Source organism: Microbulbifer echini (assembly GCF_041447225.1).
Taxonomy (GTDB): Bacteria; Pseudomonadota; Gammaproteobacteria; order Pseudomonadales; family Cellvibrionaceae; genus Microbulbifer; species Microbulbifer echini.
Map to the genome: position 1 here is coordinate 288,356 of NZ_JBGMEL010000001.1, position 57,671 is coordinate 346,026.

Here is a 57,671-nt window from a genome sequence, read left to right on the forward strand (position 1 = left end):
ACAGCAACTCCAGCGGTGGTATGCGTATGCATCACACAGTGGGCATCCTCGCGGGCCTCATGGATAGCGCTGTGGATGGTAAATCCCGCCGGGTTCACCATCCCTGAATCCTCATCCACTTTTTCCCCATCCCGATTGATTTTCACCAGGCTTGAAGCGGTGATTTCCTCAAAAAATAGACCAAACGGATTGATCAGAAAGTGTGCCTCGGGCCCGGGGATACGTACGGAGAGATGTGTGAAAATGGTATCGTCCCAGCCGTAATGGGCTATCAAGCGGTAAGCCGCTGCTAAATCGACACGCAACTGCCACTCCTCCTCGCTCACGCGGCCCTTCAGCGAAGGCATAGTATCCAGCTCCATAGTGTTCTCCTTAGTATGTATGGAGATCAGATTCTGGATCAGCCCCACCGTAAACACTGTCAAATTGTTTACACTTGGCAAATGAATATTACCGCCAGTGTTCTCGATACTTGTCCACTACTCACCGGTCTCCCTCAGAAAGCTCGGGGCCACCTCGCTAAAAAGGCGCTATACCAGCGTTTTGCCAGCGGTGACATTCTCTACCCTCCCGGATCACATTTGGAGCGCCTTTCTATTATCGCCGAGGGGCAGGTGCGAATTTGTTCCAGCAATGGTGCCGGGCGCGAAGCGACCCTGGCCATTTTAGATGCTGGCGCCTGGTTTGGTGATACCGTGTTTTGCCCAGGTAACCCACGGGTATTTGGGGCCAGCGCGCATAGCGCTTGTGTCGTTGTCGACATACCAGGCGATCTGCTGAGGGAGCAAATGGCACAACATCCTGAAGCCTATCCAGTGGCACTGGAACAGATCAGTCGCAGACTCTGGACGGTGATGTCGATTATTCAGGACGATGTACTGCGGGGCACAGAAGCGCGGATTGCTCGGCGCCTCTTCTTTATGGCACAGATGCACAACAGCGGGAAACAGAGCAGCCCGGCGAGTTTTCGCCTCACCAGGGAGCTACTCGCCAATACTATGGGCATGACCCGACAAGGAGTTCATCGGGTGCTGAAAAATATTGAGGCAAAAGGGCTCATCGAATCCTCCTACGGGCGTATCTGCGTTCCAGATGTCGAGCGCCTTAAGGCCTATATCGAGCTATTGGATTGAGTGCCTCTCAACCGGTCTCACCAATGTTTGCAGCCTCACCCTCGTCCGCTTCACGCACTTTTTTGCGGCCGTAATAAGCCAGCAACATCCCCGAAGGAAACATGAGAACTCCATATACCGCGGAGGGCACGGACATTTCACTGGAATGTAGAAGCGTGAGTGTCACCATAAGACCGATAGTGCCATTTTTGATCCCCAGCTCTGTGGCAACGGCCAGGCTATCGCGCCGAGAGAGACCACATATATGGCTAATAGTTAGCCCGGCCAACACCCCCAACAGATTCAGTAAGATCGACGAGGGGCCGGCCAGGAACATAAGCTCCCCTATCCGATCTCTCATTCCCCATACCAGACCCACCACCAAAATGAGCAATACCAAGGCACCAAAAATACTCACAATGCCCTCAGCACGACTAGCCAGGCGAGGACTCCAGGCGCGTACCAACATGCCAATCACCACCGGCAATAGAACGATGACCGATAACATAGCCACTGTTCGGGCAAAGGGCAGGACAATTTCCTGCTCAGCACCAAAGTATTGCCGCAGAGCGAAGTTAGTAAAGAAAGGCAGGGTCAGAATTGTAATCAAACTGGCCGAAACCGTAAGCACTATGGATAGCGCTACATTGCCGCGAGCGAGTAATGTAAACAGATTAGAGGTGGTCCCGCCTGGACAGGCCGCAATAATAATTAACCCCACCGCAATCGGTGCGGGTAAACTAAGAGCCCAACACAGAACAAAGGCCACAAGGGGCATAAATACTATTTGGGTGAAAGTGCCCACCAGTAAGCCAGCGGGTTTTACCGTGACTTGGTGAAAATCCCTGGCATTCAGGGTCATTCCAATTCCCACCATAATAATAAACAGCGCGATCGGTAAACCGATCGAGATCATAGGTCCTGATTCCACACTCGTTTCCTCTCTTTTTATTATTGTCTGGTATGAACCCACCCACATTTCAACGCCGGCTGAGCTTTAACAAAAGCCTATACTCCGTGCTGAAAGAGGTACTGGGGTTACCTGTTTTTGAATTGTTATTATTCTTACGAAAGTCAACACTAGCACAGTCAACCGCCAGTTGCCGGGCCTGATAGAATCATCGAGCCTCCATAAAGAAAACCAGCGAGGGTTTCGATGGCAGATAAACTTTCCAGCCCAACTGTGGATAACTGGGCTAACCTGCTCTGGTCCTTGAACAGCACCGATATCCCCGCCACCGCACTAACGACAGGTAATCTTATCCACCTGCCCTGGTTACCTGAGGCGCGGCATAGGGCGTTACACGCTTATTTTTCTGGTGCAGAAGTAAAGCAACGGCTGGCGGGTGAGCTTGACGGGTATCTGCTGGAAATAGACCAACACAAACCCACTGGACGCCTCGGTGTCTACTTCGAGCGTCTCTGGTCTTTTGCCTTCCAACACCACCCCGACTACCAGCTGCTATATCAAAACTTACCCCTGCGCAGTGCCGGCAGAACCCTCGGTGAACTGGATTTTGTTGTACACCACCGGCCCAGTAACCGCTGCGAGCACTGGGAAATAGCGGTAAAGTTCTATCTCGGCTTACCCGGCCCCTTTTGGGTCGGGCCAGGCGTCAGGGACCGTTTGGATATTAAACTGAAGCGCATGGCGGAACACCAGTTACCCCTTGTCCAGCGCCAGTCGGTGCAACCTCTCTTAACCGCGTTGGGAATCCGCATTGAGCAACAATGGGCACTGATGCCAGGCCGGCTCTTTGAGCCCCTGAAAACCCTTAACATGGATAGCCAGCCCCTTCTGCACAGTCACTGGTGGGCCGACCTAGCAACGCTCCGAAACGTTTTAGAACAGGAAAGTGACACGCCGCTCCTGCGTTGGCAACAACTTCCCAAGCGCACATGGCTCGCTCCGGTACCACCAAGCGGGAGCAGAGGGATCGCTTTTGAGTCACTCTATAAAACTCTGGAAAAAGCTGACGTGGACCAACCGCTGTGTTTTGCCGTACAGGGCCTGGACGGCGAAACCAGTCGCGGCTTTATCGTTCCCACCCACTGGGCTCAGCGCGCATTGGCGAGCCTTCCCTCCTGACAAGAGTCCACCTGCTACCCGTATCACTCGGCGCACTGCTCTGCCCTTGCCCTCTGGTCACGCCCTATGCGTAGCCGCCACAAACGGAAAGAGCCGTACAATTTTTTTCCAAATATTTATTGACTTAGATCAATTAACATTTACAATTTTCAGAAATTTCTGAAAGTTAAGAATCTAATGAAACTTTCCAGTCAAGCTCAGGCCTTTGTGTTGCATTTTGGGGAGATGGGCAGCCGGTGGGGGTTTAATCGCACCGTCGGCCAGATGTTTGCCCTGCTGACCATCCACCCGGTCCCGCTAAATGCCGAGCAGCTCGCGCAGGCCCTAAAAATTAGCCGCGGTAATGTCAGTATGGGCCTCAAGGAGCTACAAGCCTGGCGCCTTGTTGAGCTGCAGCATCAACCGGGAGACCGCAAAGACTACTTCACCGCTGCAGGCTCTATTTGGGAGCTTGCCCGCACCGTATTCGAGGAGCGACGTAAACGCGAGTTGGACCCAACCCTGAGTCTCTTGCGCCAGCTATTGCTCAATGAGCCCCAGGATGAGCAGGATGCCCAGGCTCAGGAAAAAATTCAGGAGGTCTACAGCCTGCTGGAATTACTGGAGGAATTCGCCAACACCCTGAGCAAGCTGGAGCACGATGATCTCCTCAAGTTAATGAAGCTCGGATCCGGCATCATCAAGCTGCTGGAGCTGAAAAATAAAATGAGTGGAGGCAAGACCGCTCCCGATTAAAAGCGTGCCTGAAACACGCCTCGAGTGAAAAAGATTAACGGTATAGGGATATACCGCCGCCGGCCTCGCGTCGGTACACGCTCAAAAAATACCGGCGGGTCCATACTCCTGCAATGGTGTTTTACGGGCACCCCCAGACGGCTCGGGAAGAGTCGCTTGGTTATCTGGTTATAAAATTACTCCGGCCAGCAGAGGCTCCCATGCTAGACACTCTGATCCTCTCCAGAATACAGTTTGCCGCTAATATTAGTTTTCATATTCTCTTTCCCACTATCACCATCGCCCTCGCCTGGATCATCGTTTTTTTTAAACTGCGCTATGACCAGACCAATAATCCTGTTTGGATGCGCGCCTACCGGTTTTGGGTAAAAGTTTTTGCACTCACTTTCGCCCTAGGGGTTGTCAGTGGCATCACCATGTCCTTCCAGTTTGGAACTAACTGGCCGGGCTATATGGCTCGGGTTGGAAATATTGCCGGGCCGTTACTGGGTTACGAAGTACTCACCGCCTTTTTTCTCGAAGCCACTTTCCTAGGCATTATGCTGTTTGGCATTAAACGCGTGCCCAGTAAGGTCCACACTTTCTCGGCCTTTGTCGTTGCCGTTGGTACCACCCTTTCAGCCTTCTGGATCATCGCCCTCAATTCCTGGATGCAAACTCCCTCCGGGTTTGAGATGCGCGATGGAGTCGCCTTTCCAGAGAGCTGGCTGGCCATTATTTTTAATGCGTCCTTTCCCTATCGCCTGATCCATATGCTGCTGGCCTCAGGTCTCACCGCTGCGTTCTTTGTCGCGGGGATTTCCGCCTACCGAATACTCAAGGGTGACACCAAGCGTGCACCGCGACTAGCACTTAAAACCGGATTGGTCCTGGCGGCAGTATTTATCCCTATCCAGATATTTGTCGGCGACCTGCACGGTCTCAACACCTTCAAATATCAGCCGCAAAAAGTAGCCGCAATGGAAGGGCTGTGGGAAACCGAAAAAGGGGCTCCACTCCTACTGTTCGCGATCCCCGATGGCGAGAAAAAAACCAATCACTTTGAAATCGCTATTCCCAAAATGGCCAGCTTGATCCTCACCCATGATCTAAATGGCGAGGTGAAGGGTATCGAGGCATTCCCCAATGATCATCCCCCGGTGGCGCCGGTATTTTTCGCCTTTCGTATTATGATCGGGATGGGCCTATTAATGCTGACGGTGGCTTGGGGCGGATGCTACCTCCTGTGGCGACGCAAGGAGTTGCCACGCTGGGCGTTAAAAACTCTGGTCGCAATGACCTTTGCCGGATGGGTAGCCACCTTGGCCGGCTGGTATGTGACGGAAATTGGCCGCCAGCCCTGGTTGGTTACCGGAGTGCTAAAAACCGCAGACGCTGTGACGAAGATTCCCCCTTCGCATGTGGGCTTCTCTCTCACCCTCTACCTGACCGTCTATGTCATCCTGCTATTCGCCTATATCCACACCCTAAAGGTCATGGCATTGAAGTCAGTCAAAGTAGAGGAGTTTGAAACCGAGGAACCTCGCGCCGGGGGCAATTTGACCAACCTGCCAAAATCCACCCAAGAGTCATCCAAGGGGGACTCCCATGAATGAGGCCGCATCTTCCGCAGCCTACTGGCTACCCATTGTTTTTATTGGCCTCATGGGCCTCGCGGTTCTGGTGTATGCCATCCTGGATGGCTACGACTTAGGGGTCGGTATTCTCCTTCCCCTGAGCGAGGAGGATGAAGCTGAGCGGGATACCATGATCGCCTCAATCGGTCCGTTTTGGGATGCCAATGAAACCTGGCTGGTACTCGCCATTGGCCTACTGCTTATCGCCTTCCCTATTGCCCACAACCTGGTGCTGATGCACCTCTATATTCCGGCAGCCATCATGCTGGTGGGATTGATTCTGAGAGGTGTGGCTTTTGACTTTCGCGCCAAGGCAGCCGTGGGACACAAGCTCGCCTGGGACCGGACCTTTAAGGGCGGCTCACTAACCACCAGCTTGGCCCAGGGTTATATGCTCGGGCAATATGTGATGGGGTTTACGCCGGGCTGGCAGGCTCAGCTCTTCTCTGCAGTAAGTGCCCTGGGTGTCACCGCGGCCTATAGTTATATGGGCTCGGCCTGGCTGGTTTTGAAAACCGAATCGCAACTGCAGGAGCGCGCGGTGCGCTGGGCCCGCCGAGCGGGTCGTGCAACGCTGCTCGGGGTGCTCGCTGTCTCGGCAATTAATCCGCTGGTGAACCCAACAGTCTTTGACCGCTGGTTTAGCTACCCACTGGTAATGTTCGTACTACTCATACCCACCCTGTGTTTCCTGGCATTTATCTTTAACGACATACTACTGGCCAGGCTGCCCAAGACCGGTGATCGACATTGCGCGGTGCCCTTCGCGATGGTGGTGACGATCTTCTTGATGTGCTTTACCGGCCTGGCATTCAGCTTCTTTCCCGACATAGTGCCGGGACAACTGAATATCTGGCAGGCCGCCAGTGCGACCGCTTCACTGAAATTCATCCTGGTGGGCGCCCTGATCGTAGTGCCGATTATTCTTATCTATACGGCTTTTTCCTACCGGGTGTTTCGCGGCAAAGCTACCGAACTTCACTACCATTAGGAAAATAAAATCCAACTGTGTGGGATAGTAACACTTAGCCAAAATCAATCCCCTAATGCGGAACTATCCCACAATTCGAACAAAATCCCCTTGCTCCCCGAAATTGGTACGATAATAATCATCAATTCCAGAAGACAATTTTTTACAAGGAAGTAAAGCGCACTTCTGGCGCTTGCCAACTGCGCTTGTCTAAGGGGAGGTGAATTTGAACCAAATCGATCGACGGGCTATTAGCCGGCGCGACACTGCTAGTCCGCGCAAACCACAACGTAAAAACGGCCGCGAGAAGTATGAAAAGCTTCTTGATGCGCTGGAAACACTCATTTCGGAGCAGGATTCTACCGATATCAGCCTCGCCAACCTGAGTCAGGTGGCCGGGGTGCCTGCTGCATCCGTTTACCACTTTTTCCCAAGTGTAGATGCCAGTCTGACCGCTTTGGCGGAGCGCCACTACAAGTCGTTTGGCGATGTCGTACTGGGGCACTCAGACTTCTCACCGGCAGAGAGCTGGCAGGATATGCTGTATCACCTGTGTGATTTAGTGCGCAGCTATTACGAAGATAATATATCTGCCTTAAAGGTGCATTATGGCCCACAATCCAGCTGGGCACTGCGCCAACTACAGATGGAAAATAACTGGCGCCTGGCAGATACCCTGATCAAGAACCTGTCTCGCGAGTTTGAGCTGCCTCCATCACAGGACTGGCGCGATCGCTTTATGTGCGCCATCAATATCAATGATTCATTCTGCTCCCAGGCGTATTCTCGCTTCGGCAGAATCACCGAAGAAGCTGCCGCTGAGGGCAAGCGGGCAGCCGCCGCTTACCTGAAACTGTACCTTGGAGAGCTTTTACAGCGACGTCAGTTGCGCTTTGCACCGCTGGAGGCCTCTGCCTAAAAGCCCAATAATTACTGGTTAAATTTTGGGTATAACCCACCTATAAGAGGCCCGGCAGAAAGAAATGCCGGGCTTTTTTGGTTACGCTTCTAACCTGGGGGGCAATTAACAAAATAAAATCTTCTTTTAATAGAAAGATAATGGCTTTGCTGATACCAAAAGTCGTCGATTTTTAACCAGGGATCTATTTCAGCTCGGCAAGCAGAAGAAATCTTTGCACCGCTCAACCACTCCTAGAAACATTCTTAAGAAGAACCCGGACATACCGGTATTTTCTGATGTGAAATGCCCCCTCGCAACCTAAAAGCTTTTGCTGTTAACCTCCTCCCTACGCAAGTGGCTTCACTTCGCTACAATTCCTTATCGCAGTAGCAATAGCCTCTATGTCAGCCTCCATGTCCCGATCTGAGCAGATTGTTTAGCGAGTAATGGAATTATTTAATTATTTTCTAGATTATTTTCTTATAAAGAAGCTGCACCCCCCGCCCCCAATTCAGAACATACGCTTTGAAGGCCTAATAATTTTCCCACCCAATAAACCATTTAAAACCGCAACAGAGTGTGGACCAGCCGCAAATAAACAGATAAGTCGCCTGACTTACTGAAAATTTCTTAACTGCACCTATGGGCTATCGCCAGGGAAAACAAATTACTCTCGAAAGCACAATGTGTGACCAGGCAGCCACCAACTAAACTTAAAGCATTGTTGTGAATGAATTGAGGGGAGATTTTCTATGTCCATCGCCGCGCATGAACTGGAGCTGGATTTTCCCGAGCACACCGACACCATCAAACGCTTAATCAAAGACGATATGGAATTCAAACTAGAAAATGATCAGTACCGCAAGCTGGACAAGCAGATTCGCGGACTTCAGGACAGTGGCATTGGCACTGATGACGAACATTATTCAAGCCTGAAAAAACAACGTGCCTACCTCAAGCAACACCTCTATAACCGCATTACCGACGGTACTACTCATCACTGATATTTGCGCAAAGAGTTGGCTGGATTTTGCCGGCGCCACCTCAATCCTCTAACCGTGTAAGACACTGAGTTAACCAAGTGGCCGTATGCAACTCTACCTGACCTACTCCTCTCCTTTTGCCCGCACGGCAAGAATCGTGGTGGAGGAACATAAATTACACTCCTGTATTAAGGAGTACTTTTCTCACCCGTTCCACGATCTGGAGGAATTGCTTTCCAGTAACCCCCTGGGTAAGGTTCCTTGCCTAACTCTCGATAATGGCAATGCCATTATGGATAGCGAAGTGATTTGTGCCTACCTGGACAAGCAACTGGGAGACGGCCACCTCAGCGCCGCCATCCAGAGCGACTGGGAGCTGAGAACCCTCTACAGTATTTCTTCGGGTCTGATGGAAGCCCTGGTACAAAGGCAAATGGAGAAGATTCGCGGGCGAGAAGACCTCCAATCGGACTTTTGGTGGCAGCGCTACAACCGGGCGATTAGCCGTACCCTGAACTATCTAGAAACCAGGGTATCCCTACTACCCGATCAATTCAGCCTGTTACATATCACCTTGGGTTCTGCGCTGTCCTACCTAGATTTTCGCCACGAAGATTTCGATTGGCGAGACGCGAGGCCGCAGCTAAACGCACTGGCGAGGACCCTCGAAGCCCGCGAGAGCTTCATTGCAACCCCCCTGCACGAATAGATACTTGATGTATTTTTAATCTTACAAGGCCTTCTAACCCGCCAGCCTATTTCTTTGGCATTCAATAAGTTCCAGCCACTTCTCATCGACATAAATACTTCTCTAAACTGTCATTTCTTCCCGCTAGCCTGAGCGCTTTTTTGGGGCCGAACCATGCCTGACCATTCAAAAAGCTCACTGTGGATACTTCTACACAGCACACTGGTAATAGGCGTGATTTGCAGTCTTTTCAGCGGGCTGCGTATCGCCACACTGAACAGGCCCACTGTTGCCTCTATTGAGGAGCTACTACCTCAGGGAGAAGTGCACAGTGTGCACTTCATCGGCGCAATCCTACTTTCCCTGATCGCCGTTGCGTATTTATGCTCGAGAGTCCTGCGTCACCATCAATCTAAGCAACACAATAGTTACCACAGCAAGAGAGTGACTTATCACAAAGTGGTTACCTGGGCAGGAATCGGTCTGATCGGGAGCGCACTGGTGAGTGGCTGGCTACTCTTCAGCGGAACTGGTGCGCTGCCGTTAGTTCGCACAGTTCACTTTTACACCGCCCTTGGGCTTGCTATTTATCTATTTCTGCATGCTGGCGTTTATCTGGCTCAGTCAGGGGTGAAAGCGCTGCAATACATCCTACGGCCCGTTGCCGCAAGACAAACTTGGTCCATTGTATTTTGCAGTCTTTTAATGACTTCTTTACTCGGTGGTTGGCTTTTCTTGAGAAAAGTCTCACTTCATCCGCTGCCCGTAGTCGCAATGTCCCCAGACACGGTGATCGATATTGATGGGTACGCCAATGAAGCCCAATGGGGAAAAGCAGAAATACTGCAAATTAGCACTGATGGCGGCGCCAATTTTTACCAGGGCAGTACCGATGTGCGTATCAAAGCCCTGCAAAATGGTCAGGAAATTTACTTCCATATTACCTGGCAAGATCCTTCGGAAAGCCTGGCCCACCTACCCCTGAAAAAAACCAATAGCGGTTGGAAAATTCAACAACAGGGCTTTGACTCTTTTGATGAGCGCCAATACTACGAGGATAAATTTGCCATTTTACTCTCGAACCATTGCGACTTTGCCGGCGCCGGCACCGCTCATCTGGGACGCTCGCCGCTGCCGGACAAGCCGGCCAACTGGCACGGCAAGGGCTATCACTACAGTCCTACAGGGCAACTGCATGACCTGTGGCACTGGAAGGCGGTGCGCACCAATAAAATGGTTCTGGCGGATGATAACTATATCGGTGCGGCGGATAAAGTTCGCGCGGGCCAGCGCCGCTATACCGCCGGTTATCAGCAGGATGGTAAGGAGTCTGGCGCCTACCGGATGAATTGGAAATGGTATTCCTCCGAAGCCATCACCCCCAAACGCCTCCCCCGTGATGTGAACCGATTGGCGCCCTATCAGCAAACCAGCCAAAATCAAACGCTGGACTGGACCATTTCCTGGTTTGATTACCAACCCTATTCGAAAGAGAGCGATCAGGTCCCTACGGGCACTCTAATGCCCTCGGTACTTTATACCTCCAACCGCTTCGAGGGCGATCGCGCAGATGTTCGCGCAAAAGGCATTTGGAAAGATGGCCATTGGTCCCTCGAATTAGTGCGTAAGCTGAATACCCAATCCCCTCAGGATATCGCCATCAAAGATGGCATCTGCATGTGGGTCTCCGCCTTTGATCGCGCGCAAGTTGCCCACACCCGGCATACCAGACCTATCCAATTGCACCTGGGTAAAACGCTATGATGACGCGCTTTTTTTTGCTTTTTTTTCTACCCGCAATCCTACTCGGCGCCGCCATTATCCACACGCCCCAAGCGCCTCAACCGCCGCAATATCACCTGTTTAAAGTGAATAGCAAGGGGAAAGCGATCAATGCCTGGGATGGCCCTTGGGCTTGTGTGTGTGACAGCCGCAGCGGTTTGTTGTGGGAAGTGAAAACAGACAATGAGGATACACACGATGGGCGCTGGACCTATTCGCGCTTTCTGCAAAACCAGGGCGTTCCCAATAACGGGGATTGTTACTTTGAAGCCGATCGCTGTGATACCGAGGATTTAATACACCACACCAATCGGGAAAAGCTCTGCGGCACAAATCACTGGCGCCTACCCACGTCTACCGAATTGCGTTCGCTGGTGACCACAGAAGTAAAACCCGGAAGCCCGAGTATCGAAACCGGGTACTTCCCTAAAACCCAGCGCGGTGATTATTGGAGCAGCGATGGGAATCTTCCATTAAAAGGTGTGTACCGCTACTTGAAGGTTGGCGGTGCCGCAATAAATTTTATAAATGGGCAGACCATCACAATTCCCTATCGCAATGCCGCCTTTACACGCTTGGTAACCAATCGTTCAAGCGTCTGTCACATCACGCATCAATAATTCCCGCGCGCCGCCGACCTGCAACCGTCCCCTCCAGGCTGTGGCGCTCTCACAAGCACAGGTCCCCATGTTCAAAGGAAGCCCTCCCATGAGACGATATTTCGGCCGCGCACTCACCGCCTCGGCGCTATTGCTGGCAATAGACGCCAGCGCCGACACTAAACACTACCGCCTCGCCTGGGATGGCGATGCCTCCAACAGTGCAGTAATCGGTTTCTCTCCCGATGGCAGCAGCACCAATCCCTATATCAGTTACGGTTACTCCACCAACGAAAACAGCTGGAACAGCGCATTTGTCAGCAATAGCGAAACCTTCGACGGCGGAATCACCAGCCACTTTGTGCGCTTACAAAATCTGAATGCGGATTCCCCAGTCTATTTCCGTGTATGCGACCAGAGTGGTTGCGGAGAGCGCTTTTGGTTCAAAACCGCTCCAGTAGAAAAATCGCCCTTCGTCGTGGTGGCCGGTGGCGATACCCGTACAGGCCATACCACGCGCCGCCAAGGCAATGCGCTGCTGGCCAAGATTCGCCCCCTTGCGGTGATGCACGGCGGCGACTTTACCAATGCCAATAGCGCCTCGGAAATGCGCGAGTTCCTCGATGACTGGGCGCTGACCTACTCCAGCGATACGATCGATGGCTACAGCTATAAGCGTATCTATCCATTGATCCCCACCCATGGCAATCACGAAGACGACAACTACTCAAGCATCTGCGAAGTCTTTGGCGTTGATTTCAATGGTGATGGCGACTGCTCACCCAGTGATACTTACGGCGCGGTACAAATATCACCACTGTTACGGGTGTACACTTTGAATAGCCAGTTCCAGAGTAGCGGCTGGTCTTCTTACGCGAGTGCCATGAACAACTGGCTGGCGGCCGATTTATCCAGTTACGGCAGCGCCACCCAATGGCGTTTCGCCCAGTATCACAAGCCCATGTTCCCCCACTATAGCGGCAAGTCCGACAACCCAACCCTGTTTAATTGGTGGGCGCAGTCATTTTACGATTACGCCATGAACCTGGTAGTGGAATCCGACACCCACCTCACCAAGATGACCGAGGCCGTGATACCCAGTGGCAATAACTTTTCTACCACCATCAACGGCGGCACTGTTTATGTCGGGGAAGGCAGCTGGGGAGCGCCGGCCCGCTCGGCCAACGATGCCAAATCCTGGACCATTGATATGGCCAGTATTCAGCAGTTCAAAGTCATCCAGGTGAGCGAAGCGGGGCTGGTAGTTCGCACCGCACAATTCGATGACAGCGCAGAAACCCTATCTTGGGAGGAGCGCGCAGCCGATCCAATGATCCTGCCAGATAATGTGAATTGGTGGACCGCCAACCGCTTAGGGGAAGCCATGACACTGGTGGCCAACAGTGCAGGCCGCAGTGTGATCGAAGAGGACTCAGATAACGGCGGCAGCTTTTCCCTGCCGGTGACTGATGATGTCTATATCTCTTCCCGCTACGCCTCAAGTAATTTTGACGGGGGTTCTGATGGACTCCTTGTCGATGGCAGTGATTCCACCTACGGCACCCTCTACACACTGATTAAGTTTGACCTTTCCAACCTCTCCGGCTGCTCTTCCATCCGCTCTGCCACCCTGGAGCTGAATATCACCGATCGCTCAGGCAGTACCTTCGGTATTTATCAGGCAGCCAGTGACTGGAATGAAGAGAGCACCACCTGGAATTCTGTGAGCGGCTCCTCGGTGCGCGGCAACCTAGCCGAGAGTTTTGTGCCTTTTTATAAGGGGATAGAAAGTATTGATCTACTCTCTTCTGGGCTGATTGACAGTTGGCTGAGCGGTACAAATACCGGTCTTGTGATTGCCCCACGCATTGGCAGCAACGGAATGGATTCCACCTCCAAGGAAACCGGTATGTCACCAGCGCTAAAAATAGAGGCCAGCTGCAACAACTTGGCCACGGGAGCTCTGCCGGCAGCCCAGCCCCTAAAACAAGCAGGCCTCACATTTCGGCGACCATCGACTGATATAAAACCCACGTTATTGCTGCCAGCTTTTCCTAGCACCACCCGCTTAGGGGGTCACAAGATTGAAATTCCGGTCAAACTTGTCGAAGAGTCGGCCAAACTGGATCAGGGCCAGGGGGTTGCCGCGCACCTTTAATCGGCCCTCTTTAATCATGGTGGGCGCACCGACCAAGCCACTGAACATCATGCGTAGGTCGGTGCTGCTCAATGCCAGACTGGCGGAAGGGTCTTCACTGTGACGATTTGGATAACCGTGCAAGACCCCATTTTTGACCACCACCAAATATTTTTCATCGATGTCCGTCATCTCTATATTTAGGCGGATATCTGCATTCGCCGCTTTTTCGCCATTGAGTCGTACGGCCATGGCATCGAATAAAAGTTGCAGGGGCACACGCGCAACAATTTCTTCCGGGGGACGCATTTCTTCACGAAACTCGACACCATGGCGCAACTCCCTGGCACCACTTAAATAAAAATTACGCCAAATACCGGACTCCGCCTGATAACCCAGTTGCTCAAAAGTATCCGCTAATAGATAGCGAGCCGCGTGATGCTCCGGCTCGGCAAAAACCAGATGCTTTAACACCATCGCGACCCAGCGATAATCACCTCGGACAAAGTCCTTTTGCGCCCGCGCCATAATCGCATCCCGCCCCCCCATATACTCCACATAACGAAGCGCCGCCTCTTCCTGCGGCAGCGGATAGAGGTTGGCTGGGTTACCATCGAAATAACCCAGGTAGCGGTTATAAACTGCTTTAGCGCCAACATTGACCGTACCGTAATATCCCCGGTTGGCCCAAGTGTGAGACAGTGCCTCCGGCAGTTGCAACTGCTCGGCAATTTCCACCATATCGTGACCATGGTTAGCCAAACGCAGTGTCTGATCGTGGATATATTTATACAGATCACGCTGCTTGGCCAAATAATTCATGGCCTCCGAATTTCCCCAGGTGGGCCAGTGGTGACTGCTAAAAACCACCTCCGTACGTTCACCAAATTTTTCCATGGCGTGCTCGATATACCGACTCCAAGCCTGGGCGTCACGAGTTTTAGCACCGCGCAGGGTGTAGAGATTATGCAGCGTATGATTCGCAATCTCACTCATGCATAGGGCATTAAACTGGGGAAAGAAAAATACCATCTCGGTCGGGGCCTCAGCCCCTGGGGTGTTGATAAATACGATATCCACACCGTCAATTTTCATCTTCGCTCCCGACTCGGGAATAACCCGGGTCGGGGTGGCAATACCATGCTCACCATCGGATACGCGATTGCCAAGTCCAGAAGACACAAAGCCTTCCGGGCTGGAAGGCAGTAAATCCCCAAACTGGTACAGCGCGCGGCGTTGCATCACATTACCCGAGCGCACATTTTCACTGATGGCCTCCGCAGAAAACCCTTTTGGTGCAATAATATCCACAGACCCATTTGCCAGCTGCTGCATGGAAAGGACCCCCGCCACACCGGCAAAATGGTCGGCGTGACTATGGGTAAAAATCACCGCACTTACGGGCCGCTCCCCCAGTTCCCTATTCGCCAGGGCCAATCCAGCCGCCGCGGTTTCCATTGATGTCAGGGGATCAATAATGATCCATCCGCTCTCCCCCTGAACCAGGGTCATATTAGCCAGATCCAGCGAGCGTATCTGATAAATGCCCTCCACGACTTCGAATAAGCCATTATTCAAGGCATTTAGCTGAGCCTGCCGCCACAGGCTGGGATTCACCGTATCCTCTGCCGCCCCCTCAAGAAATTGCATCTGCGCCAGGCCATAGACTTCCCGCCCCATAGCATTTTTTATCTGCGCACCGGGAATCGTGGCGATGAACCCGCGCTTGGCCAGATGAAAGTCCAGGTCATCCGAGAAGGGCAGCTGCTCGGTCAAAGCCCGGTTATGAGCGACAGTGGCGCGACTTGCAGGTTTAACCTGATCATTTAACTCGCCCGTATTTTTTTGTAGGTCTTCACTACAGGCCAGCAAAAGTACAGAAAGCAATCCTAGAAGTAGAAAAAAGCGCATAAAGAATCTCCTTATATAACCCAGCCCGAGGCTCTACCTGGACAATAAAATGGCGAACGGGCGAGTCTACCTATAGCGCCACAGCTCAATTTTACGCATTAAGGTAATTTATTTTTGAATCACACATCGAAAGCGTTCGCTCTCTACCCCTGAATACCACTATTTCCAACACATTCAGAGAGCTCATTAGAAAACCTGCGCCAAATTCAACCTCCTTGGGGTTTATTCGATGATTTGTGCCCCACAAAAATAAAGCACGCCAAAAAACACAGCAGTGAAGGCTGGATTCAAAAGTGATAAAGACTATTGACTGAAAAATAAAAAGAACGAAAAGTGCAAGGGTATAAAAACGTAACGCGAGCACCATAAATAAACAGAAAAACAAGAAAGAATACAATAAAGTATTTTTTGATCGATATTTTTTATTTATTTTTTTACAGTGAAATCACGGCATACTCTACAAAACCGTTTACTGGAACTCGCAATAACAGCGTCGCCAATATAGTCTATACATTCCCTTTGACTTCGGCGGTGAAGGCTCGGAAATAGCCGTGGTCTGCATTTCTTATCGAATGGAGATGATTGTAATGCAATTAAAGACATCTACGGTCAGAGTCGCCCTAACCATCACGATGGCTCTATTGGCGCCTGGAGTATTCGCCACCGAAGAGGAGGTTGTGACAGATCAGGTAATCCACAAAGACCCCACAGAATACCAACCAAAACCCAACCAGTTCTGGTGGCCCAATCAGCTGGACCTTCGCCCATTACGTCAGCACTCTCCAAAATCCAACCCGCTGGGAGAAGACTTTAATTACTCCGAGGCGTTTAAAACGCTCGATCTCAAAGCGGTCAAAAGTGACATTGAATCCCTGTTGAAAACATCCCAGGCCTGGTGGCCGGCCGACTATGGCCACTATGGTCCCTTTATGATTCGCATGGCCTGGCATAGCGCCGGCACCTATCGTATTAACGATGGCCGCGGCGGAGCCGGGGGTGCCCAGCAACGCTTTGACCCATTGAACAGTTGGCCCGATAACGCCAATCTGGATAAAGCTCGGCGTCTACTCTGGCCCATTAAACAGAAATATGGCGCCAAACTATCTTGGGCCGACCTCATGGTACTCACCGGAAATGTGGCCTTGGAATCTATGGGTTTCGAAACCTACGGTTTTGCCGGCGGCCGCGTGGACGACTGGGAGCCCGACCTAGTCTACTGGGGGCCGGAAACCAAAATGCTGGCCGATGAGCGCTATACCGGCAATCGCCAACTCGAGAGGCCCTTGGCCGCCGTACAAATGGGGCTGATCTATGTAAACCCAGAGGGCCCCAACGGTAATCCCGATCCCAAGGCGGCAGCCATCGATATCCGTGAAACCTTTGCCCGCATGGCCATGAATGATGAGGAGACCGTTGCACTCATCGCGGGTGGGCATACCTTTGGCAAGGCTCACGGTGCAGTTAAAGTAGACTGCTTAGGCCCAGAGCCAGCAGCAGCCCCCATCGAGCAACAGGGCCTCGGCTGGAAAAACAAATGTGGCAAAGGTAACGCCGATGACACCATGACCTCTGGGCTTGAGGGAGCCTGGTCGGCCGCCCCCATCAATTGGAGCCAGCAATACCTGGACAATCTGTTCAAATTTAACTGGGTAAAAACCAAGAGTCCCGCAGGTGCAGTACAGTGGATACCCGATGATTCCGCTGCAGCCAACCTAGTCCCCGATGCCTTCGATCAAAACAAGCGCCATGCGCCGATCATGTTTACCACCGATTTATCGTTAAAGTTTGATCCCAGTTACCGGGAGATCGCCAAGCGGTTCCAGGAAAACCCGGAGGCGTTCAAACGTGCCTTCGCCAAGGCTTGGTACAAACTGACCCACCGCGATATGGGCCCCCGTGCCCGCTATCTGGGTATGGAAGTTCCCAAAGAGGATCTGATCTGGCAGGACCCAGTGCCCAAAGTTGATTACCCCCTGATAAATGACAAGGATATTACCCAGCTGAAAGCCAAAATCCTCTCTTCAGGATTGTCCGTCCCCGAGCTGGTAAGAACTGCCTGGGGCTCTGCATCGACCTTCCGCGGTTCAGACAAGCGCGGGGGAGCAAACGGAGCACGCATCCGCTTAGAACCCCAAAAAGAATGGCCGGTGAATGACCCAGAGGAACTCGCCAAAGTGCTGGCACAATTGGAAAAAGTGCAACAGGAATTTAACAGTACTCAGTCTGATGGCAAGAAGGTTTCCCTTGCTGATTTAATTGTTCTTGGCGGCTCTGCGGCTGTAGAGAAGGCTGCCGCAGATGGCGGACAAAAAATCACCGTCCCCTTCAAACCGGGCCGGACGGATGCGACCCAGCAACAGACCGATGTCAACTCTATCGCCATGCTGGAGCCCACCGCTGATGGTTTCCGCAATTACTTCAGCAAAGATAACAGCCGCACACCCACCGAGATGCTAGTGGACCGCGCCAGCCTGTTAACACTTAGTGTACCGGAAATGACCGTACTGATTGGTGGTATGCGATCGCTCAATGCCAATACTGATGGATCACCAAATGGAGTTTTAACCAGCCGTCCAGGCACCTTAACCAACGACTTTTTCGTCAACCTGTTGGATATGTCTACGGTATGGAAAAAATCGAATAAAGCAGAGGGTGTGTATGAGGGCAGTGATCGTAAAACCGGTAAAGTTAAATGGACGGCAACGCCGGTGGACCTGATATTTGGCTCCAACTCTGAACTTAGGGCAATTGCCGAAGTTTATGCTTTCAATGATTCCCAGGGAAAATTTACTCAGGATTTTGCCAAGGCCTGGACAAAGGTAATGAATCTTGACCGTTTTGATATAACCAACCAATAAACAGAAAACTACATTCCAATCATTTTTATCTGGCAAACCGGCATAAGGATCGGTTTGCCTTTGCTCCCCCAGTTCATAAAAAATTCCACATCAGCCCAGACTTGTAAAATATTTCCCCAACAAAAAAACCTAAGCGAGAGGCTCGTATACCCCTTAGATTTCGATACCCAGCCGGAGAAAAATATCACCTCAAAATTCAGCACAAACCACCCTATTGAAAGACTAGCTATACAGCCCTCAGAGGATTTTTTTCACCCATCAGTCACAGCTTCTCAAAAGAGAGAACCCCTGTAAAAAACAATCGACAGGCGCACAAAATTAAACTCAAAATGAGATAGTAAAAATTAACACTGAAACAATACTAAAGATGACTGGAAGGATTAAAATAAAAAGCCGACACTAGCAGAGCAAACTGCTAACTATTTATCCAGCAGTCGGGAGTATCCACTCAACGGCTGCCGGATAAATAACAGAAGGTAAAACTAACAATTAGCTATCGTTGCGCAAGTGCCTATCGAAGAAATCTTTGATCATGGTGTACTGGTGAATACGGGTCTGCTTACCTCGCAGACTATGTTTTTTGCCAGGATAGGTCATTAACTCAAACTGTTGACCATTATCCTGTAACTGCTTAATTAGCCGAGTGGTATTAGTGAACAAAACATTGTCATCCGCCATACCGTGATAGATCAACAAAGAGCCCTTGAGTCCGTCAGTATAGGGGAAAACCGAGGAGGCCTGATAAGCATCCGAATCAGTATTAGGGTTACCCATATAACGCTCAGTATAGTGGGTATCATAAAGGGCCCAGTCTGTAACCGGTGCGCCCGAAACTCCGGCCTTAAAGTAATCGCCCGCTTTAAACATACTCATAAGAGCCATATAGCCCCCATAACTATGCCCATAAATACCGATATTTTTACTATCCACGTAAGGTAGAGAGCGTAAATATTTCACCCCGGCAACCTGATCTTCAACCTCTGGACCACCCATGTTTTTGAATATAGGATTTTCAAAGGCCGTTCCTCTATTTGCAGAACCGCGATTATCCAAAGAAAAGACAATATAGCCCTGCTGCGCCATAAATTGATTGAAGGCTTTATCCCAACTATTGGTGACAACCTGTGCGTGGGGACCACCATAGACATACACCATTACAGGATAACGCTTACCCGCATCAAAATGTCTCGGCTTGTACAGGCGATAATTGAGCCGATGCCCCTGAGACCCTTTGATAGAACCGAACTCCGGGGCAACCCAATCGGACTTATAAGGATATAGGGGATGCCCCTTAACAACCGCATTTTCTTCAAGCCAAGTCACCCGCTCACCATCCGTACGATGTAGGCTGACCTGCGGTGGTGTATTCACATTGGAGAACTTATCGATATAACCCGAAGCATCTTTGGCGAATTCAATATTATGCATACCCTTTGCCTTGGAGATCCGCTGTATCCCCCCCCTTTCGTTTAAAGCCATTCGATATAAATGTCGCTCTATAGACGTATCTTTGCGTCCCGTGAAATATATCAGGCCCTTTTTATCATCGACTGCCTCAAGCTCATCCACCACCCAATGACCTTGGGTTAGCTGAGTTAACAGCTTGCCGTTAAGATTGTACAAATAGAGGTGTTTGTAACCATCTCTCTCCGAAGACCAAATAAACTGATCTTTACCCTCAAGAAAGTAGAGATCGTCACTCAAGTTTACCCAGGTATCACTGGACTCACCTAGCAGAGTCTTACTTGTATTGTTTTGCAAATCAAAAGCTCGAAGTTCCAGCTTCCGCTGATTTCGAGATTGCCACTGAAAAGTCAGCAGGTTTTTGTGTGCCCATTGCACCCGTGGAATATAAATATCCTGGTTATCACCCAGGTTGATCCAGCGCGTTTTTCCAGACTCAACGTCCAATATGCCTAACCGAATTTTTACATTGGCCTTACCCGCAGCTGGATAGCGCTGCTGAATCATTTCAATACGATCCGCATAGATTTCACTGCGGGTCAGTTCATCCACAGGAGATTCATCCACTTGCAGAAAAGCAATATGGCGGTCATCCGGTGACCACCAATAACCGGTCATTCGGCCCATTTCCTCCTGGGCGACAAATTCAGCCATACCATTTTTAATCGGCCCCTTGCCATCCAGGGTCAATTGTCGTTCTTGTGCATTTTTTAAATCGACCAGGTGAATATTTTGTTCACGAATAAAAGATACATACCGACCACTGGGTGAAACTCGCACATCGGTTTCAAAGGCGTCTGTATCCGTCAGCCTCTGTGCCGTCTTTTTATTAAGATCGTAGTAATAAATATCCCCAGCCAGCGGGAACAATAGAGCTTGCCCGTCCTCAGACCAGTTGTACTCCATAATTCCACTGCCATAGATACGCTGGCGTTCGCGCCGAGCCTTCTCCTCATCCGACAGGATTTCATTACCGCGGTGCAGACTGTCGGAATTTACCAGTATTCGGGATTCCCCATCGGCAATATTGTATTCCCACAAATCATACCGGTTGTAATCTTCCTCACGACCTTTCAGATAAGTCACTCGACTCCCATCGGGGGAGTACTCCAGGGCCCGCGGGGCAGAACCACTCAAAGCAGGATCTGAGAATATTCTTTCAATGGTCAGTGGTTCAGCGGTACAAATCCCCACGAAAGCACCACCAAGCAGGGCCAGAAGTGTTCTTTTCATAGTTGCTCTTAATTTTATATTTTCACTACGGTATTCGGCTTTCAACCGAATCGCCGCTGGTGAATTGAGTAAAGTTCTAACATCAACTTATTTAATACTTGGCGATTTTACAATGTAATATGCACCTCAAGTAATCTGTCGAACCTCCTTTTAAAGAACTTCTAAATGATTATTCTGCAATTAGTGGACTTTACAAATTTTTACTCTGCTTTACCGACCTTAGTTAAGTCCTAGGGTCATACTGGGGCACCCACTTTCGCAGGATAATTACAATGAATTTTTACTTAATCCCCCCTATTGCCGCAGCCCTGATGATTAGCGGCTGTAATTCAACCCCAGTGGTTCCCACAACAGAATCCTTTGTAACCCAGATCGGCGAACTGGGCCATAAACGCTTTACCTATAAAGCTACTCTGGGCCCTGATCGCCCTTCCGGCCAGAAGCCCCGGAGAGCCCCCCCTGGTGGTACCCCAAAGGGAAGTCGTAAAGGTGGGAAGCCTAATGGAGGGAAACCCGGCGCAGAAAAACCCAGCGGTAATAAACCCAATACCGGAGAAATTAGAAAAATCGCAATGGAGAGAATGGAATTTCTACTCCATGAAAGCAGTTTCTGTCCCAATGGGTGGTTCCTAATAGAGCAGACTATCGATCAAAACCGGGCAGAAATCCTCGGTGAATGCCGAGCAGAATCGCCCTAATAACAGTGCAGATCCCTAACTGCGGTTAGCATTGGCTTCATGACGAAGAATCCTCCTCTCCCTGGATAGCCGGTGATTACATTCTTCTGTATAGCTATTCTATATAGCTATTCGACATCCATGTCTTATCGCATCCCGAGAGGAGGGATATCCTCTCCCCCTCTTCTTTGGGCCTCCCGAGAAACACCAACCGTTTCGCTTATCCGTATGGATATTCGATGAGCGATCTAGCTGTCTGAATGGTCATTTTTCAGCAAGAAATCGGCATGGAAGCGCAAGTGCTCTTCGATAAAAGAGGCAATAAAGTAATAACTGTGGTCATAGCCCCCGTGGTGCTCAAACCGGATCGGATAGCCACAAACTTCCGCTGCCATCTGCAAGGCTTCCGGTCGCAACTGCTGTTCCAAAAACTCATCCTTATCACCCTGCGATACCAGTATGGGACGGTGATTTATGGCTCGCCCCACCAATACCGAAGCATCGTACTCTTCCCAGTGAGTGGTTTCCGCACCCAAATATGCACCCAAAGCCTTCTCTCCCCAGGGACAAGCAATCGGATTACAGATTGGACTAAAGGCAGAAATAGACGTATAGCGCTCAGGGTTTCTCAAGCCAATAACCAGTGCGCCGTGCCCACCCATGGAGTGACCGCTGATCGCACGACGCTGGTTCACAGGAAAATTTCCCTCAATCAATGCCGGCAACTCCTCCACAATGTAGTCATACATTCGATAGTGCTGCTTCCAGGGGTCCTGGGTCGCATTGACATAAAATCCCGCACCCTGCCCCAGGTCGTAGGAAGGATCATCTGCAACATCCTCGCCACGGGGACTGGTATCCGGCACCACCAATACAATACCCAACTCTGCGGCCATGCGCTGGGCGCCGGCTTTCTGGCTAAAGTTGGCATCGGTACAAGTCAGGCCCGACAACCAATAGAGCACCGGGAAATGGTGTCCCTGTTCGCTATCCGCCCCCTGAGGTAAATAAACCGAGAAATGCATGGAGCAATTCAACGTGGAGGAGTGGTGCCGGTATTGCTGCTGCTGCCCGCTAAAAGACCGCACACTGCTAATAAGCTCAATAGACATAAGTTAATCCGCTCAGACTTTCTCGTAGTGAATTACGCTGCGAATACTCTTGCCTTTATGCATCAAGTCAAAAGCCTCATTAATTTTTTCCAGCGGCATAGTGTGGGTAATAAAATCATCCAATTTAAATTCCCCAGCCAAATAGCGCTCCACATAGTCCGGTAACTCAGAACGGCCTTTCACTCCGCCAAAAGCGGTGCCACGCCATACCCTGCCAGTTACCAATTGGAAAGGGCGCGTACTAATTTCCTGACCCGCACCGGCAACGCCAATAATCACAGATTCACCCCACCCCTTATGACAGCACTCCAGGGCGGAACGCATCACATCAACATTGCCGATACACTCAAAAGAATAATCCACCCCACCATCGGTAAGATCGACGATCACTTCCTGTATAGGCTGCTCATAATTCTTGGGGTTGATACATTCAGTTGCGCCGAGCTTTTTTGCCAGCTCAAATTTATTCTCATTGATATCGATACCAATAATACGCTCTGCCCCGGCCATTTTGGCCCCAATAATAGCTGACAGCCCGATACCACCTAAGCCAAAAATAGCCACAGTAGAGCCCGCTTCTACCTTTGCAGTATTAATCACGGCTCCCATACCGGTGGTGACGCCACAACCCAGCAGGCAAACTTCCTCAAGTGGTGCTTCGAGATTAATCTTCGCCAAAGAAATTTCCGGTAACACCGTATACTCAGAAAAGGTGGAGGTGCCCATGTAGTGATAAATGGGTTTTCCATTAATAGAGAAACGGGTGCTGCCATCCGGCATCAGCCCCTTCCCCTGGGTCGCGCGAATTTTTTGGCAGAGGTTGGTTTTGCCCGACAGACAAAATTTGCATTCGCCACATTCGGGGGTATAGAGCGGTATTACATGGTCCCCGACGACTAAACCGGTTACCCCCTCACCTACCGATTCCACAACGCCCGCCCCTTCATGCCCAAGGATTGCGGGAAATACCCCTTCCGGGTCCTCTCCTGACAGGGTAAAAGCATCCGTGTGGCACACCCCAGTGGCCATCAGCCGGATACGCACCTCGCCTTTTTGCGGGGGCATCACTTCTACTTCCTCGATAGAAAGCGGCTCACCCGCTTCCCAGGCCACAGCGGCTTTACAGCGAATCGTCTCTGCACCCATGGTGTTATTCCTTATCAACGCTTGTTAAATTCAACAGAAGCCCAGCATAGCCCGCCAGTATTGGCGAGGCAAAATACAGGCCTCTTGAGAGACAAACCGGCGCCAATTTTTCGCCGGAAAAAATCCGGTAGAGAAAGGAAAAGGGACCTTGAACAGTACCAAACAGATACCCGCTCACTAAAGGCACAGAGAACTGACGTAGAGCTAAACTCAGCGGTACTAGCGCTGCTGTTTTCGCCACTGTAGCGGAGAGCGGCCGTGCACGGTGCGGAAGGCTTTGGAAAAAGCACTCGTGTCAGTGTATCCAAGACTTGCCGAAAGCAAACCAATTCCGATATTGGAAGCACGCAGATGCCAGCGGGCAGTCTCCATACGCGCTTCCAGCAAGAGCTGCTTAAAAGAGGTTCCGGCTGCACGCAAATGCCGCTGTAAAGTTCGCACTGGGGTGTCCACCAGCTGCGCAACCTGGGCCAGGCTATGCTGCTGAGCGCCCAGGGTCTGCAGTATTAGCGTGTGCACCTGCCCTGCGACATCCCCCCGATGCTCCAGGAGTAGAGCCCGGGTAAACTCTTCGAAGTATTGCACAAGGCTCTCACTTGGTGCTTTGAGAGGCCGCTGTAACAGCTCTACTTCAAACACAAGGCAATCATATTCCTGAGCAAACAATACCTCAGCTTCAAAATACTCGTGGTAACGTTGCGGTGGGGAGAGAGGGGAATGACGAAGGTGCACCTGGCGCGGACGAATATCTTCCCCTGCTAATTCCCGAAATAACCGGCAGGCAGCGCCCAGGGCCAGCTCACTATATTGTTCGCTACCTTTGGCCCCATCACTGTGACTGACTCGGCGAGCAATCAGGCAACCGTTCCCCTCCGCTAAGCGCCAGTGATCCGCTTGATTATGCAGCACCATATAACGATGGCTCGCCCCCAGTGCAGCATCCAGGTTTTCTTCTCCAAGCAATAATTTACCCAGCACACCGAGCATCCGCAGTCCCTGCATTTCAGCGAGCCGCAGTCCGAAGTCACTGCAATTTAATTCGCACACACACAAGTTCAGTAAATCGACGAGGGTGGCAAGAGGAATCAGGATATCGGGGCGACGCACACAATCTACAGGTAGGCCCACCGCGGCGAGCAAGCGAGCCGGAGACCCTCCCAGTTGGGGCACCAGAGTATTGAAACCCGCAAGAGTACCGCTGCGAATTTCATAAGTGGGGTTCATTGATCCTGCTCCGGATTCAGCCGCTACTTCAGCAGTCGCTATATTGGGATACCGGGCCGCGCCAAACTGGGCATTTGCAGCCAATACGCGATGATAAAAGAAATTAGATAAGTTAGACGGGGCTATAGTAACAGGCCGAACCTATTCGAGTAACACATGCGACGGCGGAGACTTGCATCTCCGCCGAAGAGAAAATGCCATCTACAGTACGGTATTTACATCCGATAGGTTCTGAAATTTCAGCCGATTTTTTTGACAAACTTCGTCAAAATGACGATCCGCTGCCCTTCCACACGTCCCTCAATGTGCTCTGGATTATCCGTCAGGCTAATTCCCCGCACCGCGGTACCACGCTTGGCAACCAGACTTGAACCCTTCACATCCAGGTCCTTGATAATGGTCACATTATCCCCAGCCTGCAGCTGCACACCATTGCTGTCGCGATGCACTAGAACATCGCCCGCTTCCGGTAAGGCACCAGCCTGTGCCCAGCTGAGTTGATCATCATCCAGATATAACATGTCAAACAGGTCTTGGGCCCAGGTTTCCGAGGACAATCGCTTGAGCAGGCGCCATGCCAGCACCTGCACCGCTGGCTCTTGGCTCCACATACTGTCAGAGAGACACTGCCAGTGGGCACTGTCGAGCTGAGAAGGATCGCTCAACTGGTCTCGACAGGTCTGACATAACAACACCTGAGCTTGCGCCTGTACTGAGGATTCCGGTACTTCGTAAACCTGCAGGTTATCCTGAGATTGACAAAGCTCACATTGACCACCACTGCGCTGAAGCAGCTGTTCCTGACTGACCGCCATGAATTACCTCAAAAAGTGCGGAGTATACGCGCTCACTCATGAGTTCGCGTCCCCCAGACCACTTACCCGGCTTTCAGAAAGGATCTATAGGGTATCAGCCTGCTGTGAAGCAGGCCTGGAAGAGGCCGTTAAAATTTGGGGCGCATTGGCAAATCCCCATCATGGCAAACCTCTTTTAGGGCCCATAAAATTTGGTATAAGCCCCATCAGATGGGGCTTTAGAGATTCAATGATGCGCCGAGACTGCCGAGGCGAAGTGACCGCCCTGCTTGCTGGCGATCGCCGAGGTGATATCTCCAAGGCTCAGGATGCCCACCATGCGCTTCTCACTATTCAGAACGGGCATACGCCGAAGCAATTGCTGTTCCATTTTGTGTACGGCAGACAGCAGATCATCCTCCTCCCAGCACCACTCAATACCCTCGGTCATGACATCGCGGGCAGTCAAAGAAGAAAGGTTTCCTCCCTGCACCACGCCACGACACACAATATCCCGGTCGGTGACCATACCTACCAAACGATCATTCTCACCGATGGGTACCGCACCGATATCCTCATCGCGCAGAATCTTCGCCAATTCCTGCAATGAGGTATCTGGTGTACACCAGGTTGCTCCCTGATGCATCGCCTGTTTCACTTTCATCGTTGACCTCTACCATTTGCGGAAAGTTGAACAGCCGATGGCGGAAAAATCCGCCATCGGCAAAATAGATCAATGCACTTCGATACGCTTTCTCTGCGGGGGGTGCCCCTCGTGTCTGGGCACCGTCAAAGTCAAGATGCCATCTTTAAAATTCGCATCGATTTCATCTTCACGAACGTCCTCGCCTAAATTGAAACTGCGCAAGAACTTACCGTAGCGACGCTCCTGGCGTAACACGTGGCCATCCTTCTCTTTCTTGATTTCCCGGTGCACCTCCGCTTCAAGGGTCAATACGCCATTCTCCAGGGTGATATTGATGTCATTTTTTCCGACACCTGGCAATTCAGCACTGATTTCATACCTATTCTTGCGCTCGCTCACATCAATGCGCGGAGAGAAAAAACCCTCTCTCTCAGTGCCAATAGCACGACCGGGCGACAACATTTGTTCAAACATGTTATCCAGATCCAGTAGGGAACCTCTGGGTATCAGACTCATACTTACAACCTCCGTCTACCGCTATGTCGCAAGAGGCGCAAGCAAGACCCTAGGGCCCGGCTCACGCCTCTCACATCTTGCCTTCATTCTAGGTAATTTCGCGTCACTCGGTAGGAATATGTGCCTAGAAAAACCATCACAAACCACATAAAAGAGCCTTCCAATATTTAAATTTTATATATGGAGGCCGGCAGAAATTAACCTAAAACGTTTTCACCTCTCCCGAATTAGCCACCTATAAAAACCAGAAAATACAATAATTCCATTCAGTATTTATCCGCTTGATCGTAGGTGGCGCCAAATTTAACTAGGATAGGAGGGAGTAATAAATGAGGATACGCTCATGGCTTTAGCTTGGGTCCTTGTCGCCAATCAATCACAAGCCCGGATTTTCGAAGCACAAAAACGCGCGGGAAACCTCCATGAAATTCAAGCCCTTCTCCACCCGGAATCCCGCTTATCTGGGCGGGACATTGACAGTGATGCTCCCGGGCGCAGCTTTGACAGTCATGGTCAGGGCCGCCATGCGATGGGAAATTTCGCCAACATGCACCGCCGTAGTGGTGAAAACTTTGCTCGGGAAATCGCTCACACTCTGGAACGGGGACGTCAGGAGGGCCGCTTTGAGAAACTGTATATAGTGGCCGAGCCCTACATGGTAGGCAGTTTGCGCGATGCTCTTAAAACACCAACGCGGGCCACTGTAGCCGGAGAAACGGGAAAAAACCTAGTCGACAGCCAGCCAGATGAAATCCGCGCACAGCTACCAATTTGGCTCTAATAAAAAAATACGGCTATAAAGCTGGAGAAAACAGGGGCTGAGTGGTCAGCCCCTGCACCTTCAAGAGAAACTCACAGGGAAAACTTTCTTGGAATAGCCGTCAATTACAATGATCAGAAATACTGAAAATTTGAGCACTTAGACCTTGTTAGCGTCGCTCAGTAACTTTCCAATAAGCTGGTCCTTGTCCCGCCAAAGATTGTAAACCCAGCTATTAAATTCGGCGCGAAATACCTGGTCATTCATATAATCAGCACTGAAATATTTCTCTGGGATACGAACCTGCTCAATGCGGACAATTACCCGCTTGACTTTGCCGGCCAGGAAATCTGAAAAAGTTGGAATACCGTCTGGGTAAACAATAGTAACATTCAATAAGCGGTTAAGCTGCTCCCCCATGCTCTGCATGGCAAAGGCAATACCACCAGATTTGGGCTTGAGCAAATAATTGAATGGAGAGCCTTGCTTGTCATGCTTTTCCTGAGTAAATCGTGTCCCTTCAAGAAAGTTCATAATACTTGTGGGTATTAGTTTGAAGCGTTCACAAGCCTTTTTGGTAGCCTCCAGATCTTTGCCACGCATTTCCGGATGTTTTTTTAGGAATGCCTTGGTGTAACGCTTCATAAATGGAAAGTCTAGCGCCCACCAACAAATTCCCATAACCGGAACCCTTATCAGCTCCTGCTTGATAAAAAATTTCAGAAAGGGAATTTTCCGATTAAAAATAGATTGTAAGACAAAGATATCAACCCAACTCTGGTGATTGGACGTCACTAAGTACCAACCCTGCTTTTCAAGATCCTCGCCCCCCTGAATATCCCACTGAGTTTTCTGGGTGAGTTTCATCCAGCCTTTATTTAGGGTTATCCAGCCTTCGGCAATTGCCATGAAAATGGAGGTATATATTTTTCGCAATACGGCAAATGGGAAAATCACTCGCAGCACCACAAAAAATAAAATTGGGATAAAACAAAGGATTGTACTGATAAACAACAGTACCCAAGCCAACATCAACAACACAACGGAGGGAAGAAAATTTAACATCTTGTGCTTCTAAATTTTGTAGTAAAAAGAGGCCTTTTACTGTGCACTTGAGCTATCAACAAGAGAACACAGTATCTTATTCTTGTTCGAAGTCTCTATTGATAGCCAACCTAAAGATTGGCTATCTCAATCATCATGGCTGTATACATTTTTAAATTCAGCCGAAACTGTTCAACCGTAATAAATTCATGCTCGGAATGCCCTGTATAAGCAGCGCCAGGCATAGAGGGTCCAAAACTGACCGCATTAGGTAGCAACTTGGCATTGGTCGAGCCACCAATGGCTACGGGCTCAGCTTTTTCCATACCGGTAAAGTGGCGAAAAACCTGCAATAGTGGCTGTACATGGGGTGCATCATCCACACGGTAGGGTGTTCCCAGGGAAATAGCCGTATCAGCCAGAGCAATATCCGTGCGCTCCTGCCAGCTGGCTAGAGCCGTACGAATCTCTTTTTCCAGCTGTGGGGCCGTCTTGCCCGTAGGGCGGCGCAAGTTGAGATAACTGGTCAGACCGGAGTCTGTCTCTTTCACCATGGTAACAGCCGCCGTCATGGGGCCCATAAATTCATCGCTGTAGGCGATATCTCCAAACTGCTCGGCAAAGATACCCGTACCCACCAGGTCATTCAGGTAACGCACCGTCGCGCCCGCCGCATTGTTCGGCCACTGATGCACACTGAGCACATCCGCCAGATAAGCGACCGCATTGACCCCATGTTCTGGTTCTGAGCTATGGGTGGCTACACCGCGGGCAGAGATCACCAGTTTGTCATCCGGTTCAGTAAATTCAAACACGGCGGTTTTGTGTGTGGCCGCTCGTGCACGAATGGCTGCGAGTAACTCTGAAGTGGCGTTGGCCAACACCGCAGAGGCCTCATCCGGTACCTGGCTGCGAAAGTAACCACCGGAGAAATTTTCAAGGTAGGGCTTATCAAAACCTTTCGGCAAGACACCCTTAGTACTGACCTGTACCTCGCTCCAGCCCTTTTCCGCAGTCACCACCGGGTAGTTGGCGTCAATAGTGATGTTATAAGTGGGAGTGGGGTAGGTTTTCAGGAAGTCCTTGAGAGGCTCCCAATCAGACTCTTCTGCTAAATAGACCAGAAGCTCAACCCTGCGCTTCATCGGCACTCCGCGGTCTTTGATCGCTTTCATTGCGTAGAGGGCTGTGGCTATTGGGCCCTTATCATCCTCACTGCCACGAGCAATCAATTTGCCCGGTTCGCTCTCTGCATCCAGGACAAAGGGGCTTTTCTGCCACTTGGCAGGGTTGGCCGGCTGGACATCACCATGGGTAACAATCCCCACTTTTTCTGAGCCCTCACCCAGGGCGATCACCACGACATGACCAAAATCTTGATACTCCAATCCCAGGGCCTGGGCCTTGCTTCGCAAGGCATTCTTAAAACCTGTAAATTCGGGATTGCTAGCCAAGGGTAGATCTTCGCGGGCCACTGTCTCGAAACGCACCAGGCTAGCCAGGGTTTCAGTCATGGCCGTTTCATATTTACTGACCGCATAGTCAGCAGCCTCCTGAGCCCGAGGAGAAACCCCCGCGGCAACAGTCGCAGACAGGGATGCAAAAAAGAGTAGCGATAAAAGAGCCTGTCGTAACGTCATAAGATCCCCGGGCAAATAAAAGTGCCATTGTACATCCGCGGCCAGTAGCATGACTCACCTTTTCATCCCAGTCCCCGTAGTGATTTTCGCCAGCCCTGGCGTCCTAAGCCACACGTACGCGAATATACGGCTGCTAAACTCATAATCTGGTCTTGGCTAGCGGCAGCACATACTTGCGCCGTATTACCCGTCAATACGGATATTTTCAGGCGGATAACAAACGGCAATCACAGCTTACAGATTCACGAGTGAAAAGAGCCCAGCCATATCAGCGAGCAACTCCCAGTTGGGCGGCATCATTTCTGGATTGCTCAATATTGTGCATATCGCGAGACGGGAGTAACGCATGGGGACCACCAACGGCAAACATTTCCATCGCAAGCAGTGGCTGAGTGTGCAACAGGCAGTAAGCCACCTCAGCGCCCTGGCGGAAGAACCCCTAACCAGCACCCACCTCGCTGACTTGGCCGAAGAAAAGCTTCTCGACCTCTATTGGTATCGCCCGGGGCAAAAGCTGACCTTTCTTAACCGCCAGGGGCAGAGGGAACTGGTTGAACCCTTGCGCTTGTGCACAGATAACCGCAGTGACTGGCGCGCAGTGGTCGGGATACTCCGCCACAGCCCCGCCCTACCCGCCTATGAGCAGGATACTCCTTTACTTGAAGATACCGAGGGAAACCGCCTGCGTATTAGTTTTGACTATCATCAGCGCCCAGAACCATTCAGCGGCCGCTGGTATCCCAGCTTGGCAGAGTTGGTATTGAAACGCAGCGACCTGGAGCGACTGGAACCTCGACTGTTTTCCAGCCCAGAAAACGATGACAAACTCGAGCGCCAGTTATTACTCAATGTTATCTGGCAGCTCGAACAGCTAGCCCTGGATGGAGAACATCATTCCACCAGCTGGCTGGCCGAGCAGTTGGCACAGCGTTCTTCAGCACTGGATCGGGGTGCCTGCGAGCGAATACTCCAGGCCGCAGAGCGCGAGGGGAGCCAAAACCGCGCGCACTAATAAAAAAGGACTTCCTCTATGAGCGGCGCTCACTTCAGCCTTTTTTGAACCCCCTTCCAAAGATTCCCTCCAGCCATTGGTCATAGGCTGTAAAAACGATACCCTAGCGCCAATAAATACTGTACTAACCGGCCGGATATAGAAAGGGGCCCTTTCGGGCTTCCCTGTTCTCTTCAGGATTCCAGGTCCATTGTGGACACTGAGGCTTTTTGATGGCCTCTGGGGAAGATTTCTCTCACCGGGCCGGTGTGTAAAGAGCTTCTGGAGGTGAGGTACAGCGTGAAGGCCCGCAATAATCAAACCCATTACGGCTGGGTCGCCATTATCCTGCACTGGCTGATGGCACCGGCAATTATCGGTCTTTTTGTACTCGGATGGTGGATGCGCCAGCTGTCCTATTATGACCCCTGGTATCAGCAGGCTCCCAATATCCACAAAGGCATCGGTATCTTGTTGCTAGTCGCCTTGGTGCTGCGCCTGCTGTGGCGGACGATAAATACAATTCCAAAAGACGAACCGAATATCCCACGCTGGCAGGCACTGGCTGCCAGCGCCACTCACGCCCTGATCTACCTACTACTTTTCGCCATAATGCTGTCGGGATACCTGATCTCTACTGCCGATGGGCGCGCCATTGATGTTTTTGGTTGGTTTAGCGTGGCGGCCACCATCCAGGGGATTCCCAACCAGGAAGACCTTGCCGGCAGCCTACATGAAATCCTGGCCTGGTCACTTATCGTCCTTGTGAGCCTCCATGCCCTGGCAGCCCTCAAGCACCACTTTATTGACCGGGATGCCACCCTGCGCAAAATGCTAGGTCTACCCATTAGCCCCTTTCGCTCCGAAGAGCAAAACATTAACACAACCACAAAAAAGGAAACCTCCACATGAAGAAGCTCACCGCTTTTCTGTTCGCCATCCTGATGGGCACAACTGCCCATGCTGCAGAATACAAAATTGACACCAAAGGCGCTCATGCGTTTGTGCAGTTTCGCATTAAGCACCTGGGCTACAGCTGGCTGTATGGCCGCTTTGATGATTTCAACGGTTCATTTTTCTATGATGACAAAACGCCAGAAAAATCTACCGTCAACGTTAATATCGATGTAACCAGCCTCAACAGTAACCACGCCGAGCGTGACAAACACCTGCGCGGCACCGACTTTCTTTATACAGAAAAATTTCCTACCGCAACGTTCAAGAGCACCAGCTTTGAACCCCAGGAAGGTGGTAAAGCCCTACTAAAAGGTGAGCTGACCCTGCGCGGAGTCACCAAGCCTGTAACCATCGATGTCACCAACATTGGCGGTGGTAAGGACCCTTGGGGCGGTTATCGCCAAGGCTTTAGTGGTACCACGGAATTTGACCTAAAGGATTTCGGTATTGATTACAATCTGGGCCCGGCCTCCCAAAAAGTTGAAATGATTCTGGATATTGAAGGTGTGCGTATTTGAGCCGCCTAAAATAAGATAATTTCATTGGGGCCCGACTTCCATAAAGATCGGGCCCCTACTTACGCTGACCGTAAAGGTATGTGCATAGCACCGCAAATACCCAAGTTACAGGCTACCGCAACTCCGTCAGCGAAGCTGACAAACAAACGCTCATTGACCAGCAGGGTAAAAACTGTACAACAAGAACTCCACCTGGCAGAAAATGTCGCTAATTTGGCATTTTTCAGCGCCTACAAATCCATTAAATTAGTACCAAGTAAACGATCTTGCCGATTTCCACTCGGAGCCACTAAATACCGCCCCATTCAGCTGCAAAAAATGACTCCATTAAGAAATCACAGCTGCCAATCTCACAGATGAGGAAGAGATCACTCTTGACTATCGTTTCAGGGCCCAAAAAGACCGATTAGCAGACACAAAGTTATAACTAGCTCACACTAAGTAAGCACGAACTATTACAGTACTTTTGACGACAGTTGAGTTTTTCAGTGAAAATAGCAACTATGGGCAATAGTGATTGCATTCGCTCCAAGGTTAAGTATCAAACAGCCTCCAATTTGCGATACCTGCAGGTAAGCACTTGCTTTCCCAATAAGGCTAACGACACGGCTTGACTGTCAGCGACATAGAAATATAGCCGGGACGAGTTTTGGCTAAGAGTATGTTGGGATTAGTGTATTGTCGCCCAGGTCAATAAGCCCATCGGTGAACAGTGAATCAGCGCCGAAATGGCGAGAAGCTCCAGCACAGCGCCCGGAGTCATCCGGAGTAAAAGGACAAAATAATGGCTTGCTTACAGCATCCAGATAGGGACCAACCCGTATACCTGATGGCACACCACACCATAGGCCGTCGCCAGGGTGCCGTGGATACCCGTATTACCAGCGCGGAGATTTCCGGCATCCACTCAGCTATCCAGTGGACCGGCACCCATTGGAATATTCGCGATCTCAGCCGCAATGGGACCTGGCTGAACGGACAGCAACTCGTCCCCGCCAAAAGCTACCCATTACAAACGGGTGACACAATCTGCTTCGGCCGAGTCAATAACCCAGCTTGGATTGTTGAGAATCTCGATGCCCCAGAGAACCTGCTGATCGACCTGCAGACCGGCGAAGCCCAACCCCTCGAACAATACCACCTGCTGCCGGATGAAAGTGAACCCCTCGCCAGCTTGCATTTCAGCCCCGTCACCGCCCAGTGGCAGTACGAGTTCACCAGTAATTCCGCCGAGGGCGAAAAGATGCTGGTCAACCACGGAGACCGCATCGACTGCGGCCTGCACAGCTGGCAACTGTTCCTCGCTGACAACCAGGGCGCCACCAAAGAGCTCTCCTTGCAGCAGCTTTCAATTACGGATTTCGGCCTGCGCTTTTCAGTTAGCTCCCATGAAGAGCATGTGCAGCTGCAACTACAACGAGAAGGCATGAAACAGACCCTACCGGCTCGCATCCACAACTACTTGCTGCTTTATCTCGCGCGGGCTCGCTTCCGCGATATGCAAAGCGGCATGGATACTGATTCGCAAGGCTGGGTTTCCATCCAGGTTGCCACCCATGAACTGGGCATCACCGTCAACCACCTGAATACACAGATCTTCCGGGCGCGCAAGCAGATCTCAGAGTCACTGCCCGATGCCGTCGATACGTCAAATTTGGTGGAAAGACGCTCCTGGGAGATTCGCCTGGGGTGCCCCCAGTTTGAAATCTATAAAGGCACTCAGCTGGAGGCAAAAACTGAGAGTCTCGAGGTAGAGCCTTAGGGCGTTCTTACAAAAGCCCTAAGGCTCTATTGGCTACTAACCCGAAGGGGTGTTGACTTGTGCCTACTGCTTAGAAAGAGGTAGGTACAGTCTACTTCTAGGGTCATAGCTATCTTCTGGGAAATAGTAACAAACCCTGAACCTACTGCCTTAGGTGACTTAACCGTAGCTCAAACTTCTATTTATCAAATACTCCGCCACGGTTAATAAGCCTCTCTCAAGTAAATACTACTGCAAATAGTAATTCACAGAGGCTACTCCCGCTGAGACAGCGACTAAGCGATGGGTAGCGGGCTCACTGAATTGCGGGTTTATGCAACCGATAGCAATCCAAAAGATATGGAATAACGTGAACCATTTCCTCTGAGGGGGGGACAGATGGGTTCATGAAAATGTACTATCAGGTAGAATCCCCCATCCATCCGAAAAGAACGAAATACAATGGACGTAGTTGCGCTGGAGAAAACTGAGGTATATCAAGGTCGCTATCGGGTAGAGCGCACCCTGGGCGCCGGGGGTATGGGTGTTGTTTACCTGGCTGAAGACGTAAAGCTGGGTCGAAAGGTCGCTATCAAACAGTTGCGCTCCGATATGACTGGCAACTCCGCCGAAGCCCGCTTTCGCAGTGAAGCGCAATTATTAGCCCGATTAAATCACCCTAACATTGTACGTTTGTACGATGTCCTGGAAGAAGGGCACAATATCGCCCTCGTTATGGAGCTGGTTGAGGGGGTTACCCTCAAAGAGTGGATGCGTGAGCATACCGCTACACTGGCCGAGAAACTCGACCTGTTGATGCAGATCTGCCAGGGGCTAGGCAAGGCTCACGGCTTGGGAATTATACACAGGGATTTAAAACCTGAGAATATCCTAGTTACCAATGATGGTGTGGCCAAAATTACCGACTTTGGTATTGCCAAAGCCCTCGACTGCGACCAGCAGCTAACAAGAGAAGATCATATCGCCGGTAGTGTGCAGGCTATGTCTCCTGAGCAATTGCAGGGAAATACTCTGGATCCGCGCAGCGACCTATTCAGCCTAGGCAGTATTGCCTATGAGCTGCTATGTGGAAACAAACCATTTGAACGCGGCGATAAGAGTGCTCTTGCATTTGCCCAGCAAATCACCAACAAGCCCCATATTCCACCGCAACAAGCTTGGGCCGGGATCCCTAAGCCACTTGCTGCACTCCTAGATCGGTTGTTAAGTAAACAGCCAGAGCTTCGCCCTAACTCTACTCAGCAGGTCTATGAAGCCTTAGAACTGATAAGTAGACATGGGATTAATAGTAATACTCTGCAATATTCTGAAACAGTTACTCAGTTACTTATTAAGCCACGAAAAAAACATAGACTGATAACCCCCATTTTAACAGGCTTAACTATAGTCGGTGCTTCTATTTTCTGGGGCTGGAAAACTCTTACATATCTTCCACCACAATATATCGCGATACTTCCGATTCAAATAAATGGAGTTGTGCAGGGGGAGGAGAATAGCGAAATGTTAGTAAGAACTATGGTTAGGCAAGCGCTTTCAAGTGCCTCACCTCAATTAAAGTCAAGCGCCTTGGTTAGCTACACCCCAGAAAAAAATATAAGCCATGAGGAGCAATTAAATATATTGCAAAATAAAGGTATTACGGATGCTTTATTAGCCCGACTTGATTGCATGAAATTACGTTGTAATATTGAGCTGCAGCGAATCAACCCTTCTGACAGTCAAATTCGTCAACAGACTAGCTTTGTATTCCTGAGCGATAAAATACAAGAAGCCCAATATACAATTGGCAACAGCGCCATCCAGCTTTTTCCTAAAAACTATCGAAAAAAGCCCAATATGGCCGCCAAAATGGAATCTAACGACTATGATCGATATTTAGCAGTTTTATCTAAAATTGACAGCGATCAAACTGTAGGTATCAACGACCTTAAAACCCTTGAGGAATTAATTGGCAAGTATCCAGCCAACACCAACCTCTACTCTTCTTACACCAAAGCATCCCTAGCAATATGGGGGGCAACCAATAATGGACAAATTCTCACTAAGGCTCTCGGCATCCTAACCAGTGCAGAGGGAATGGGAGTTGATAAAACAGTTTTGCTTGAAGCAAAATTTGCCATCAAATCCGTAAGTGAAGAGAGGCAAGGTTTTGAATCAATACTCGCAAAACTTGAAGCTCAAGATCACCCTTCCGCGCACTTACTGAGCCAGTTCGCCCGCCACCAATACATCCACGGTGATTACAAGCAAAGCTTAAGCTGGTCCAAAGAAGCAGCAGCCCTTAACCCCTCTTTCAATAATTACTACTACATCGTTATTAATGAGCTTGCATTAGCCAATTACGATTCAGCAAGAATAACCTTAAAAAAAATGATCAAAATGTACCCAGAAAGATGGAAAGCTCATAATCTCCTAGGTGTTATAGAGCTAGAGAAGGGAAATATAGATAGTGCAGAAAACGTAATCACCTCTATCCCTGAAGAGTTACGCGACTGGCCCACAAAATCAAACCTGGGGACAGTTTACTTTTTTCAAGGAAGATTCGAACATGCTCTCCAGGAATACCTGGGAATCTTAAATTCATCTCCAAATAATCTCCAGATGCTAACCCAAATAGCTGAAACCTATCTTATGCTCTCCGACTTTGAGAATGCTCAAAGCTACTTCCAAAGAGTCATTAGCCTAACTACAGAGTCTACAATCGTCAAAGATAGACAATTTAGAGCGGAAGCTCTCGCCTACTCTGGAATGACAGCTGCATCAATCGCCCTTATCAAAGATTTGTTAAGAGAATCCCCAGAAAGCACCTATGTTAAACATGTTGCCGCACAGGTTTACTCCCTTGCTGAGGAGTGGCAGTCAGCAAACTACCACCTTGAAGATCTCATCAACCAAGGAATGAGTAAAGAGTGGTTTACCTTACCCGCTTTCCAACAACTATGTCTCCAGCCTCAAACCTCACAAATTGTGAAAGATACTATTTGCCTTTAAGGTATTGGATTAATTGCAGCATAAGGGTCCCCAGAGACGAAATGCATACCCGTCTCAGGGTCTACACACATCCACAGGAAATTAAAGCGATCCGGAATTTGCTCTTTATCCTTAACCCTGATAATTAACTTGGTGTAATCCCCATCTTCTTCTTTGGCACGAGCACGGAATTGGTGACGAAAATCCGGGCTTAACGCAATAATACCATCTAGCTTTTGGCTTTGCTTGTAACGGACAAACTCTAACTCACGCCCAGGAACTTCTGATAGATCCAGGGTTATTTTCAGCGTTACCACCCCACCCTTGCGAATATTGAAACGCATATTGCCAAAATGTTCTTCCGGGTTATCAGCATTAAACAGTGGCCAATACTGAGGCTCACCATCTTTTTGCTCTCTCGGCCTTAAAACCAGATCCAGCTTCAAACCTTCTTTCGGTACCTCGCACTCCAGTACGGGTAAGTCGGCACAATTGCTCATCGTTCATCCCCTTGTAAGCATTTGTTATTTGGCGTCACCAAAAAACGTTTTATCTTGTGTAGAATACGTCCGTGACTCTGTCATCATAACCAGTTCGGCTTTGAAAAAAAGCCGGCAGTATACATACTACCGGCCCGAAATGATGGTCCCAACCATCGACGGTTACAACAACACTATCAAGAGCAAAATTTGGCATCCGTGCCCCGGGCAAGCTCATCCAAAAGTTCCGACTAAGACTCTGCACCGGTCGGTTCCAGCTTGTCCGCTCAGCTTACGCTGATTCTTTCTATCCCCCGCACCTCCGGCAGCGCGAGAAAACTAAATCCATCCGAAAATATGTTGTGGGGGCTGCCCATCCATGGCAGGGAAACTGCTTTCACAAACTCCCGTACCCCCTCAACTGGATGCTACTTTACGGATTTGAGAATTACAGATCTATCACGACCAATTACAAGGAATTACACGCCAACTGTTTTATCCCTCAATTCAGGCTGTTAGAGTCACCAAATAACAAAAAACATGATATAGCGAGGATACGATGGAAGCGAAACTCGAAGATGTAAAAATTCTCTCACCCCGCCGCAACAGTACTGAAGCCACTAACATTGAGGAGCTTGCACGGGAGCAACTGCAGCATTTTTGTATTGATTCCGAGTCAGAGCACGGACGCTTGCTAGAGCAAACGGCCGCACTTCTGTATCGGGCCCAGGGCAATTTGAGCCAATTGTGGGGACAGGTCACTGAAACCCTAAGGCACTTAGATAAATCCGATAAAATCGCCTACTTTAATGCCAAACGATTTATGAGCTTCCAGCTAGCGAAGTTGTTAGATACATTACAAAACCCATTGCGGGCCAGCTTTCAAAGCCTGCAGGGAGACGATTTCAATATCACCACCCGCGGTGGCTATCCACTGTTCGATAATATCCCGGCAATTTTTTCTGCAACGCCAGTAATCGCGCGTACCGCCACCTATATCTATGCCTGCACCGAGTGGGTCGACGACGCCTTCCGCGGCCGCGAGCCCAGCCACGATATCTACTCACGCCTGCTCAACCCCACGTCCATCTCCCTGGCCAATGCCATTGTAGACCTGGAGTGCGGACCGGCAGCCAATGAATATATGGCCTGGAACTTTAATTCAGGCATGGCCGCGATTGACGCACTACTTTCCAATCAGCTGCGCCGCGACGATATTTTGATCGTTTCACGAAATATCTACGGCGGTGTACACCAGCTATTACAAGACTTTTATGCACGCACCGATAAACTGGCCATCCAACTGGTGTGGTTTGATGGCACTAGCGGCGAGGACTTCAAGAAATTATTAAACGAAACTCAACGCGACTTCACCAGTGCTCTTGCGGCGGGCGTCAAGATTCATACCTATATCGAATCCCCCTGTAATCCCCACGGTATCATGCTAGATGTGCCGGCCATCTGTAAGGCCGCCCATCAGGAAAATATTCTAGTCAGCCTGGATGCCACCCTGGCCACCCCCTTCCTCTATCAACCCTTACGCCGCGAAGACCGCGAGGAGCGACCAGATTTTGTAGTGCACTCCTACACCAAAGATATCGGCGGCACCGGCGCCGCAACCGCGGGTGTGGTAATTGGGGAAAATTATCGTATGTTTATCCCCAAAGGAGACAGCGCCAAGGGCCTCAATTGGGACCAGTGCATGTTCTGGGATGTGTATTATATCAAAGGTGCTTTTTTGGATGCGGATAAGGCCTGGGAGGTGCACTGCGGTATGCGTACCCTGGAAATGCGTATGCTCACCAAATGCGTTAATACGTTGAGCCTCAGCCATTTCTTCGCCAGCCACCACAAAATCCGTGTAAATAGCCACGCGGTGCAAAGTCACCCAAACGCCAAGATGCGCGAATCCCTGTTGCGCTACCAATTCCCCACGCCTCTATTCAGTATCGACATGGAGGCAGCACAGATCCCAACTCAAGCTTTCAAGCGTTTCTTTGATGCGCTGGAGCCTGCCTTTGGCCAGATGGTCAGTCTGGGACAGACCAATACCATGGTGCTCTGCCCCGCGCTCACCTCTCACTCCGAGCTCTCGCCCCAAGCTATGGAGGCGGCGGGAATCTTCCCAACCACTATTCGCATCTCTGTAGGCGATGAAAATATGGCCCAATTGGCAGCCCATGTGATCAATTGCGCACGCCTGCACCTGGACCCGGTCAGTCCCGGGTTTAGTGAGGGCTTTATATCCCCACAAGAAGCGGATGACTTATTCACCAATTTCTACCTAGAGTCACACCGGAAAGTGATAGAGGCACAGCCAAAAATTACCGACTACCTTTAAGAAGCCCACTTTCAAGTTGGGGCGCAGCGGTTATCCTTCACCGCGCCCCGCTTGTTGCACTACCCTATATCCCGTAGTATCACCGTTTCTGTCCATAATTTAATCAAACAAAAATGCCGAATTCTTCCGCCCGACTTCTGGCCTGGGTGCTCTGCTGTTTCTCCACACTGGCACTGGCCCAGGGCTACGAGAAGCTCTACAGCGATTACCGTGGCAGCTTGTATCAAATACGCCTCATCGAAAAATCCTCCAACTCGAAAGCCGGTCTCGGCTCGGGGTTCCAGATTTCTGCCGATGGCCTGCTCGCCACCAACTACCACGTTGTCGCCCAGGCGGTCAGTGACCCCGATAAATATATACTGGAATACCTCTCTACCGACGGCACCAAGGGCACACTCGAGCTCTTAGATATCGACGTCGTCAATGACCTGGCCCTGTTGCGCCAGGAAAAACCGGGGAAAGAGTATCTACAACTCGCTACAGAGACTCCGAAAAAGGGCGAAACTATTGTGTCTCTCGGCAATCCTCTGGACCTGGGGATGACCCTGATTCCCGGCACATATAATGGTATCGCCGGCGGCAGCTTTTATGATCGCATTCATTTCGCCGGTTCCATCAACCCTGGGATGAGCGGGGGCCCAGCCATCAATACCCGCGGCCAGGTAGTGGGTATTAACGTCGCCACTGCAGGGAATCAGGTAAGCTTTCTGGTGCCAGTGGATAAACTCACCACCCTGGTAAAACATTTCCAACAGCGCAATGTGGCACTGGATCTCCAGGAAGTAACTTACCAGCAGTTACGCGAAAACCAGCAGCGTATTATCGATTCCATACTCGAGGCGGATTGGCAACGCCGCTCTCTAGGCGAAGCCAAAGTCGTCGGAGAGATTGTGCCTGCCATCAAGTGCTGGGGTAACAGCGAGGAAAACAACGATAACCCGATCAAGCGCATCGATAAAGGTTGTACGGGGCAGGATGTGATTTTTCTCTCCGATGAGTTCAATACCGGCCGGGTGGAATACGAATTTTTTTGGCTTGAAGCCAAAGACTTGTTACCCGCGCGCTTCTACGCGGAATACGAGCATCAGATGAGCACCTTTTATCCCGGCAATAGTGCTGGAGAAGAAGACGTCACTAATTTCCGCTGCCGCCAAAATTTCACCTCCCAACCCCGCAATGGCAACGGCCCCCTATCAAAACCAGAGCGCAGTAAAAAGCCCCTGATCAGTCGCACCAGTTACTGTGTAAGGCGCTATAAAAACTTCCCCGATCTTTACGATATCTTTTTCCTAAGCCTCAGCGTGGACCAGAAAAATCGCGCGCTGGTCAGCCACTTCACCCTATCCGGCTTCACCCGGGAGTCCGCCGACGCCTTTGCCGAGAAGTTCACGAGTGAGATCCAATGGCACTAATAATTGAAGAACTCAACCGTGCTCACCGGGTACAGGTGCGCTACCGCATGGATGGCGACAAATTCACCCTGGGCCGCGCCTACAACAATGATGCCATTCTTGAGGATATACACGCGGATGGTCGGCACGCGGAGATTCGCCGGGATGAAAGCGGCAATTACACACTGCACGATTTGAATTCCGTGAATGGCAGCCAGCTGCTGGGTAACCTCAAAGATCGATCAGTGAAACCTGGAGAAATATCTTCCCACCAGATTGCCTCCGGGGATCTTATTCAATGTGGCAAATCGCGGTTACGGGTATTCAATTGTGATGACCACGTAGCCGAAGCTACCCCCCTGCACTCACTGGAAAACCTCTTTTCCAGTATGTCTCGGCCTTTATATGCCGCTCTTCTGGTACTCGCCGTAGCACTCTCCACCGTACTACTCAGTTATCTGGGGTATGCGCGCACTTACCAGTGGACTATTGCGCTCAATATTTTGGCAAGTGCAATTATTGGCTTGGTCATTTATGCGGGGATATGGGCTTTTATAGGCCGAGTGGTACGCCATGAAACGCATTTTTTTGCCCACCTCTCTATCGCTGCGATTGGCGCACTCAGTTACGCCGTGTGGGAGTGGTTCGGCAGCGTACTGAATTACAATTTCGCCATCGGCGATACCATGGAGATCCTGGATTTTCTCGTGCTCGCCATCATATTGCCGGCCATGCTCTGGTGCGCCTGCTACTTGGCCACTAACCTAGGCCGTGCCTGGCGCTGGGCTGTCGCTCTGGTGTTACCGATTGGTTTCCTGGGGCTCAGTTTGGTTGAAACCATTGGTGGGATCGATCATTTCAGTGAGACCCCAGAGATCTCCACCGAACTCAAGTACGATAATATGCTGTTGCGTAAGCCTGTGCCCATGCAGGAATTTATTGCCGGCTCCGCGACAGTATTTGATATTCCTATTGAAAAAGACGATTCAGAAGAAACAGAGAGCAGGGACGGCTCTTCCGCAGAAGACGACAGTCCAGAGGTAGAACAGTGAACACATCGTTTTGGAGCCCGGGCCTGGAACAACTGGAACCCTATACTCCCGGTGAACAGCCCAGTGGCAAAACCCTAATCAAGCTCAACACCAATGAAAACCCCTATCCCGCCTCACCCCAGGCGTTGACGCTCTTGGCACAAAGGGACTTTGCCGATGCCCTGCGTCGCTATCCCGATCCTGAATCCTGTGCACTGCGTACGGCAATTGCCGAGCGCTACGACCTCAGCGACACACAGGTTTTTGTCGGTAATGGTTCAGATGAAGTCCTGGCGTTAAGCTTCTACAGTTTTTTCCGCCGCGCAGAGCCCCTGCTGTTTCCCGATATCACCTACAGTTTCTACCCCGTGTACTGCCAGCTGTTCGAAATAAAATCCCGCTGCATACCACTCTTGGAAGACTTCAGTCTCGATATAGAAGAGTTCTCAGGGGCTGCTGGGGGGATTATCATCCCCAACCCCAACGCGCCCACTGGACGCTATCTATCCCTCGATAGAGTGGAAGCGTTGTTGCAGCTGCAACCCGAGCGGGTAGTGATAATCGATGAAGCCTACATCGATTTCGGTGGAGAAAGTGCCACCCAGCTAATCGACCGCTACCCCAACTTACTGGTCATTCATACCCTGTCGAAATCCTATGCCCTGGCCGGCCTACGCCTGGGCTTCGCCATGGGACAGGAACATTTGATTGAAGGGCTGCTGCGCGCCAAGAACTCTTTTAACTCCTACCCCATTGACGCAATCGCCCAAGAAGTGGCAACGGCAGCCATTCGCGACCGCGCTTGGCACACGGACAATTGTGGCAAAGTGGTCGCCACACGCCGCCGCACTGAAAAAGCTCTACTGGAGCTAGGCTTCGACACAATTCCCTCCACGGCGAATTTTATCCTGGCAAAACCACCGGCCCCTGGTGCAGAGGCCCTCTATCACGCCCTGCGTGAACGGGGCATTCTTGTGCGTTATTTCAACAAGCCTCGTATCAGTGACTATCTGCGAATCTCCATCGGCACCGATGACGACATGGACCAGTTGATACGGAACTGCAAAGAGATACTTGCGTCACAGAGCTAGTACACTGTCTGTCTATACTCGTCGGGTCCACGCATTGCGTGACCCGACCACCAAGACTTACCGGTAACTAGAGATTTATGCCTCTCTTTTATAAACGCCCCGAACGGCTCACTGGCCCCAGGATATTCACCCGCGCACTGGTTTTCGCCACTGCTGCCCTGAGCGCTTTCGCCCAGGCCAATCCCTGGGAGAAGAGTGACAGCCCCAGCGCCCAAGACTCTGCCAGTATCGGCACCTACACCAACGGCTGCCTTGCCGGGGGGGAAACGCTGCCCCTGCGTGGAGAGGGCTACCAACTCGTGCGCACTGGCCGCGATCGACACTTCGCGCATGCAAATACCATCGCCTTCCTGAAGGACTTCTCCCAAAATGTCGCGCAAAGTGATCTCGGCAGGATACAGATCGGCGATATGTCTATGGCGCGCGGTGGTCCCTTTGGCAGCGGAGGGCACAGCAGCCATCAGACCGGACTGGATATAGATATCTGGTACTCGCAGGACCAACGCGCCGCAGAGCGTCCTCTCACAGAGTGGGAGCGCGATAACATCTCCGCCATCCCCTTGGCAGATGCGCGCCAACACCGCCTGATCAAAGAGAATTGGGACAACCGGGTCCCCAAGATTCTGCGTATGGCCGCCGAAGACCAGCGTGTCGAACGCATTTTCGTACACCCCACCATCAAACAGCACCTGTGTGCGATCTCTGGTACTGATAATGCGTGGTTGCGTAAAGTACGCCCCTGGTGGGGGCACAATTATCACTTCCATGTGCGCCTCACCTGCCCGGAAGGTAGTCGCCACTGCAAACCACAGGCGCCGGTGCGTACCGCTCCCTGCGGCAACGATCTGGACTGGTGGTTTAGCGACGAATTCTACACAATACTGAACGGCACAAAGACCAAGCCGACAAAACCCAAACCCAAGACGATGCCGCAACAGTGCCAGCAGGTATTACTGGCACCTCCAGCCGGTACCACGACGGAATAACTCTATGATCAACACCTTGCTTATCTGCGGCGGTGGCGGCAGCGAGCACGAAGTATCCTTGCGCACCGCAGATTTTATCGAAGAGCAGTTGGCCGAATCCGAGGATATTGACCTGATGCGGGTTGAGATGGACGCTAGCGGCTGTCTCACCGATAAGGACGGTCGCGTTTACCATATCTTTTACGATGGTAAGATCCGCGATGAAGCCGGCAGTGCCTGGGATGTGGACTATGTCATCCCCGCAATACACGGCTACCCCGGTGAGACCGGTGATCTGCAATCCCAGCTGGAAATGTTCGGCATTCCCTACTTCGGCTCAGCCCCGGAAGCCAGTAAAATCTGTTTTAACAAAATTAAAACAAAAATGTGGCTAAGCGCTCTGGGGATCGATAACACTCCCTACCTATTTCTGCACAGCCTTGAAGCTGAGGAGCTGGATAAGGCCCATGCGGCACTGGAGGCGTGGGAAGCAGTGTTTATCAAGGCTTCTAATCAAGGTTCCTCGGTGGGCTGCTTTAAAGTCACTCGTAGAGAGGATCTACACGGTACTATTGAGGAGGCCTTTACCCTCTCACCCTACGTACTCATTGAGAAAGCCCTGAACGCCCGCGAACTGGAGGTGGCTGTTTACACTTTTGGGGAAGAACTCATAGCCACCCTCCCCGGTGAAGTACGTGCCCCGTCGGATACCTTCTATACTTACAAGGAAAAATATGCCACTGGCAGTCGTGCTGAGACTTTTATTGAGGCCGAAGGCCTGAATAAAGAACAGCAGGCATGGATTCGTGACGTATCGATACGCACATTTAAAGCCCTGAAGCTTAAAGATCTCTCCCGTATCGATTTCTTTCTGACCGATGAAGGAGAGCTCTACTTAAATGAAGTCAACACCTTCCCCGGCATGACGCCTAAATCCATGTTCCCCAAAATGATGGAAAACCATGGCCACAACTTTACCGAATACCTAACCGGCCTTATCCGCTCATCCCAGTCCGATTGACAGCCACGTCTTGATATTTAGTCTTGCCGCTCAATCAGAAAAAATAAAAAGGGGCTTCAGCCCCTTTTTATCATCTTCTTAAAATCGCGAAATTTAATGTAATAACCAATCTTGTTGGCGCCTACGCGAGAATTGACTGCGCAGAAACTCCATCTGGTCCCCGCGAATCCGTTCACTATTGATCAAAGCCAGATACTCCGCCGCATTGGGACAAAAGGGCAGTGCCAATAATTCCATGTCGATCTCCTCAAGGAGATGATTCCCCTTATGCTGATTGCAGCGCCGACAAGCAGTCACCACATTTTCCCAAGAGTCCATCCCTCCTTTGGATACAGGGATAACATGATCTCGTGTCAGCTCGATCGACTTAAAAATATTGCCGCAATACAGACAGCTATGTATATCCCGAAAAAAAAGCGCCCGGTTTGTCAGCGGAGGCCGGCGACGCGGGCGAGCCATTCGCGAACCACCACAGGCAATGATCGACGCCAGATCCAGGGTGGAGCGCTCACCATATCGGTTAAATCCACCTCGTACCCGCTGTACTATACCGCCCAGAGACCATGTAACCAGATCCCGAACATATAAACAGGAAGCCTCTTGCCAGGTAAGCCAATCTAATGGCTGCCCTGCCAAATTCAGACGTAAGATTCGCGCTTGCATGACCTTACCTCCCCGCAATCAAACAGAAAACCCGGCCCGATGCCATCAAAATTAGAAAAGTGGATGAGAGTAGCGATCGATCAGTGATAATCAGCCCGCCAGGAAAAAACGAATAGGAAAAAGGGAAATAAAATTGTGTTTGAACCAGAGGATTTGGTGTCAATAAGCCATTAGCGGGAGAAGTGTGGCAACCCGTAAATGATTTGACTAATGAGGAAACAGCAGCGCAGCGACAAGATATTGCCAGGGAATAAACAGGTACTGCTGATGATAGATTGCTGAATGCATCACCCTCCACCGGCCCGAGCAATAGTGGCCGACCTCTTATTATTAAAGCGGATAAATATTACAAATTCCAGATTGTGACACTCTGGCAGCAAGCTTACCGCCAAAAGGTAACAGAAATTCCAAAGGGTTAACGGTACACCCTGCGATCACAGCAATGGAAACAGATGGTAGGAGTATGAGTGGCGGGATCATTAAAACACCGCCCGGGCAATCCGGCCCGGGCGGTGCGTCTCACAGGATGGTGCCCATATCCTTAGGGCGAGCGGCGCAATCCATTTATCCTTTGCCGCAGAGTTGCAGTCCCTTGTGCGTCCCTGCCAGTTAATTATGGACATCAGGCGAGAAAAAAGTAGGGGCAATCTGCTGAATTTTATGTAGGACATATCTCACAAAGTGAAATATTTCTTTAACAATTGAGGGGGAGACCCAATAGGTAGCCTGTGGTACAACAAGGCTCAGTGCAGTGCGCGGCCACTATAAACACCTCTATTTCAAGTTCAATCCAAACAGGGAAAAAGACGTTGAAATATACGCTAATATTTTTGCTTATCTTCAGCGCCGTGGTTTCAGGTGCTTTCGCTGCCGTCGCATCGGGTATCAGCGTACCCTGGCGCCAAATTGTTGGCGGAGCGAAAACCGACGAACAGAAAGTAACCCAGGGCCTAACACCGGCCTCTGGCTATCAGCTGCAACTGTTTGCCGACAACGTGCCCAATGCTCGCTGGCTCGCAATAACCCGCACGGGGGATCTCCTGGTTTCCCAGCCCAAAGAGGGCCGTATATCCCTGCTGTCCCCCGACCTTAACGACGATGGGCGCGCCGACAGCCAACGCATGCTCATTGATGATCTGAACCGCCCTCACGGGCTTGCTTTCCACGAGAACTGGCTATATATAGCGGAAAGCAACGCCATTGGAAGGGTGCCCTTCGATCACTCCGATGGCCGTTTGGCTGGGCGTTACGAGCGAATTCTGGAAGACTTGGAGGATAGCGGGCACTGGACCAAGACCATCGAAATGGGCCCCGATGGTTGGCTGTACCTAAGTAGTGGCTCCAGTTGTAACGTCTGCATTGAAAAGGATCGCCGCCGCGCCACCATTATGCGCCTGCGCCCCGATGGTAGTGATCTAGAAATACTCGCCACCGGCTTGCGCAACAGCGTCGGGTTTGACTGGTCGCCAAAAGACGGCGGTCTCTACGCCACTGACAATGGTCGCGACTGGTTGGGTGATAACTTACCACCCGATGAACTCAATTTAATTCAGCCCGAAAAGTTCTACGGTTGGCCTTACGCCTATGGCGACCGAATCCCAGACCCGGACTTCATCAATGACGAGAGTCCGACCATCAAAGAGATGATCGCCTCCTCCCTGCCCCCGGTGCATGAGTTCGCCGCCCACAATGCCCCGCTCGGTATCCGCTTTTTGCGCAGCCCGGAGCAGCAAACAGACTATCGCGGCGCCGCTCTGGTAGCGCTGCACGGCTCATGGAACCGAAGCGTCAAGGATGGCTATAAGGTGGTTTCCCTACACTGGGATGAAGGCGGAAATATTACCCAGAGGGATTTCCTATGGGGCTTTCTCAGCCAAGACCGCAAGGAGGTTTCCGGCAGGCCCGTGGCCATTGCCGAGGACGGCCAAGGCATCATTTATATTTCTGATGATTACGCAGGCGCAATCTACCGCTTATCTCCCGGTGATCCACAAAAAACGGTAGCCCCCCGCAAAACCAAGGCCCCGGCCCCGGCCCCGGGCAGGGTACCGAAAAAACCTCCACCTGCGAACGCCGCTGCAGCACAGGAGGGCAGAGCCCTTTACCTAAGCCACAATTGCGCTCAATGTCACCAACAACAAGTACCCTTAAAAGAACTCAATAAGAAATACACACTGCAGACCCTCTCAGACTTTTTTGACGCTCCAACACCACCCATGCCCAGGTACGACTTTACCGACGAGCAAAAAAAAGCCCTGGCTCATTACCTACTCGCGCGCGAAGCCTTGCAATAGGCCCTGTCGCGTGCCAATTGACCCTTGCCGCGCCAGCGGCTAAGGTTGCCCCGCAATTACGAGGCAATGCTATGGCGGCGAAGAAAAAATCGGCAACCTTTGAACAGAGCCTGGAGGCCCTGGAAGAATTAGTAGAGCGCCTGGAGGCCGGGGACCTACCCCTGGAAGAGGCTCTGGCCGACTTTGAGCGCGGAGTTAAACTCACCCGCGAGTGCCAGAAGAAACTGGCCAGTGCCGAGCAAAAAGTCAAACTTCTAATGGAGGAGAACGGCAGTATTCGCGAGCTGCCATTCGATACCGACGACTCCCAGGGCGACGCCTAAGTGAGTACTTTGCCACAGGCCCCCAAACTCCAGAGCTTCCTCAAAGAATCTTCACAGCGTGTAGAAACTCGGCTGCATGAGACTCTCAGCGAACCCGGCAGCGATGCGGACAAGCTCTTTGAGGCAATGCATTACGCGGCGCTCGGGCCGGGTAAACGCCTGCGCCCAGCGCTCGTTTATGCCTGTGCCGAGATTTTCCATGGGGTCGATTTTGATGCGGCAAGATGCGACTCCAGCGCCGCCGCCGTGGAATGCATCCACGCCTATTCGCTGATACACGACGACCTCCCGGCCATGGATGACGATGACCTGCGCCGGGGCCGGCCCACTTGTCATATCGCCTTCGACGAGGCCTGCGCAATTCTCGCCGGGGATGCTCTGCAAACCCAAGCATTTGAACTGCTGCTGACAGACAGTTCCGAACCCTGCCTAAAGCTACAGCTTCTACAGGAACTCGCCAGCGCCTCCGGCGGCCGGGGGATGGTCGCAGGCCAGGCGATTGATTTAGATTCTGTGGACAAATCACTGTCCCTGGAACAACTGGAGACCATGCACCGCTTGAAGACAGGTGCACTCATACGCGCCAGTGCGCGCATGGGCGCCCTGCTCGGCGGCGCCGATAGCGCACAACTGGAAGCTCTTACCCGCTATGCCGAGGCTATTGGTCTGGCCTTCCAAGTTCAGGACGATATTCTCGACATCACCGTAGACACCGCTGTACTGGGCAAGCCACAAGGGGCGGATGCCCTGCTCAACAAGCCCACCTATGTCTCCCTATTGGGCCTCGATGCTGCGAGAGAAAAGTTACGAGGCCTGCATAGCGAGGCCCTAAACGCTCTCGAAACCCTTCCCGGCGATACACGATTGCTGAAGCAGCTGGCGGATTACATCGTCCAACGCAGCCATTGATTCGAGGCATTCGCCCCGCCATTGGGATGCAATATGCCCCTCACAGGCATACAATCCCCTCACTATTACCATTTGTAGCAATTGAACCGTTTGATGCTCGAAGAAATTCCACGCACACGCCCGCATACGCCACTGCTCGACGCCATCGACGAGCCCGCCCAACTGCGCGCACTCGATGAACGCCAACTGCCCGAACTCGCCAGCCAACTGCGCGAGTACCTGTTGTTCTGCGTCGGCCAAACCGGCGGACACTTTGGCGCCGGCCTCGGTGTAGTGGAGCTGACCATCGCCCTGCACTATATCTACAACACTCCAGAAGACCGCTTGGTCTGGGATGTGGGTCACCAGACCTACCCCCACAAGATCCTCACTGGCCGCCGCGAGCAGATGCTCAGTATGCGCCAGCAGGGCGGCCTGTCCGGTTTCCCCAAGCGCAGTGAGAGCCCCTACGACACCTTCGGTGTGGGCCACTCCAGCACTTCGATTGGCGCCGCTCTGGGTATGGCGCTGGGCTCTCCCGAGGAGCGCAAAGTAGTGGCGGTGATCGGCGACGGCGCCATGACCGCTGGTATGGCCTTTGAGGCCCTCAACCACGCAGCTCACACCGGCCGGGATATGCTGGTTGTGCTCAATGACAACAGTATGTCGATATCAAAGAATGTCGGCGGCCTGGCCACCTATTTCGCCAAAATCCTGGCCAGTAAAACCTACCTGAATATGCGCGAGGGCAGCCGTAAAATACTTTCGGCCATCCCCAAGGCTTGGCAATTGGCGCGGCGCACAGAGGAACACGTCAAGGGCATGATCACCCCGGGCACTTTATTTGAGGAGCTGGGCTTCAATTACGTGGGTCCGCTGGACGGGCATAATATGCACGACCTGGTGCACACCCTGCGCAACTTGCGCAGCCAACCGGGCCCGCAGCTGCTGCATATAGCCACCACCAAGGGCAAGGGCTTCGGCCCCGCAGAAGCGGACCCCGTGGGCTATCACGCACTGAACAAGCTGGAGCCCAAGAGCAAGGTCCAGGTCGCAGTGCCGGGCAAGAAAAAACTGCCCAAATACCAGGATATCTTCGGCCAGTGGCTGTGCGATACCGCGGCACAGGACGAGCGCTTAATCGGCATTACCCCCGCCATGTGCGAGGGCTCGGGTATGGTAGATTTCTCCCAACGCTTCCCAGAGCGTTTCCACGATGTCGCCATTGCCGAGCAGCACGCCGTCACGCTCGCCGCCGGCCTCGCCTGCGAAGGGCAAAAACCGGTAGTGGCTATTTACTCCACCTTCCTGCAGCGCGGCTACGACCAAATGGTGCACGATGTAGCCATCCAGAACCTGGATGTCACCTTTGCCATCGACCGCGCCGGTCTGGTAGGCGAGGACGGCCCAACCCATGCAGGCAGCTTCGATCTGACCTTTATGCGCTGCCTGCCCTTTCTCGCTATTGCCGCGCCCAGCGATGAGAACGAGTGCCGCCAGCTACTGTATACCGCTTACTGCCACGATGGCCCCGCTGCAGTGCGCTACCCTCGTGGCACGGGTATGGGCACCGCGCTCGAGGAGGAAATGCGCGAATTACCTGTCGGCAAGGGCCGCTTGTTACGCGAGGGCAGCAATGTAGCAATTTTGAATTTTGGCACAATGCTCTCCCCAGCGATGGCCGCAGCTGAGCGCCTCGGTGCCACCGTAGCGGATATGCGCTGGGTAAAGCCACTGGATGAAGCCTTGATTGATGAACTGGCCGATAGCCACCAATTACTGGTGACGATTGAGGAGAATACTATTGCCGGTGGTGCCGGCAGTGCCGTACTCGAGTATCTCAACGCTTCGGCCAGGACCATGCCCGTACTGCAGTTGGGACTGCCCGACCAGATTATCGAGCACGGTAAACACCAGGATCTGCTCGCCGAAATTGGCCTCGATGCCACAGGTATTGAGGAACAGATCCGCCGACGCCAACAGCTGCTGGGCGGGCACAATTTTATCGACCGCGCCGCCGCAGCCAACTGAGTCAGCGGGCCCGATAACCTCTGGTTAACGGGCTCGCTCAAACATTGAGTTCTGCCAACGAGTACCTGCCACGTACTTTGCATTCGGCAGGTACCACCGGGCTTGCCGCCCACCTATCCATTGGCTTCCGCTTGCTTTGGGGGAAAGATGTCACTACTCAAGAAAGCCCTTATTACTTCGATCAGCCTGATCGCCAGCCTCAACGCTGCCGCCATGGAGCAAAGGGATTTCAAGAGGGCTTTCAGAGCCCTGCCTTCAGAAAATGCCTCTGAACAACTGGTGGCCCTGCAAGACCTGCGCTACCGCTGGATCATGGAGAGCTTCCCCAGCCAAGCCACTTACGAGGGGTATCCCGGCCATAACGATCGCTGGGCGGACAATTCCAGCAAAGGTATACAGCAACGCCAAGAGCAGACACGTCAACTGTTGGGCGCCGCCCGCAATCTCAACGTTGACACATTGCCCAAACAACAACAGCTCGACTACCAGTTGCTGTACCAGGATCTGCTCGGCGAAGTAAAGGGCTTCCAATTCCCCGATCACTTGCAGCCCGTCACCCATATGAGTGGCATCCAGCGCAGTGTGCCTGCCGTTATTAACAGCATGCCCAGACGCACCGTGGCCGATTACGAAGATATTCTGGCACGCCTCGCCAAGCTCCCCGCGCTGGTCACGCAAACACAGGCACTCATGCAACAGGGCATGAGAAAAGGTGTTACCCCGCCGCAGATCACTCTGCGTGACCTGCCCCGACAGATCCGTGCCCTGATCCCCCTAAACCCAGAGCAGAGCCCTCTACTGAAAACCTTTGCGGATATGCCCAAAGCTATCCCCAAAGCAAAACAAAAAAGCCTGCGCCAGCGTGCCCTCGGTATCTACCGCGGGCAACTGTTGCCTGCCTGGCGGGGCATGGCCGAATTTGTCGAGAGAGAATATATCCCAGGAGCGCAGAAGAGCATCGCTCTCAGCAGTCGCCCAGATGGCCTGCGCTGGTATGCCCATGCGGTGCTGACGAACACCACCACCGACCTGAGCCCGGAGGAAATCCACCGCATCGGTCTCGCCGAGGTGCGGCGTATCCGTGGAGAAATGGATAAAATTATTCAAAAGGCAGGTTTCCAAGGGGACTTTAAAGCCTTTACCGAATTCCTGCGCACAGATGCGCGTTTTTATCACACCAGTCGCGAAGACTTACTGAGGGATTACCGGGATATCGCCAAACGCATCGATGGCGAGTTACCGGCATTATTCGGCACCCTGCCTAGATTGCCCTATGGCGTGAAGCCCATCCCCAGGTACTCGGAGCAGTCGCAAACAACCGCCTATTACCAACCGGGCTCTAAAGAAGCCGGACGCGCCGGTATTTTCTTTGCCAATACTTACAACCTCCCCAGCAGACCCAAGTGGGAAATGGAAGCCCTGACTGTGCATGAGGCGATGCCTGGACACCACTTACAGATTGCCCTGGCACAAGAGCAAGCTGATATTCACCCACTGCGACGCATGACCCTGTATACCGCATTTGTAGAGGGCTGGGGCCTCTATTCCGAAAGCCTCGGGTATGACTTGGGTTTATACAAAGACCCCTACAGCGAGTTTGGTGCACTGACCTACGATATGTGGCGCGCGGTGCGCTTGGTGGTGGACACTGGAATGCATCAACTGGGCTGGAGTCGCGAACAGGCCATTGAGTACTTTATGGATAACAGCGCCAAGCCATTGCACGATGTCACTGTGGAAATTGACCGCTACCTGGTCTGGCCCGGACAAGCTCTGGCCTATAAGCTGGGCCAACTCAAGATTAAAGAGTTGCGGGCGAAAGCCGAGGAAAACCTCGATAGCAATTTTGATATCCGCGGCTTCCACGACGCCCTTCTCGGCGCCGGCGCCCTGCCCATGAATATTCTTGAAGCTCGTATGGATCGCTGGATTGAAAGTCAGGGCTCTACATCGGCCCGGTCAACCTCGTCTCCAACCCAGCAAGCCTCAGCAGGCTAGGAAAAAAGGCAGGTATTTCCTGCCTTTTTTATTACCGAGCCACTTTCGTTGAAATTCATATAATCTTCTTACCACTCGGAAGATACAGACAGATAAATCGAGCGGGGCTCACCAGGAAAATACCTTTCTCCCACAAAACTGCTGTAGTCCGCTCGTTCTGCATAGGACTTATTCGTAAGGTTCAACAATCTTGCCGAAAGGGCCCAGCGATCAAATTCCCACCGAGTTCGCAAGCTCCATAAATTGTGTCCGGAATATTCATGCTGATTCTGGGGGTCAGTGTAGTAACGCCCCTGCTGCAACCACTCCAGCTCAGCCGTCATCTCCTGCCTCGGTTGCCACTGCAGACGATAGCTACCGAAAACCCTGGGGGCTGAGTCCACCAGATGGCCATCCAATAACACACCCTGCAGCGCTCGCTGATCACGATAACGATGCTCCGCATAACTGGAAGCTGTCTCTACTCGCCAATCCTGGGCGAGTGCATAGCCAAGCGCCAATTCCACACCGCGATGTGCGGTTTCTCCGTTGGACTGGTTAAAATATTCCGTATCCCGAAAAATCACATTGCGCTTGCGCATTCCATAAGCCACCAGCTCATAGGAAAAGCGCTCTTTAAAGCCTCGCACCCCCAATTCAATACTACTGATTTGCTCAGAATCCAATTCAGCAACCGTCTGCTCTCGCTGTAAACGGTAAAGCTCTGTCGCTTGGGGAATACGATACCCCCAAGCCATATTTGAAAAAAGCTGTATGTTGGCACTGAGTTGAAAAGTAGCCCCCAATTTTGGCGACCAATTATGGAAACGGTCTTTACGGTCTTCCGGTCGGCTAAACCTGCAACCGTCAAAGCCGCAGGGAGTACCATCCTCAGCAGTACGACCCGACAACATTTTATTGTTGTAGTCATATTGCACCGACTCAAAACGTATTCCGCCGTAAAGTGTCAAAATATCGCTAACACGCCAAGTCATTAAGGTGAAAGGAGAGACGCTGTAAGTATCAACTTGATAGTCGTAGTGTTTTCCGACTGGAATAGTCGCCTGTAAAAAGTCTGACCCCTCTGTAAGCCTCTGCTGAATTTCCCGTAAATAACCATGGGTAAACTCCGCGTCGAGCCCCATTACCACCTCCAAGTCGTCTCCCCCGACAAAAAGGTAACGGCTCCGCAGACCGGCACTCTCCTGGCCATTTTCTTCCAGCGCCTGCCCCGGTAGATAGTGCTGTAAAAAACGCATATCTGTTTTTCTTAGATAAGGCGTCAATAACAGCTGTCGCCCATTGCCCAGTTCGATATCAAACTTGGAGTAAAGTCGTATCGCAGAGGCATCGCGAAATGCTTCGGGGTTTGGGTTTTCCCTGCTGAATTGCTGGTCCCGATATGAATACGAGCCTTCGATATACCCTGCGGTTTCCTGGTTCAAATTGGTGACTGCCAGGCGAGTGCGAATGTCTGCTCGCCCCATTGTCACCAGATGCTGGAGACTGAGCTTTTGCTGATCGTATCCAGATTGGTGCCGGTAACCACCATCCGATGCCAGGGAAAGATCTGCACGGACATCCCCCCTTTCAGAAATCGCAGTTCCTACTGAAATATTGGTTCGGTAGTAATCGTGTGGGCCGGCTTCAAAACCTAAAGTGCCGCTGAGGCCTGAAGTATTTCTGCCAATTTCTGGGCTAATAATATTTACTACACCGTGCATAGCGTTGGAACCATGCAGGGTACCTGCCGGCCCCCGAATAACTTCCACTCGCTGGGCCATTTCACTGTGGGATTCAAACAATTCATTAATGTTACAGAAGCCATTTGCCCGCAGGGGGATGCCATCCTCCATGGTCAGCACACTGCCACAGGCTCCAGCGCCCGACAGCACTGGCGAGCGCAATGCAGGCAAATATTCCTGGCCATTGCCCCTTGCCACATTGGCACCAGGAATCCTAACCAGACTCTGCTGGATATGGTTGTGATTAACCAGCTGCAGTACCTGCTCATCAATCAATGAGAGACTATCCGGATAGCGCTGTATTTGCCTCTCAAAATGGCTGGCCGTTACTACTAACGTTTCAACATGCTCTGGACCAGCCAGAATAGTCTGACTTATTGCCAACAAAATTAGTCCCAGGCTCTTAGGTTTTTTAAACATGCTTCCAGCTTATTCTTCCTTTTACATTAACCAACAATACAGGACCGTGAGTTTGTTTTCTCGCGCTGACCTAAATCCGTTCAAGCCTCCAAGTTAATCAATCAACTTTCTTTAATTTACGAACAAAGTGGCAGACTGCTATTCCCCGACCTAACCTCCTGAAGGACAGTGCAGTAAGCACTTCTTAAATAAAAAATTACGCCTTAAAGAGGAAAAAAATGGCCTGGTTCTACCTGTTAATAGCTGGTATCTGTGAAATTGGTTGGGTAGTTGGCCTGAAAATATCCCAGGAAGTACCCACCCGCGTATTAGGTGTTGTGTTGGCGGCTGTATTTATTAGCCTTAGCGGCTATCTACTGTGGCTCGCACAGCGGGAAATTCCTATTGGCGTCTCTTATGCTGTCTGGACCAGTATCGGTGCCGCCGGTGCCTTTCTGGTGGGGCTTATTTTCTTCGGTGAGACCGCCAGTCTCGGCCGGTATCTCGGCGTATTGTTAATTATTGCTGGTGTTGTCACATTAAAACTTGCCGGCTAGCCTTCTGTCCTTCGTTGAGGGCAGCCACAGCTGCCCTCAATACGTAGAGTCATAACACTTACAGGCCTAAAAGGCCTGTAACCTGGATCGCCACAATATCAATTTTCCCCAGGATATTTACGAAGACGCGCTTGGTTTTGAACAGAGCGATACAATTGTGAAAGCGCTCGATCACCAGCACGTTTCTGCGCTAATGTATGGCTATTTCGGCAGAGCTCTCGTTGCAGCTTTTGCCAATTTTGTAAGCGTCGCTCTTCCATAGAGCCATTTGCTATTGCCTTTTGGACGGCACAGCCCGGCTCTGACTGATGCTGACAGTCGGAAAAACGGCACTCCCTGGCAAGCTCATCCAGATCTGCAAACGTCTGCGCCAGACCACCTTCAACATGTACCAATCCGAATTCCCGCATACCAGGGCTATCGAGTAGCAACGCCCCCCAACTGAGAGGGTGGAGAGAGCGCTTCCGTGTCGTGTGGCGGCCCTTACTATCGGCTTCGCGAATTTCCCCGGTCTCGGCCAGGGGCTCTCCAGACAGCGTATTGAGCAACGTGGACTTGCCCACTCCCGACGAGCCCAACAGCGCGATGGTCTCCCCCGGCAGACACCACAGGCGCAGCTGCACCACGCTGTCTTTATCGA

At 51.4% G+C, this 57,671-nt stretch carries 47 protein-coding genes (2 of these 47 running past the window's edge); 31 read left to right on the forward strand and 16 right to left on the reverse strand.

What is annotated here, in order from left to right; genetic code table 11:
- A protein-coding gene (locus ACCI51_RS01210; protein ID WP_371842301.1) for a class II aldolase/adducin family protein crosses the window boundary here: on the reverse strand, positions 1–362 show its 5' portion. It extends 406 nt beyond the left edge of the window; the window shows 362 of its 768 coding nt (coding positions 1–362); its start codon is at positions 360–362; its stop codon lies off the left edge, out of view.
- Between the two features lie 81 nt (positions 363–443).
- Here ACCI51_RS01210 and ACCI51_RS01215 point away from each other — a divergent pair, with 81 nt between their 5' ends.
- On the forward strand, positions 444–1,133 hold the full coding sequence (locus ACCI51_RS01215) for a Crp/Fnr family transcriptional regulator (protein WP_371842303.1): 690 nt from the start codon (positions 444–446) through the stop codon (positions 1,131–1,133).
- Between the two features lie 7 nt (positions 1,134–1,140).
- Here the strand turns inward: ACCI51_RS01215 and ACCI51_RS01220 are convergent, their stop codons facing one another.
- Positions 1,141–2,043, reverse strand: a complete 903-nt coding sequence (locus tag ACCI51_RS01220) for a bile acid:sodium symporter family protein (protein WP_299579641.1) — start codon at positions 2,041–2,043, stop codon at positions 1,141–1,143.
- Positions 2,044–2,268: 225 nt separating this feature from the next.
- Here ACCI51_RS01220 and ACCI51_RS01225 point away from each other — a divergent pair, with 225 nt between their 5' ends.
- From ACCI51_RS01225 to ACCI51_RS01270, 10 genes are all read left to right on the forward strand, one after another.
- Positions 2,269–3,201: a DUF1853 family protein gene (locus tag ACCI51_RS01225; RefSeq protein ID WP_371842305.1), complete on the forward strand. Its 933-nt coding sequence runs from the start codon at positions 2,269–2,271 to the stop codon at positions 3,199–3,201.
- A gap of 177 nt (positions 3,202–3,378) precedes the next feature.
- A complete protein-coding gene (locus ACCI51_RS01230; protein ID WP_299579647.1) occupies positions 3,379–3,936 on the forward strand; it encodes a GbsR/MarR family transcriptional regulator in 558 nt (185 codons plus the stop codon).
- 200 nt (positions 3,937–4,136) lie between these two features.
- Positions 4,137–5,531 carry a cytochrome ubiquinol oxidase subunit I gene (locus ACCI51_RS01235; protein WP_371842306.1) on the forward strand — a complete coding sequence of 465 codons (1,395 nt, stop codon included), beginning with the start codon at positions 4,137–4,139 and terminating at the stop codon, positions 5,529–5,531.
- Positions 5,524–6,543, forward strand: coding sequence for a cytochrome d ubiquinol oxidase subunit II (locus tag ACCI51_RS01240; RefSeq protein ID WP_299579653.1), 1,020 nt, complete (start codon positions 5,524–5,526; stop codon positions 6,541–6,543). The genes ACCI51_RS01235 and ACCI51_RS01240 overlap by 8 nt, the downstream gene beginning before the upstream one ends.
- A gap of 205 nt (positions 6,544–6,748) precedes the next feature.
- On the forward strand, positions 6,749–7,441 hold the full coding sequence (locus ACCI51_RS01245) for a TetR/AcrR family transcriptional regulator (RefSeq protein ID WP_299579655.1): 693 nt from the start codon (positions 6,749–6,751) through the stop codon (positions 7,439–7,441).
- A gap of 734 nt (positions 7,442–8,175) precedes the next feature.
- Positions 8,176–8,427 (forward strand): YdcH family protein, encoded by a 252-nt coding sequence (locus tag ACCI51_RS01250; RefSeq protein ID WP_299579658.1) that lies wholly within the window; start codon positions 8,176–8,178, stop codon positions 8,425–8,427.
- 85 nt (positions 8,428–8,512) lie between these two features.
- Complete coding sequence (locus tag ACCI51_RS01255) at positions 8,513–9,115, forward strand: glutathione S-transferase family protein (RefSeq protein ID WP_299579661.1); 603 nt, start codon at positions 8,513–8,515, stop codon at positions 9,113–9,115.
- 153 nt (positions 9,116–9,268) lie between these two features.
- On the forward strand, positions 9,269–10,858 hold the full coding sequence (locus tag ACCI51_RS01260; protein WP_371842307.1) for an ethylbenzene dehydrogenase-related protein: 1,590 nt from the start codon (positions 9,269–9,271) through the stop codon (positions 10,856–10,858).
- Complete coding sequence (locus tag ACCI51_RS01265; RefSeq protein ID WP_299579667.1) at positions 10,855–11,496, forward strand: Lcl C-terminal domain-containing protein; 642 nt, start codon at positions 10,855–10,857, stop codon at positions 11,494–11,496. Before ACCI51_RS01260 ends, ACCI51_RS01265 begins: the two co-directional genes overlap by 4 nt.
- An 88-nt stretch (positions 11,497–11,584) precedes the next feature.
- Complete coding sequence (locus ACCI51_RS01270) at positions 11,585–13,633, forward strand: DNRLRE domain-containing protein (RefSeq protein ID WP_371842308.1); 2,049 nt, start codon at positions 11,585–11,587, stop codon at positions 13,631–13,633.
- Here ACCI51_RS01270 and ACCI51_RS01275 read toward each other — a convergent pair.
- Positions 13,544–15,523, reverse strand: coding sequence for an alkyl/aryl-sulfatase (locus tag ACCI51_RS01275; RefSeq protein ID WP_299579673.1), 1,980 nt, complete (start codon positions 15,521–15,523; stop codon positions 13,544–13,546). The two genes, ACCI51_RS01270 and ACCI51_RS01275, sit on opposite strands and share 90 nt — an antisense overlap.
- Positions 15,524–16,110: 587 nt before the next feature.
- On the opposite strand from ACCI51_RS01275, the gene katG reads away from it, so the two are divergent.
- Positions 16,111–18,381 (forward strand): catalase/peroxidase HPI, encoded by a 2,271-nt coding sequence (gene katG, locus ACCI51_RS01280; protein WP_371842309.1) that lies wholly within the window; start codon positions 16,111–16,113, stop codon positions 18,379–18,381.
- Positions 18,382–18,870: 489 nt separating this feature from the next.
- Here the strand turns inward: katG and ACCI51_RS01285 are convergent, their stop codons facing one another.
- Positions 18,871–21,078, reverse strand: coding sequence for a S9 family peptidase (locus ACCI51_RS01285; RefSeq protein ID WP_371842310.1), 2,208 nt, complete (start codon positions 21,076–21,078; stop codon positions 18,871–18,873).
- A gap of 272 nt (positions 21,079–21,350) precedes the next feature.
- On the opposite strand from ACCI51_RS01285, the gene ACCI51_RS01290 reads away from it, so the two are divergent.
- Positions 21,351–21,776: a hypothetical protein gene (locus ACCI51_RS01290; protein ID WP_371842311.1), complete on the forward strand. Its 426-nt coding sequence runs from the start codon at positions 21,351–21,353 to the stop codon at positions 21,774–21,776.
- Positions 21,777–22,003: 227 nt separating this feature from the next.
- Here the strand turns inward: ACCI51_RS01290 and fghA are convergent, their stop codons facing one another.
- From fghA to ACCI51_RS01320, 6 genes are all read right to left on the reverse strand, one after another.
- A complete protein-coding gene (gene fghA / locus ACCI51_RS01295) occupies positions 22,004–22,867 on the reverse strand; it encodes an S-formylglutathione hydrolase (protein ID WP_371842312.1) in 864 nt (287 codons plus the stop codon).
- A gap of 12 nt (positions 22,868–22,879) precedes the next feature.
- Complete coding sequence (locus ACCI51_RS01300; protein ID WP_371842313.1) at positions 22,880–24,013, reverse strand: S-(hydroxymethyl)glutathione dehydrogenase/class III alcohol dehydrogenase; 1,134 nt, start codon at positions 24,011–24,013, stop codon at positions 22,880–22,882.
- Between the two features lie 219 nt (positions 24,014–24,232).
- Positions 24,233–25,237, reverse strand: a complete 1,005-nt coding sequence (locus ACCI51_RS01305; RefSeq protein WP_371842314.1) for an AraC family transcriptional regulator — start codon at positions 25,235–25,237, stop codon at positions 24,233–24,235.
- Between the two features lie 239 nt (positions 25,238–25,476).
- Positions 25,477–26,052, reverse strand: a complete 576-nt coding sequence (locus ACCI51_RS01310; protein ID WP_371842315.1) for a PhnA domain-containing protein — start codon at positions 26,050–26,052, stop codon at positions 25,477–25,479.
- Between the two features lie 226 nt (positions 26,053–26,278).
- On the reverse strand, positions 26,279–26,695 hold the full coding sequence (locus ACCI51_RS01315) for a CBS domain-containing protein (protein ID WP_299579694.1): 417 nt from the start codon (positions 26,693–26,695) through the stop codon (positions 26,279–26,281).
- 69 nt (positions 26,696–26,764) lie between these two features.
- The gene (locus ACCI51_RS01320) at positions 26,765–27,193 is read right to left on the reverse strand and encodes an Hsp20/alpha crystallin family protein (RefSeq protein WP_299579697.1); all 429 of its coding nucleotides are present in this window, start codon (positions 27,191–27,193) and stop codon (positions 26,765–26,767) included.
- Between the two features lie 343 nt (positions 27,194–27,536).
- On the opposite strand from ACCI51_RS01320, the gene ACCI51_RS01325 reads away from it, so the two are divergent.
- Positions 27,537–27,974: a host attachment protein gene (locus ACCI51_RS01325; protein ID WP_299579700.1), complete on the forward strand. Its 438-nt coding sequence runs from the start codon at positions 27,537–27,539 to the stop codon at positions 27,972–27,974.
- A 138-nt stretch (positions 27,975–28,112) separates the two neighbouring features.
- Here the strand turns inward: ACCI51_RS01325 and ACCI51_RS01330 are convergent, their stop codons facing one another.
- Both ACCI51_RS01330 and ACCI51_RS01335 read right to left on the reverse strand, forming a co-directional pair.
- Complete coding sequence (locus tag ACCI51_RS01330; protein WP_371842316.1) at positions 28,113–29,018, reverse strand: acyltransferase; 906 nt, start codon at positions 29,016–29,018, stop codon at positions 28,113–28,115.
- 110 nt (positions 29,019–29,128) lie between these two features.
- The gene (locus tag ACCI51_RS01335) at positions 29,129–30,637 is read right to left on the reverse strand and encodes a dipeptidase (protein WP_371842317.1); all 1,509 of its coding nucleotides are present in this window, start codon (positions 30,635–30,637) and stop codon (positions 29,129–29,131) included.
- A 346-nt stretch (positions 30,638–30,983) separates the two neighbouring features.
- Here ACCI51_RS01335 and ACCI51_RS01340 point away from each other — a divergent pair, with 346 nt between their 5' ends.
- The 5 genes from ACCI51_RS01340 (at position 30,984) to ACCI51_RS01360 (ending at position 37,856) form a co-directional block, all read left to right on the forward strand.
- Positions 30,984–31,649 (forward strand): hypothetical protein, encoded by a 666-nt coding sequence (locus ACCI51_RS01340; protein ID WP_371842318.1) that lies wholly within the window; start codon positions 30,984–30,986, stop codon positions 31,647–31,649.
- Positions 31,650–31,928: 279 nt separating this feature from the next.
- Complete coding sequence (locus ACCI51_RS01345) at positions 31,929–32,540, forward strand: cytochrome b (RefSeq protein ID WP_371842319.1); 612 nt, start codon at positions 31,929–31,931, stop codon at positions 32,538–32,540.
- A complete protein-coding gene (locus ACCI51_RS01350) occupies positions 32,537–33,103 on the forward strand; it encodes a YceI family protein (protein WP_299579715.1) in 567 nt (188 codons plus the stop codon). The genes ACCI51_RS01345 and ACCI51_RS01350 overlap by 4 nt, the downstream gene beginning before the upstream one ends.
- A gap of 784 nt (positions 33,104–33,887) precedes the next feature.
- Positions 33,888–34,865 carry an FHA domain-containing protein gene (locus ACCI51_RS01355; RefSeq protein WP_371842320.1) on the forward strand — a complete coding sequence of 326 codons (978 nt, stop codon included), beginning with the start codon at positions 33,888–33,890 and terminating at the stop codon, positions 34,863–34,865.
- 441 nt (positions 34,866–35,306) lie between these two features.
- Complete coding sequence (locus tag ACCI51_RS01360; RefSeq protein ID WP_371842321.1) at positions 35,307–37,856, forward strand: protein kinase domain-containing protein; 2,550 nt, start codon at positions 35,307–35,309, stop codon at positions 37,854–37,856.
- On the opposite strand, the gene ACCI51_RS01365 is transcribed toward ACCI51_RS01360, so the two are convergent.
- Entirely contained in the window at positions 37,853–38,335 is a 483-nt protein-coding gene (locus tag ACCI51_RS01365; protein WP_371842322.1) for a hypothetical protein, read from the reverse strand. The genes ACCI51_RS01360 and ACCI51_RS01365 overlap by 4 nt on opposite strands.
- Before the next feature lie 538 nt (positions 38,336–38,873).
- Between ACCI51_RS01365 and ACCI51_RS01370 the strand changes: the two genes are divergently transcribed.
- The 6 genes from ACCI51_RS01370 (at position 38,874) to ACCI51_RS01395 (ending at position 46,154) form a co-directional block, all read left to right on the forward strand.
- Positions 38,874–40,655 (forward strand): trans-sulfuration enzyme family protein, encoded by a 1,782-nt coding sequence (locus ACCI51_RS01370; protein WP_371842323.1) that lies wholly within the window; start codon positions 38,874–38,876, stop codon positions 40,653–40,655.
- 113 nt (positions 40,656–40,768) lie between these two features.
- On the forward strand, positions 40,769–42,067 hold the full coding sequence (locus tag ACCI51_RS01375; protein ID WP_371842324.1) for a S1C family serine protease: 1,299 nt from the start codon (positions 40,769–40,771) through the stop codon (positions 42,065–42,067).
- Positions 42,058–43,098, forward strand: coding sequence for an FHA domain-containing protein (locus ACCI51_RS01380; protein ID WP_371842325.1), 1,041 nt, complete (start codon positions 42,058–42,060; stop codon positions 43,096–43,098). Before ACCI51_RS01375 ends, ACCI51_RS01380 begins: the two co-directional genes overlap by 10 nt.
- Entirely contained in the window at positions 43,095–44,168 is a 1,074-nt protein-coding gene (hisC, locus tag ACCI51_RS01385; protein ID WP_371842326.1) for a histidinol-phosphate transaminase, read from the forward strand. The genes ACCI51_RS01380 and hisC overlap by 4 nt, the downstream gene beginning before the upstream one ends.
- A gap of 77 nt (positions 44,169–44,245) precedes the next feature.
- Entirely contained in the window at positions 44,246–45,154 is a 909-nt protein-coding gene (gene mepA / locus ACCI51_RS01390) for a penicillin-insensitive murein endopeptidase (RefSeq protein WP_371842327.1), read from the forward strand.
- Between the two features lie 4 nt (positions 45,155–45,158).
- Positions 45,159–46,154 carry a D-alanine--D-alanine ligase gene (locus ACCI51_RS01395; RefSeq protein WP_371842328.1) on the forward strand — a complete coding sequence of 332 codons (996 nt, stop codon included), beginning with the start codon at positions 45,159–45,161 and terminating at the stop codon, positions 46,152–46,154.
- A 93-nt stretch (positions 46,155–46,247) separates the two neighbouring features.
- Here ACCI51_RS01395 and ACCI51_RS01400 read toward each other — a convergent pair whose 3' ends face one another.
- Positions 46,248–46,817: an HNH endonuclease gene (locus ACCI51_RS01400; RefSeq protein WP_299579745.1), complete on the reverse strand. Its 570-nt coding sequence runs from the start codon at positions 46,815–46,817 to the stop codon at positions 46,248–46,250.
- A gap of 809 nt (positions 46,818–47,626) precedes the next feature.
- Here ACCI51_RS01400 and ACCI51_RS01405 point away from each other — a divergent pair.
- The 5 genes from ACCI51_RS01405 to ACCI51_RS01425 all read left to right on the forward strand — a co-directional run bounded on the left by ACCI51_RS01405 (position 47,627) and on the right by ACCI51_RS01425 (position 54,351).
- On the forward strand, positions 47,627–49,111 hold the full coding sequence (locus tag ACCI51_RS01405; RefSeq protein WP_371842329.1) for a PQQ-dependent sugar dehydrogenase: 1,485 nt from the start codon (positions 47,627–47,629) through the stop codon (positions 49,109–49,111).
- 71 nt (positions 49,112–49,182) lie between these two features.
- Positions 49,183–49,434, forward strand: coding sequence for an exodeoxyribonuclease VII small subunit (locus tag ACCI51_RS01410; protein WP_299579751.1), 252 nt, complete (start codon positions 49,183–49,185; stop codon positions 49,432–49,434).
- Positions 49,435–50,343 carry a (2E,6E)-farnesyl diphosphate synthase gene (ispA, locus tag ACCI51_RS01415; protein WP_371842330.1) on the forward strand — a complete coding sequence of 303 codons (909 nt, stop codon included), beginning with the start codon at positions 49,435–49,437 and terminating at the stop codon, positions 50,341–50,343.
- A 93-nt stretch (positions 50,344–50,436) separates the two neighbouring features.
- Positions 50,437–52,353: a 1-deoxy-D-xylulose-5-phosphate synthase gene (dxs, locus tag ACCI51_RS01420; RefSeq protein ID WP_371842331.1), complete on the forward strand. Its 1,917-nt coding sequence runs from the start codon at positions 50,437–50,439 to the stop codon at positions 52,351–52,353.
- A gap of 147 nt (positions 52,354–52,500) precedes the next feature.
- On the forward strand, positions 52,501–54,351 hold the full coding sequence (locus tag ACCI51_RS01425; protein ID WP_371842332.1) for a DUF885 domain-containing protein: 1,851 nt from the start codon (positions 52,501–52,503) through the stop codon (positions 54,349–54,351).
- 68 nt (positions 54,352–54,419) lie between these two features.
- Here ACCI51_RS01425 and ACCI51_RS01430 read toward each other — a convergent pair whose 3' ends face one another.
- On the reverse strand, positions 54,420–56,495 hold the full coding sequence (locus tag ACCI51_RS01430; protein WP_371842333.1) for a TonB-dependent receptor: 2,076 nt from the start codon (positions 56,493–56,495) through the stop codon (positions 54,420–54,422).
- 218 nt (positions 56,496–56,713) lie between these two features.
- Here ACCI51_RS01430 and ACCI51_RS01435 point away from each other — a divergent pair, with 218 nt between their 5' ends.
- A complete protein-coding gene (locus ACCI51_RS01435; protein ID WP_371842334.1) occupies positions 56,714–57,031 on the forward strand; it encodes a DMT family transporter in 318 nt (105 codons plus the stop codon).
- 98 nt (positions 57,032–57,129) lie between these two features.
- Here the strand turns inward: ACCI51_RS01435 and rsgA are convergent, their stop codons facing one another.
- Positions 57,130–57,671, reverse strand: the end of a protein-coding gene (gene rsgA / locus ACCI51_RS01440) for a ribosome small subunit-dependent GTPase A (RefSeq protein WP_371842335.1). 586 nt of this gene lie beyond the right edge of the window; the window shows 542 of its 1,128 coding nt (coding positions 587–1,128); its start codon lies off the right edge, out of view — the gene reads right to left on this strand; its stop codon occupies positions 57,130–57,132.

What these genes read in the sequence shown, in the direction of transcription:
- ACCI51_RS01215 (WP_371842303.1), top strand. Translation starts at nt 444, where the DNA reads ATGAATATTACCGCCAGTGTTCTCGATACTTGTCCACTACTCACCGGT.
- ACCI51_RS01225 (WP_371842305.1), top strand. Translation starts at nt 2,269, where the DNA reads ATGGCAGATAAACTTTCCAGCCCAACTGTGGATAACTGGGCTAACCTG.
- ACCI51_RS01230 (WP_299579647.1), top strand. Translation starts at nt 3,379, where the DNA reads ATGAAACTTTCCAGTCAAGCTCAGGCCTTTGTGTTGCATTTTGGGGAG.
- ACCI51_RS01235 (WP_371842306.1), top strand. Translation starts at nt 4,137, where the DNA reads ATGCTAGACACTCTGATCCTCTCCAGAATACAGTTTGCCGCTAATATT.
- ACCI51_RS01240 (WP_299579653.1), top strand. Translation starts at nt 5,524, where the DNA reads ATGAATGAGGCCGCATCTTCCGCAGCCTACTGGCTACCCATTGTTTTT.
- ACCI51_RS01250 (WP_299579658.1), top strand. Translation starts at nt 8,176, where the DNA reads ATGTCCATCGCCGCGCATGAACTGGAGCTGGATTTTCCCGAGCACACC.
- ACCI51_RS01255 (WP_299579661.1), top strand. Translation starts at nt 8,513, where the DNA reads ATGCAACTCTACCTGACCTACTCCTCTCCTTTTGCCCGCACGGCAAGA.
- ACCI51_RS01260 (WP_371842307.1), top strand. Translation starts at nt 9,269, where the DNA reads ATGCCTGACCATTCAAAAAGCTCACTGTGGATACTTCTACACAGCACA.
- ACCI51_RS01265 (WP_299579667.1), top strand. Translation starts at nt 10,855, where the DNA reads ATGATGACGCGCTTTTTTTTGCTTTTTTTTCTACCCGCAATCCTACTC.
- ACCI51_RS01270 (WP_371842308.1), top strand. Translation starts at nt 11,585, where the DNA reads ATGAGACGATATTTCGGCCGCGCACTCACCGCCTCGGCGCTATTGCTG.
- ACCI51_RS01275 (WP_299579673.1), bottom strand. Translation starts at nt 15,523, where the DNA reads ATGCGCTTTTTTCTACTTCTAGGATTGCTTTCTGTACTTTTGCTGGCC.
- katG (WP_371842309.1), top strand. Translation starts at nt 16,111, where the DNA reads ATGCAATTAAAGACATCTACGGTCAGAGTCGCCCTAACCATCACGATG.
- ACCI51_RS01285 (WP_371842310.1), bottom strand. Translation starts at nt 21,078, where the DNA reads ATGAAAAGAACACTTCTGGCCCTGCTTGGTGGTGCTTTCGTGGGGATT.
- ACCI51_RS01290 (WP_371842311.1), top strand. Translation starts at nt 21,351, where the DNA reads ATGAATTTTTACTTAATCCCCCCTATTGCCGCAGCCCTGATGATTAGC.
- fghA (WP_371842312.1), bottom strand. Translation starts at nt 22,867, where the DNA reads ATGTCTATTGAGCTTATTAGCAGTGTGCGGTCTTTTAGCGGGCAGCAG.
- ACCI51_RS01300 (WP_371842313.1), bottom strand. Translation starts at nt 24,013, where the DNA reads ATGGGTGCAGAGACGATTCGCTGTAAAGCCGCTGTGGCCTGGGAAGCG.
- ACCI51_RS01305 (WP_371842314.1), bottom strand. Translation starts at nt 25,237, where the DNA reads ATGAACCCCACTTATGAAATTCGCAGCGGTACTCTTGCGGGTTTCAAT.
- ACCI51_RS01310 (WP_371842315.1), bottom strand. Translation starts at nt 26,052, where the DNA reads ATGGCGGTCAGTCAGGAACAGCTGCTTCAGCGCAGTGGTGGTCAATGT.
- ACCI51_RS01315 (WP_299579694.1), bottom strand. Translation starts at nt 26,695, where the DNA reads ATGAAAGTGAAACAGGCGATGCATCAGGGAGCAACCTGGTGTACACCA.
- ACCI51_RS01320 (WP_299579697.1), bottom strand. Translation starts at nt 27,193, where the DNA reads ATGAGTCTGATACCCAGAGGTTCCCTACTGGATCTGGATAACATGTTT.
- ACCI51_RS01325 (WP_299579700.1), top strand. Translation starts at nt 27,537, where the DNA reads ATGGCTTTAGCTTGGGTCCTTGTCGCCAATCAATCACAAGCCCGGATT.
- ACCI51_RS01330 (WP_371842316.1), bottom strand. Translation starts at nt 29,018, where the DNA reads ATGTTAAATTTTCTTCCCTCCGTTGTGTTGTTGATGTTGGCTTGGGTA.
- ACCI51_RS01335 (WP_371842317.1), bottom strand. Translation starts at nt 30,637, where the DNA reads ATGACGTTACGACAGGCTCTTTTATCGCTACTCTTTTTTGCATCCCTG.
- ACCI51_RS01340 (WP_371842318.1), top strand. Translation starts at nt 30,984, where the DNA reads ATGGGGACCACCAACGGCAAACATTTCCATCGCAAGCAGTGGCTGAGT.
- ACCI51_RS01350 (WP_299579715.1), top strand. Translation starts at nt 32,537, where the DNA reads ATGAAGAAGCTCACCGCTTTTCTGTTCGCCATCCTGATGGGCACAACT.
- ACCI51_RS01355 (WP_371842320.1), top strand. Translation starts at nt 33,888, where the DNA reads ATGGCTTGCTTACAGCATCCAGATAGGGACCAACCCGTATACCTGATG.
- ACCI51_RS01360 (WP_371842321.1), top strand. Translation starts at nt 35,307, where the DNA reads ATGGACGTAGTTGCGCTGGAGAAAACTGAGGTATATCAAGGTCGCTAT.
- ACCI51_RS01365 (WP_371842322.1), bottom strand. Translation starts at nt 38,335, where the DNA reads ATGAGCAATTGTGCCGACTTACCCGTACTGGAGTGCGAGGTACCGAAA.
- ACCI51_RS01370 (WP_371842323.1), top strand. Translation starts at nt 38,874, where the DNA reads ATGGAAGCGAAACTCGAAGATGTAAAAATTCTCTCACCCCGCCGCAAC.
- ACCI51_RS01375 (WP_371842324.1), top strand. Translation starts at nt 40,769, where the DNA reads ATGCCGAATTCTTCCGCCCGACTTCTGGCCTGGGTGCTCTGCTGTTTC.
- ACCI51_RS01380 (WP_371842325.1), top strand. Translation starts at nt 42,058, where the DNA reads ATGGCACTAATAATTGAAGAACTCAACCGTGCTCACCGGGTACAGGTG.
- mepA (WP_371842327.1), top strand. Translation starts at nt 44,246, where the DNA reads ATGCCTCTCTTTTATAAACGCCCCGAACGGCTCACTGGCCCCAGGATA.
- ACCI51_RS01395 (WP_371842328.1), top strand. Translation starts at nt 45,159, where the DNA reads ATGATCAACACCTTGCTTATCTGCGGCGGTGGCGGCAGCGAGCACGAA.
- ACCI51_RS01400 (WP_299579745.1), bottom strand. Translation starts at nt 46,817, where the DNA reads ATGCAAGCGCGAATCTTACGTCTGAATTTGGCAGGGCAGCCATTAGAT.
- ACCI51_RS01410 (WP_299579751.1), top strand. Translation starts at nt 49,183, where the DNA reads ATGGCGGCGAAGAAAAAATCGGCAACCTTTGAACAGAGCCTGGAGGCC.
- dxs (WP_371842331.1), top strand. Translation starts at nt 50,437, where the DNA reads ATGCTCGAAGAAATTCCACGCACACGCCCGCATACGCCACTGCTCGAC.
- ACCI51_RS01425 (WP_371842332.1), top strand. Translation starts at nt 52,501, where the DNA reads ATGTCACTACTCAAGAAAGCCCTTATTACTTCGATCAGCCTGATCGCC.
- ACCI51_RS01430 (WP_371842333.1), bottom strand. Translation starts at nt 56,495, where the DNA reads ATGTTTAAAAAACCTAAGAGCCTGGGACTAATTTTGTTGGCAATAAGT.
- ACCI51_RS01435 (WP_371842334.1), top strand. Translation starts at nt 56,714, where the DNA reads ATGGCCTGGTTCTACCTGTTAATAGCTGGTATCTGTGAAATTGGTTGG.